Below are 57,671 nucleotides of genomic sequence, written 5' to 3' on the forward strand. Positions count from 1 at the left end.
GTTCATCCTGAGCCAAGATCAAACTCTCCATTGTATAAATTCCTACACCCACGCGAACGCGGGCTGATGTCGAGTGCTGACCTTGCTCACGTAATTGACGTTATCGTCTAATTCGTTTCGCTTGGTTTGTTTCAGCGTATTTTTCCCAAAGGCAAAACACGAATGAAACACTTACTATTTGTCTGTTTTCGTCATTCAAAGAACGTGTGTCACTTCCATTTGAAGTAACAGTGTGGAGCTTATTACAACCCCTTATCCGTCGCGCTTGTAACGCCCCGTTTGGTTTGGGAGTGCAAAGGTACGAATATTTTTTTACTTGTCAAGTTTTAGGCGAAAATTTTTTAAGATTTTCTCTTTGCTCTTCAAGTTGCTCACTTCCTATTGAAGCGGGCTGCAAAGGTACGGTAGCTCTTTTCGGCTTTGCAAGGAGTTCGAAAAATAAATTTTCTCATTCCTTTTAGCGGCTGCCGATGGTAGACAATGCTACCAGAGCAGGATTTCCAACACCTTTAGGATTTCCGCGAAAGATACTGCTTTCATCCACCCCGTAGTCCGTTCGACGTTTTGGGATTGCAAAGGTAGCGAGAGTTTCTGATGAAGCAAGAGGTATACTACGAAATACTTGTGAGGTGGTTGTAAGTAGCTGATTGACGCCCCGAAAAAATATCGGCAGTGGGCAAAACGCCACGTGCCCCTGCAGGGTCCTACCCGGTAGGGCGAAGTTCGCTTTAGGCGCGAAGCTCCAGCTAGGCATTACCTGAAGTGCATGCTCAGGCCGAGGAGTACGCTCCTCAAGGCAGTTCTGTCTGACTGCTGGATACTGGATAATTGACCAAGTAGGTGAATCACGAGCAAAAAGCCTTTGTCTATCGCCTGCTGAGCTTATTGAAGCCCCTCTCCCAGCCCATTTTGACTCAACGAAGCGAGAGAGGGACTTCAATAAGCTCAGCGTAACAGCTTTCTGCTATTTTCTGCCAGTTATCTACAGACGTTAGGGAAAACCTATCAAACTGGCTATTCTACCTTGAGGTGGCTTTTTTCTATCCCAGCGGGGTTTAGCGGTGGAGGGTGCTGACTCTGTCAGGACCAACGCTGACAATACGGATGGGAACTTGCAGCTCTTCCTCTAGAAAGTCCAGGTAGGACTGAAGGTTGGCCGGGAGCTGAGTGGCGTCTGTGACGCTGGTTAGGCTGGTATTCCAGCCGGGGAGAGTCCGGTATTCGGGCATGACGGTGGTGAGCTCGCCGGGGTCGGGAAGCTTGGGCGTGCTTTCGCCGGTAGCCGTGCGATAATGGGTGCAGGCCAGTATTTCCGTGAAACTGTCGAGGACGTCGGCTTTCATCAGGTGCAGCTCGGTGACGCCGTTGAGCATGATGGCGTAGCGAAGGGCCGGTAGATCTATCCAACCACAGCGACGCGGCCGGCCGGTAGTAGAGCCAAACTCGCGGCCCGCCTGACGGATTTGCTCGCCGATCTGGTCGTGTAACTCGGTGGGGAAAGGACCGCTGCCAACGCGGGTGCAGTAGGCTTTGGTGATGCCGTAGACTTTATCAATGTGCTTAGGGGCGATGCCCAGGCCTGTGCAGGCGCCAGCGGCGATAGTGCTCGAGGAAGTGACGTAGGGATAGGTGCCGAAGTCAATATCCAACAAAGAGCCTTGGGCACCTTCGGCCAAGATGCGCTTGCCCTGTTGCAGGAGGTCGTTGAGGATGTACTCGGTATCGGCGAGCTGCAGGGTGCGCAGAAAATCAACGGCGGCGAAGAAGTCGGCTTCGAGCGCTTCAATCTCCAGTTCTCTACCATAATGAGCCGCGATGGCGGCGTGCTGGGCAACGGCTTCCTTGTAGCGCTGCTCAAAATCGGGAAGCAGGATGTGGCTGACCCGGAGGCCGACGCGGCCGATTTTGTCGGAGTAGGTAGGACCAATGCCTTTGAGTGTGCTACCGATTTTGGTATTGCCACGAGCTTCTTCATTGAGGCGGTCGAGGGCCCGGTGGCTGGGCAGGATGAGTTGGGCCTTCTTGGAGATGTAGAGGTTTTGAGCCCAGTCTACTCCCCTATCGGTGAGCTTTTGTAGCTCGCCGCGGAAGACGACGGGGTCGAGCACGACACCATTGCCTACTATATTAAGGATATGGGGGTGGAAGATGCCGCTGGGTACTTGGTGCAGCACGTGCCTGAGACCGTCGAAGGTGAGGGTATGACCGGCGTTGGGACCACCTTGAAAACGGGCAACGGCATCGTAAGTCGGAGCCAGTACGTCTACAATTTTTCCTTTGCCTTCATCGCCCCACTGGAGGCCTACTAATACATCTACTGGCATTTCAATTTAGCTTTTGGCGACTTAAACACAGCCAGCACCTTAGGCTGGCCGTGGGTTTTGAGTGAATGGGTTCCGGCAGAGGGCCTCTGGCCCGGGTTGGTATTTCGGGGTGAAGGGCAAAAAAACAGCCGCCCTACTTAGGCGGCTGGGGTTAGCTGTTGGAGGGCACTGGCCTCGTCGGAGGCTACCGCGAAAATGTTGTTGAGCTTGGTGAGGGCCAGTATCTTCTTCGGGTGGTCGGCGGGGTTGATGAGAACCATTTCGCCGCCCCGGCTGCGAAATTTAGTTAGCAGGGATACCAGAACGCCGATCCCACTGCTGTTGATGTAGCGGATTTCGGAGAGGTCGACGGCGCAATTAGTGACGGACTCACCGAGGTGTTGGTTGACGGACTCGATAAGCTGCTCGGTATCGGGGCTGCCGATAAGGTCGCCGGTGAGGCGCACGAGCAGGACGCCGCCTTTTAAAGAACTAGTGCAGGTCATGCGGGGGAAGTGGGATTACGAGCGGCAGCTTGAGCGCGGCAGTCGCCGCAAATGCCATAGAGATTTAAAGAATGGTGCAAGATATGGAAGTTCAGAAGCTCGCCGACCATGGTTTGGATGCCGTGAATACGTGGGTCGCAGAATTCCACTACTTTATGGCATTCGGTACATATCACGTGGTCGTGCTGGCGGTAGCCGTAACTCTTCTCGTACTGGGCCAGGTTACGGCCGAACTGGTGCTTGCTGACGAGGCCTTGTTCGACCAACAGGTCGAGGGTATTGTACACGGTAGCCCGGCTTACTTGCAGGCCGCGCTCCTTCATGCCGGCGTACAGCTCTTCAACGTCGAAGTGGCCCGAGCGGGCATAAATCTCCTCGAGAATGGCGTAGCGCTCGCCGGTTTTGCGCAGGCCTTTATTTTCGAGATGAGCGGTGAAGAGCTTGCGGACGTCGTCTAGCTTCTCGGTATTAAGGCTAGCCTGGGAAGCGGCACTGGGGGTGTGCCCGGCCGCATAGCCAGTTTCGGAGGAGCCGCCGGCGGCCTGCCCGGCGGCCTCGGCCGGAGTGGCGGTGGCAGAAGCAGCGGGTTTGGGGGCTGGGAAAGTATTCACGGACGGTCTAGAAGAAAGTAAGGGAAAGCAGAAGTCACGGCCGGGTAATTCGCCGATATCGCTTTGGTTTTACATTTCAAAATAAAGCGGATAATGATTAGCGCAGCCAGGGTTGAAGGCCGCTTGGCAAACCGGACAAGCATTGTCGGCGGCGAAATAGTCGGCAATACGGAGCGTGCTGTGGCAGTTGCCGCAAAGTATTGCCTCGGTTTGCCGCTCGGTTTTGCTCCACACCACGGGGGCGTGGGCAACGGCTTCGTTATGGCACTGTATGCAGGCGTAGAAAGTGTCGCAGCACTTGAATTTAATGGCAATAATATCGCGCTCGGAGTGATAGTGCGCGCATTGGGTCCGTGCATTGACGCCGGTGCCGTAGCAGGTGATGAACTCAGGGCTTTTCAATTTTACAACTCAAAGCTAATGGGCTTAATATCAATACTGGTTGGCTTGATAAGGACATCTTTGAGCCGAGCGCGATATCCTAGCCGCTGTACGGGACAACCCCACCTAACCCCTGCGGGGCAGACCCAGTTCGCTTGAGGCGCGAAGCCTGTGGAAAGAAGGGCTGGGCGATAGGCACCCAGAACGGAAAACGGCGCCGGCATCGTGTTTTAAGGTTTCCAAGTCAGTGAAAGCAGAAGGGCGCGAAAGAGTGAATTTTAGGAGTCGAACCTTTCTACTTGCAGCACGCCATTTACCTTGCTCAGGCGCTGAATGAGTTTGTTGAGGTGGTCGGTGTCGTTGACAAAAACCATAATCTGGCCTTCAAAAATGCCGTCGTTGCTGTCGACTGTAATGGCGCGCATGTTCACCTTCAGGCTGGTGCTGATGATCCGGGTGACGTCATTAACGAGGCCCACGCGGTCGGTGCCCTTGATGCGGATGCCGGCCAGGAAAGCCAGCTCAAGCTGTTCGGTCCACTTGGCGCGCACGATACGGTTGCCGTAATTCGACATCAGGTCGACGGCGCGGGGGCAGCTGGTACGGTGGATGATGATGCCGGTTTCGGTTTCGAAGCCAAACACATCGTCGCCGGGGATGGGGTTACAGCACCGGGCAATGCTGTAGTTGAATTTGTCGGTGTGCTCCCCCACGACGAGCATGTCGGGGCGCACGCCGCGAATTTTCTGCACTTCGTGGTCGAAGGTTTTGGGCTCCAGCACGGAGGCTACGCTGGCCACCGGCTTGTTGGCCGCGAAGAGCGGCTCGCGGATGGCCCGGCCGTCGACCTGCCCGATGGCCAGGCGGTAGTAGAATTCCTGGGCGTTGGGCACGTTGAAATACGCCAGCAGCCGGTTGAAATTCTCCTGGGTAAAAGGTACGTTAATAAGCTCAAGCCGCTTTTCGAGCAGTAGGCGGCCATCCTCAGCCTTGGAGCGCTTGTCATCCCGGAGGAACTCCTTGATTTTGGAGCGTGCCTTGGTCGTGATAACATAGTTGAGCCACTCCGGCGTGGGGCGCTGCTTGTGCGAAGTCAGAATTTCAACTTGGTCGCCATTGTGCAGCTGGTAGCTCAGGGGCTCCAGCTTCTGGTTGACTTTGGCCCCGAGGCAGCGCAGGCCGATCTGGGTGTGGATGTCGAAGGCAAAATCCAGGGCCGTGGCCTTGTCCGGCAGAATAACCAGCTTGCCCTTGGGGGTGAAAGCATAGACCTCCTTGACGAACAAGTTCTGACGGAACTCGTCCATGAATTCGAGGGCACTGGAATTGTTGGACTCGAGCATCTCCCGCACCTTATTTACCCACCCTTCGAGCGAGCTTTCGGGCTGGATGCTGCCGGTGTCCTTGTATTTCCAGTGCGCGGCGTATCCCTTCTCGGCAATGTCGTCCATGCGGCGCGAGCGGATCTGGACTTCGACCCACTGGCCGGCGCGCGACATGACGGTGGTATGCAGGCTTTCGTAGCCGTTGGCTTTGGGGGTGGATACCCAGTCGCGCAAGCGGTCGGGGTTGGGTTGGTAGAAGTCGGTGACGATGCTGTACACCTGCCAGCAGGCCGCTTTTTCCTGTTCCGGTGGCACATTCAGAATGATCCGAATGGCAAACAGATCATACACCTCATCGAAGGTGATGTTCTGCTTCTTCATCTTTTTGAGGATGGAATAGATGCTTTTGGGCCGGCCCTTGATTTCGTACTCGAAACCCTGGGTTTTCAACTCATCGTCGATCGGCTGCACAAATTCCCGGATGAAACGGTTACGGGCGCTCTGGCTCTGGCGCACCCGGGCCTTGAGGTCGGTGTAGGTTTCGGTATCGGTGAATTTCAGGTACAAGTCCTCCAGCTCGCTCTTTATAGTATAGAGACCGAGGCGATGCGCCAGCGGCGCGTAGAGATACAGCGTTTCGGAAGCAATTTTGAGCTGCTTGTGGCGCGGCATCGAATCCAGGGTCCGCATGTTGTGCAGGCGGTCGGCGATTTTGATGAGGATGACGCGCACGTCCTCGCTCAGCGTGAGCAGCATTTTGCGGAAGTTCTCGGCTTGTTCGCTGGTGCCATACTCAAAGACGCCGGAGATTTTCGTCAGGCCGTCGATGATGCGGGCGACCTTGGTACCGAACTCGCGCTCGATGTCGGATATTTCAGTGGGCGTGTCCTCTACTACATCGTGCAGCAGCGCCGCTACGATGCTGGTGGTGCCAAGGCCAATTTCTTCCACCGCAATCTGGGCTACGGCCAGCGGGTGCAGAATGTAGGGCTCGCCCGACTTGCGGCGCATCTCCTTGTGGGCCTCCAGGCTTTGATTGAAGGCTTTCTTAATGAGTTTGGGGTCGCCATCCTTTAAGTACGGTTTGGCGGTGCGCAGCAGGCGGCGGTAATGGCGCAGGATTTCCTGGCGCTCAGCTTCGGGAGAGATAACGGGCGGCATAATGCTACAAAGAACTACCGAATAACGCGAAAAGGTTGCGAGTAGGGTCAGGAACGGTGCGAATAGCTTCGCCGGCTTTTACTGGGGCCTATTGAGGGTGGCGAGCTACAGCCGGGGCGTGCCGCGTGCCGCGTGCCCTGTTGCCCCAAGTGGCTATTTCTTACTATCTAGAGCCGTTCTCCGATCTGTGTACCGAGGGGCACTTCACAGGACCCCATTTGCTTCATGCGCGAAGCCTCAGGAGAGGAGAGCCAGCCGACCAATAAGCTGATCGGGGAACGGTTCTATGTCAAGCGCTGGCCAGACGGGAAAACCGCTTGGTTGAAAACGGAAAGTCCATTCCCATGGCAAAAGCGGCCAGCAGTGCGGCACCAAGGGCCACAGGAATGGCGGTGGGGTACCATTCGAATTGCAACGCCGAAGCCGCAGTGGATAGCATGGTGGTGCCCAGGCCAGCCATCACCATGCCGAAAGCCAGCCACTGATACAGTTTAAGACCGCCCATCCGGGGCGTCTGCGGCTCGCCCCGGAACTGCTCTTCTACAAAGCGGGCCAGACCAGTCAGAATGAGGTAAACCCCAATAAGCAGTGGCGCGGGGGCGTGCTCATAAGCCAGCCGAAAAAGCACGAGGCCAACGACCAGATTGGCAAGCATGGAGTAGGCCGGGGTAGCGTGCACGGGCTGCCCGGCCAACTGGGCCAGCGCACAAATGCGCGACTTGGGATGCGTGACGCGGATGCCAACCCGGTTCGCAGTAGCCCGCCCGTGGCAACAGCCCTGAATAAGGCACCGGGCCCGCCCAACGCCTTGCACCAGCGGCAACGCCACTGTGAAAGCGGCCACTACCTCAAAAAAGGAGAACCGCGTGAGCTGCGCCGCCACCAGGCAGCCGGCCAGTCCGCCCAGCAAGCTGCCATAGTAACCAAACGGCCGCGAAAGCCCCGAGGCACCCTCGACGAGCTGGCCCCAAAGACCCGCCCCCAGAACACCCAACAGCACGGGCGGCAGCAAGGCCCAGACATCAGGCAGCAGGCAGCCCACTAGCAACACGCCCATCAGCATGGCCAGCCCCGCGTACCAACTATGATTAATGATGCGCAGGGGCCCTACTTGGCGGGCCGACCAGGAGTTAGCGAAACGCTCCAGCCCCAGCTGCAACCAGCGCCATCCGGACCGGTACCGAATAACCAACGCGGCCACCACCACTCCACCCGCTACGTCCAGCAAGCTGTGCATTCCCGTAGCCAGGCAGCTGGCGCTGATGGCCACCGCCAGCGCGAAACTGACAGCCCGCAGTCGAGGAAAACGGCGGCCCCAGAAGTGCCCGGCCACCGCCGCCCACAGCACGTGGAAGGAAGGCAGCGCGGCCGTCACGCCATCCGTAGCGCGCTCCAGCTGGAGCAACTCTCCCCACAAGGTAGTGGCCACAAAGGGCCGGGGAACCGCTACCAGCGGCAAACTCAGCTGCAGCAGCACTCCTACCCAGGTCGCCAGCCATCCCACCACGGCAAACTGGCGCAATAGGCACGGCGACTTGATTACAAACGGCGTGAGGACCGCAAACGGATAAGCCAGCAAATACAAGCCTTCGCTCCACTGCCAAACTGGCCACGACTGCTCAACCCCTAGAAACGTGCTGACCGGACTACGAGAAGGCCCCAGAAAAATCACGGTTTCATAGAGTAACAGCCACGGCCCAAAGACAACGGCCGCCACTCGCAGCCGCTGGGCTAGCGGCGCCAGGGCCGCCGTGGCTGGCGGCAACGATACCAGCGAGCCCCCCACGGGGCGGTGAGGAAACCGCTGGCGCAGGTCCGCATTTTCAAACCCGTACACCAAAGCCAGCCACGCTAAAGTCAGGACCGGCGAAACCAACCACAGTCCACTGGCGGACCCAGCCAACAGCGACACCCCCACGCTTAGCAGGGAGGCACCCACGTAGATGGGATGCGGCAGCAGGCCGTACAACCCGCTGGCTACGAAGCGAACCGGCGGGAAGGCGTTCATAGGCAGCCCCCCACCCCGAAACCACAGGCTACCCATGCCCCAGACCATCAGCAGCACGCCGCCACCCGTGCAGGCGGCGCCCGCCAGCGGTGTATGGGGCACGGGCAGTGGCACGAGCGCGGCAGTACGCAGCGCCCACCACACCAGCACCGCGGGCAATACTGCGCAAAAGGCCAACCCGTAAGCCAATTTTCCAAGAAGTGTATTCATCGCCGAAATTTACCAGTCTGCGCACAAACCCCTTTAGCTACCCGACGGGCACAGCTTCGCCCGTCTGCCAGGAGGGTGGCGTCGAGTACCGCCTCACCCAGCCTGTCCACCCCTGGACCAACGGCCACATCAAGCGCCCGAACCGCACAATCAAGGAAGCCACCGGGCTGCGATACTACTACGAGGCGACCGAACAGCTCAACGAGCATCTGCAGACTTTCCTACTGCTTACAACTATGCTAACTAAACGCCTCAAGACCTTGTGCAGGCTTACCCCACACGAATTTATCTGTGTACAACGCCTGCACAACACCAGAAGAACCCGGTTATCTTCACTTGAAACCCCACCCAGCTCATTGGGGACTGTACTCCTAGCTGGATGCGTGTTTGCCGGCGCCAAAAGCTCAAAAGCCCAATCTGATTTCTCCTATTGAGAAAACAGATTGGGCTTTTAGCCGCGACCCTTGCCATTGAAAGGATCAGTTACCCGACAAAACCGTGGAAAGAGGCCCGACGAACTGCCGGACCTCTCTCACTACGCTTAGGGCTGCGGGGTGGGCGTGGGCACAAAGTCAAACGTGAACTCTGCGCGCCGGTTTTTCTCCAGGCTCTTCGGCGAAGTGCCGGGATCTACTGGCTCGCTTTCACCCCGGCCTTCGGTGATGATGCGGCTGGGGTCGATGTTCTTGCCGACGAAGTAGCGTTTCACGGCTTCCGCGCGGCGCTCGGACAGGGCTTGGTTGTACTCGTCCGTGCCGCGTTTGTCGGCGTGGCCGGTGATGCGCAGGCTGTAGTCGGGGTGTTGCTCCAGGGCTTGTACCATCTTGTTCAGCGGCGGAGTCGAGGTGCGCTCGATCGTGGTGCTGTTGGTCTTGAACCGGATGGGCACTTGGAGTTTCCGGATCGAGGGGTCGATGACCATGGGGCAACCCGTCGCATCGACGCGGGTTCCGGCCGGCGTGTCGGGGCACTTGTCGGCGGTGTCGAGGACGCCGTCGCCGTCTTGGTCGAGCGGTACCGGGCAACCCGTGGCATCTACTCGCGTGCCGGCCGGGGTGTTGGGGCATTTATCGTTGGGGTCGGCTACGCCGTCGTTATCGGAGTCGGGGCAGCCCTTGAGGGCAGCAGTACCGGGGGTATCGGGGCAGGCATCTTCGCTATCACGTACGCCGTCGTTGTCACGGTCGGGGCAGCCTTCGAGCGCGGCCACGCCTTTTTCGGTGGGGCACTTATCCTGGTAGTCGGGCACGCCGTCGCCGTCGCCATCAAGCGGACAGCCTTTGGGGTCGACTGCCACTCCAGTGGGGGTGCCGGGGCATTTGTCTTTCCGGTCGGGCACACCGTCCTGGTCGGTGTCTTTAGGTTTGCCAAAGGCAATGGTCAGGCCGGCGGTGTGTTGCAAGAACCGGTCGTCAAACTTGTCGTCGTCCTGATTGGTTTCGCCATCGAAGTTGCCACCCAAGGGAATGTATTGTCCGGTTTGCACGAACAGGCTCACTGCATCGCTAAGGCGGAAGCTGATACCAGCGGCACCTAACGCACTAAAATTGACTTCGTTTTCGTCGAGGCGCTTGCCACGCACCGACCCTTCACGGCTGACGTACGCCGCGCCCGGCGCAACGAGCAGGTAGGGCTGAATCACGGCGTCTTCCTTCAGGGCCCAACCGTTGTTGAGCTTGAACTTGAAAGCCAAGTTCGCGGTCACCACGTTCGTTTTGAAGAAGGTAGCCGCATCCTTGGTTCCTTTAAGCTCCGCGTAAGAGGCTAGCAGGCCCATGTCCAGGCCCGGTGAGAGATACCGGTTCAGGCCAATGCCGGCGCCGTACTGGTTCTGGTCCCACTTCCAAAAGTTGGAGCCGAGACTGCCCTTGTACTGGTTGGCACTGCCGAAAAGGCTGATGGCCGTCTTGCGGTCGGCATTCTGGGCATGCCCTTCTGGGGCTACTAGCAGCGTCATACCCAGCGGCAGAGCTACCAGATGCAGTAGGGAAACTTTCATTTTCATAATTGTGTTGAGGGAAATGATTCGGTAACGAGCATCAAAATGCACGCTTAAACACAGCGCTATACTGGTTCCTTGCAAAAAAGTTATCGTTGAGGCGAATAATTTGTGGCCGCGATAACTCAACTACCCCCTTGGGGACGGGCACAATATTACTTCAGGACTTTGGTTCATGCCTTCGGCTTAAATCCTGCGTCACATAAATTCAAGGGGTTATCTGCTCCGCTAGCTTCCGAATTAATGGCAGCGACGCACTGACTACAAGCGGGCTATCTTTTTTCCGCGTACGCTCTTTTTTCAGGCTAGCCCGCCACGCCAAGGCCTCAGCTTTCCTAGAATAGTAGCCTCCGCTGTGACTGAAGCTTGCTTCAGCATATCAGCATCATGAAAAATACGGGGAGCAGGTGGGCACTGGCACTAGACCAGGGATAAACAAATATGCTCTTCGCAAGGCATGTGCCATAGCAGGGGTGCTTTCCTACCTTTTAGAGACAGATAATAAGCCCTAATAGCCTCTGCTACGACCTCGCCCCAAACAGGTGTAGTTCCGAAGAACCATTCATTCGCAACCCTAGCTAAGCGGACTAGTTGCATACCTCTCGGGCCCCACGGGCTATGACCCGAACCCACCATGCCCCATCTGTCTCAGGGCCGGCTCAGGTGTATAAAATATCTGACAAAATTTTGAAATAGTTGACTTTTGTCAAGTAACCGGCGCAAGTACCGATACCTGTCAAGGTAATCGAAATGCCGGCGGGTAGGTTGAGGGCAACGAAAGTATGGTCGCGAATAAGTTAGGATTATACACATATTCACATAAATTAAAGATACTCGCTCCAAAGAAGGGGTCAGCCCTTGCCAGTCCGGCTATACTACCCATGGTTAGGGGGTAAAATTTAAACTCGTGCTGCCGCACTTACCACGGCCGATCAGCCGGATGCTACTATACGACAGTTGAGCATATTGACCAGCAGGAAGGCCAATGGGCAATCTATAGCGGTTTTCAGCTCAGTGTACAGGGCGCAGCCGGGAAAACCTCACCCCCAGCCCCGGTTCGCTTCATGCGCGAAGCCTCAGGAGAGGGGAGCCAGACATCGTATACACTGACTATGAAATTGCTCTAAAAAGAGCTGCTGGTTTTCACAGAACAGAATAGATAACTGGCAAAAGCCTATGCGGTCGGCCCGGCACGGGGCCTCGAGCAGAAACCCATTATAAGGTTTTAAGGGGCCTCTGACTTGCGGGGGCGTGGTTGAGTGACTTGGCCCGGGGCCGCACTACACGCTTACCCGCTCCACTACCGGCTCGCGGGTGGCCGCGTTCCATCCTTTAAACTCTATGTACTTAACGTTGGGTACCCAAAACGTGCCCCCCTCAATGCGCAGAAAAACGCGGGTTAGCACAATTTGCTTGTTGGCAATGGTCACCAAAACGTGGAAAGCGTTGTCCACGGCGGATTTCATCAGGAAGAAGCGAACCTTATCGTAGGCAGCAAACTTGAGTTCGTACTTGTCGGGGGCCAGCTTCTTAGTGCTCAGGCCGTAGGCAAACTTGCGCTGAACGAAATTCAAGTCTTTACGCTCGCCCTGTTCGGCGTAGCGTATCCAGAATACCCGTACTGGCTCTTCTTCGTTCAGCTTGCCCGCTGCGTTTACATTCAGCTGATAAATTATGGTGTTGCTGTTGGGGTCGCGCTGCAGATAGAACAATTGGTTGGCAATACCAGTAGGCACCGGAAAAACTGTTCCTGGCTGCCGAGCCGCATCAGCCAAGGGCAGGTTGCTGAAGAGCAGCCTAAGCGCTAACAATCCGGCTGCCCCGTTTTTGCTGAACGCAACGGTTCGAGCAGCCCGCTGGACTTTTAGCACCAGACCTTTGATGGAGCCCAGCAGCCGGGATACGGCAAAGGGATTTATGACTTTATAAACCCCTTGCTGGAGCATATTGCGAAGCAGAGCCAAATTCATGCGGTGAGTAAGCGACAAATGACGGTTAAAAATCAATCTTAATTCGGGCCCGCAATCCTTAATCAGCGGCATTCGGATTATCTGCGGCAGTGAGGTGCTTCACCACGTCGACTTAAAACAGCTTGAAGATGTTGGCTATGCCCAAGTTGGCTTCAGGGTAGACCAGTGACGCCAGGACAAACGTAGTCGACCTTATACATCTTAGATTAAGAGCTGGTAAAGTACCGGATGAAGAGTCGTTTTTCCTCTCGTACGCCGTCGCATCGCAGTTCTACAGACCCTACTCCGCTAACTTTAGGGGTCTGATCAATAGCAGCTTGTTGGAGAAAAACTAGTTTAAAGCTGCCGTCGGCAAACAGGCCGGCATATATAGTCGGTGGAAAACTCCGGACAGTTCATCAGATTATAAGAATTGAGCGAGCACGAGTACTCCTGACTGGCCCCGTGAACGGCCAACACCGGAAAGGAAGCCGACCCAAAAATATGGCCTCCTTTGAGCATGATGTCGGAGCAGCGCAGCTGCGAGCGGTAAAACCGGTTGGTGAGGCTAAGCGGAGCAGTTTTGGCTTCTTAGGTTAGTCGGGCCCGGCTTGTCAGCTTACATAAGACCGGCTGCTGACTCAGCCAGATGTTACCGGCACCCCGCGCAAAGAGTTCCTAGTTCTTCATCAGGCGGCACCCCTACCTCAGCACGATACCTCCCCGGCCAGGACTGAAAAAATGGTACGAGAACACGCTGACTCCATTGGAAGTCCCCTGCTGGCGGCCACCCTGGCAGTGCGGGCTGGCTGCCCCTTCGCGCTCGTATCTGCTCCGCAGCCTGAACAAGCTCTGCCCTACCGATCACAAACAGCGCTGCGTGGAGGCAGAAGCAGATGGTCAGCCTGGTTACTCGTCCTTTTGACTAGGAATAGTAGGATAAGTCCAACTTTAGGCTTTCATCAAAATCCTCTTTCTGTTCACTGCGTAATAGTGGATTTTCTTTCTTCAACTTTTCTCGTTTTCGTATGAAGCCGAAACTCTACCTAAGGCCAATTGGATTTTCCCTTGGACTGCTGCTCCTAATGGGCTTGCTGTCGTCCTCTCCCCTATTTGCCCAGAACTACAATGCCGGCGTTGGCTCAGGCACGGGCGGCAGTGGAACTTACAACGTCTTTGTGGGGCCCTACGCAGGGCCATCTAATACAACGGGCTCGTACAACAGCTTTCTGGGCACTGGGGCGGGCGCCTCCAATATCACGGGCAGTAACAACAGCTTTCTGGGATATGGGGCAGGCTATGCCAATACAGAAGGCAATAATAACAGCTTCGTGGGGTATGGAGCAGGCAACTCTAATGTGGGAGGCGAGAATAACTGCTTTCTGGGCAACTTGGCCGGCCTCTACAATAAGGCCGGCAGTAACAACAGCTTTCTGGGCAATAATGCCGGCTACTTCAATACCACGGGCACCTTCAACAGCTGTATGGGGTATCAGGCGGGCTACATCAATAGCACGGGCTCCCACAACCTGTTCCTGGGGTATTCGGCCAATCCCAGTACGGGAACGTTATTTAATGCCGGCGCTATCGGCTCGCGGGCATATGTGAGCGCTTCCAATAGCCTGGTGCTGGGAGCCATCAAGGGGGTGAACGGCGCCACGGATTCGACCAACGTGGGCATTGGTACCACCGCCCCCGCCTATTTGCTCCAGGTTAATGGCAACGCGGCCAAGCCCGGCGGCGGCAGCTGGACGGTGCCTGCGGACCAGCGCTTGCAGAAGAATGTCTTGGCATTCCGGGACGGCCTGGAGGTGCTCGCCAAGGTCAGGCCCGTATGGTTTGAGTACAATGGCCAGGCCGGCATGCCAACCAATCAGAAGTACGTGGGCGTCATCGCCCAGGAAATGAAGGAAATAACGCCCTACATGGTGGGAAGCTTCACCTACCAGGACCCCACGGGCCAGAAGACCGACTACCTCGACTACGATGCTAATGCCCTCCCCTACCTCCTCGTCAACGCCGTCCAGCAGCAGCAAAAACAGATACAGGCCCTACAAACCCAGATTGACCTACTCAGACAACTCCTGAATCAAGAGCGTCCCGCCCCTTCCCCCCAAACGGCTGCCGGAAGCACGGTGGAAGCCCATCTTTGGCAGAATGTACCCAATCCCACCGATGGCACCACCCGGATTCACTATCGCCTTCCCCAGCAGGCCCGCCAGGCGCAGATTAACCTTTACTCTTTGAAAGGAGAACTCCTGCAAAGCTTCCGCCTCACTCAGCGAGGCGAGGGAGAGCTTTCCGTGGAAACAACGACCCTGCCCGAAGGAACCTACGTCTACCGACTGCTCGTAGATGGCCAGCAAATTGACACTAAAAAGCTCCTCCTCAGTCGTTAACCTGCCCGCGCGAAACCGGTTACTAGTCGTCAAGCACTTGAGGCATTCGCGGCTACGATGCGGCCGATGGCCGCAGTTGGCTAAGGATAGCGCAGGAGTAGAGTAGAACTGCCCAGCTACCCAAAAGCCCCAACCGGTGAAACGGTTGGGGCTTTTTGTTGGAGGTCCAGCGGGATTGTTCCACCTCGTAAGCGACAGTTTCCGTAAAATATGGATGCTGAATCAGAGCTACCCGTAGTCACAGTTAGGCCGTGTGCCTCCACCAGAGAACAGCTAGCCCCCTACCGCTGTAGTGACGTTGCACGGAGCCTAACCTATCTACTACCACTTTCTCTGACATAGTTGCTAAGCCAATACAGTCTCTCGCCGTAGGCTAGGCTCTACAGGCATTTCGCTGTAGGCCCGCCCGTTCAGTTCGCGACCAGCCCAGCCGCTTTTTTATTACGATTGCCCAGTGCTTAAAGAAGAATACCACCCCAGTCGCTTCACACTGCTGGCGTATATCTTCCACCCATTTCTTTTTCATCGGCTCAGGTTTGCACCCTGATTCACCGCCCACAATGGCCCAACGAATGCCGGTTAGGTCTAATTCGGGCAAGGGGCCAAGCAGCGGTTCTAGAGCCGTTTCCTAGTCCGTGTACCCAAAGTCAGGCTACCCTCTGCTGGGGCTTCGCACCTCCAACGAACTGGGGCTGGCCCCGTATGGCTCCCGGCACGCAGAGCTTAATACTGTTATATAAAGATTAATCCCTCTTTCTGCTGCCCGATGACCTAGCCCAGGCCCGCTTGTTGGTCGAGCAGGCGGTACCCCTCTATAACGAAGAGCGACCCATCTGGCCCTGAACTACTGCCTCAATCAAGTCCGTCGCCAAGGAAAAAGCCCCGCCGGAAAATCCGAACGAAGCCCTTACCTTAATTTCTGTCAACATTTAGCCGGACGAGACAAGTAACCGCTCTTTCACGGCACGAGCAATGTACCCTTCTAGCAGGTAAAGCCGCAGTGAGACCGCAACAATGAGGCAGAATGTAGCCGTCAACAGCAGTAGACTGGACACTTCAAGGCGGAAAAGTAGCGTAAAGAAGACATGTTGAATCAGGTAAATGGTAAAAGAAGCATTTCCAATCCGTAGCAGCAAGTTGTTTTTGGCAAAGGACTGTAGGCGGAATTCCTGCGCCAATACTGTCAGGCAAAGCAGGGCACTTGGTATGCCATAGATGAGCCCCCGAGGCAAGTCGATACCCGCTCCAATCAGCAGCATCACCGTATCCCGATAATACCCAGTAGATGTTTCCGTCATTTGGTCAAGGGTCAGCCGCATCACTACCAGCAGCAGGACAATGGCGGAGCCCACCCACGCCAAGCTACGCAGGTGTGGCAGCAGCTTGTTCCGCAGCAAGTATATGAGCATGCCCAAGAAGAATTCCAGGTTAATGCTGGCCCGAATCTCTTTGATGATACCCAGTTGCAGGGGAACAAACTGCAGCACGAGGAGGAGGAGTAAAAACAGCGTGGCAATCCGTTTCATGTTCCGGGTCAGCAGCAACGCAAATGCCACAAAGGCATAAAAGAAAATCTCGTGGTTGAGCGACCAGCCTACTGGATGCACGGGGTCCTTCCCCATTGGGAGAAACAAGAAGCTTCGCATGAATTCACCGGCGCTAGCATGGACCCGAAAAGCAACGTAGACGCCGGTTACATAGACCAGCGTTAATAGATAGTAGTAGGGCACGACACGGCTGAAGCGATTAACAAGGAACGTGTAAATCGGCCGCTTTGCCGGAAGCCCCTCGACTGAACCCGCGATAATAAAACCGGAGATGATGAAAAAGATATCGACCCCAATGCCGCCACCGAACTGAAGATTAGTCAGTGGATTGAAGGACGCCAGGTGAACAACCAGCACGAGCAGACAGGCCAGGGCCCGCAGCAACTGAATGGAAATAATTCTTTTATTCATATTACGATAAGGAGCTCATCCGGCAAAGCTACGGCCGGGAACCATGCCTGCGACGGCCGTATATATTCGCCCCATGGAAGTCGCTGCCCACGCCTTGGCCGAAGCCACGCGCTCAGCACCTTTATTGATTACGGTGTCTGCATTGGTGCCAACAACCGGCCGCTGAACCACCGAGGCGACTGGTCGATAAAGGGCCACACCTACGCCGTACGCGTGGTCGAGAGCCGCACCGAAGGTATTCCGTTCGTGCACGTGCTCATCTTCCGTGGCGAGACGCCGTACTGTTTCAAAATCTTCGAGCGGCTGTGACTAAATTAAGCTTGATAGAAGTACAGCCGTATACCCTGCATGTACTCCGCTACCTAAAAGGCCGTTTCCCTAGTGGGAAACGGCCTTTTAGGTAGCGGGGACTGTAGCTGCACGCCCCCTTTATGCGCATGACCAAGAATCTACGAAATTTGAAGCCAAGGCTAGTCGCCCGGCCTACTTGCTTAAATCAAAGTTTAAACTAAAAGCAAAATAGCCACCTGCCTCCAAGGATAAGTAGCTATCAATCAATAATCGAGTAATAAGATTCGAATTCGCGACCCTCAGCTTGGGAAGAAATGGTCAGCCAGTATGCCTTACCATTTCCACTATTTAATAGGGCATAATAGAAATTTTGTCCCGCATACTGCCCCGTAAAAATAAACAAGGTCTGTAATTAGCTAATTAACAGCTATTTACAGACCTTGTTTGTGGGCCCAACTGGAATCGAACCAGTGACCTGCTGATTATGAGTCAGCTGCTCTAACCGATTGAGCTATGGGCCCAGTGCCGGAGGTAGTCATCTTTCACCTCAACCCGTGCCGTTGCCGGCCCTCCAACGGCACAAAAGTACGACCTTCGTTAGTAAAGTTGCTAGTGATTCGTCTCAGGTTGCCAATTACCAATGGGGTTTTCCTTTGGCCGGCCGCCAGCACCTAGCAGCTATCCGCTGACAACCAGGTATTAAGTCCTACCCCTGCATGCTACCTCATCTGCTATTTGATTTTGGCGGAGTCATCATCGACATCGACTACGAGGCCACTCTGACTGCCATGCGCCAGCTCAGCCGGGCGGGCAGCACCATTGCCTTTTCGCAGGCTCAGCAGGCCGGGCTGTTCGACCAGTTTGAAACCGGCCAGCTCTCCCCCGCCGAGTTTCGGGCCGGGCTACGCGCTGCCTATGACCTGGAAGCCACCGATGCCGAGCTCGACGCGGCCTGGCACGCCATGCTACTGGACGTACCAGCCAAGCGCCTCGCCCTGATTGGCGAGTTACGCCAGCGGGGACACCAAACTGCGCTGCTCAGCAACACCAACGTGCTCCACATCGCGGAAATCAACCAGCGCCTGGCCACGACTTACGGCTTCACGAACGGCATCGCCGACGTACTCGACCGGGTTTTCTACTCCCAGGAAGTGGGGCTCCGGAAGCCCGGCGAGGAGGTTTTTCGGCACGCCCTGCGCGAAATGAACTGGCAGGCCGAGGATGTGTTGTTCATCGAGGACAGCCCGCAGCACGTGGCCACGGCTTGCCGCCTGGGGCTGCGGGTGCTCCACCTGGCCCCACCCCTTACCCTTACCACCGCCCTGCCCGAAGCCCTCCGTGCCTTTCCCCGAGAATACGCCCCCGTCCGTCCCTGACCCCGACTTTGCGGAGCCCCCCCTAACCGCTCCTATTCCCTATTTCGACCTTGCTCGGGTACCGGCGCGGCGCGGGCGGGAGCGCCGGCTTTTGCCGTGGCCCGCGCCGTCGCCAGGCCGGACCTATGCGCTGCATCTCGCCCTGTTCCTAGTAACGCTGGTTACCACCACGCTGGCCGGCATTGAGCTCACCCGGGGCGATATTGGGTTCCTGCCCCTCGACGTATTTCAGCTGCGGGGGGCGGCGCTATGGGCGGAAGTGCGGCGTGGCCTGTGGTTTGCCCTGCCGTTTCTGGGGGTGCTCACGGTGCACGAGTTCGGACACTACTTCACGGCCCGCCGCAACCAGGTACAGAGCTCGCTGCCCTACTACATTCCGTTTCCGATGGGGCTGGGCACCTTCGGAGCCATCATTCGCATCAAGCAACGAATTTTTTCGCGACGGGAGTTTTTCGATATTGGGCTGGCGGGCCCTCTGGCGGGCTTTCTGGTGGCGGTGCCCGTGCTGATTTACGGGTTTACCCACCTGCCGCCGCTCGACTATCTGTTCAGCATTCACCCCGAGTATGCGCCGTACGGGGCCGACTACGCCCGTTACGTGTACCCCCCCGGCGCCCAAGGCCTCACGTTGGCCAAGCCCTTGCTCTACCGTTTGCTGGAGTCGGCACTCGCTGACCCCGGCCGCCTGCCCCATCCCAACGAGCTGTTGCACTACCCCGTGCTGCTGGCCGGGGCGCTGAGCCTGTTTTTCACGGCGCTGAACCTGCTGCCCATGGGCCAGCTCGATGGCGGCCACATCCTCTACGGATTGCTGGGCCGGGGGCGCTTCAACCGGCTGGCGCTGGGGCTGTTTGTGGCGTTTATTTTTTATGCTGGCCTGGGGTTGTTTTCGCTGCGCAACGGTTGGCAAAGCTGGGCTTACGGCGGCCCGGTTTACGCGCTATACCTGGGGCTGATATTCTGGTGCGTGCTGCCCACCCCACGGCAGGGACTGTTGCTGGCCGCGGGGATTTGGGCGGCCCAGGTGGCCTGCGCCATTGCGAAACCTACCATTTTGGGCAACCCAGGCTGGCTTATCCTCGGGTTATTACTGGGCCGGTTTACTGGAATTTACCACCCGCCCGCCCCCGACGAGCGGCCCCTTAGCCCGGGCCGGAAGGTGCTGGGCTGGGTAATGGTGGCTATTTTTGTTCTGTGCTTTACGCCGAGCCCTTTTAAGTAGATAAGTAGATTGGCGGTTAACATCCGGCGGTCAACAACCAACTAAATTGCTTGACCCGCTCATCGGCCGACGGCCTCGGCAGTCTCCCCCTATTGCCTTCTGACTTCAGTAATGATTTTCACCCAAAAACAGCTTTTTCTGGGCACCACGCATATTGCCCTGCGGGCCGAAAGCCTCTACGTGTGCAAGCGCAACCCGCAGGGGGTCGCGACCCTTGAAGCCGAAGTACCCTATGAGGAAATTTTACCCGTTAAAGCCATCGAGCAGCGGTATATTCCTACCAACCAGCTGTTGCCCATGGCTTTGCTGCTGGTATTTTGGGGTTACGGCCCGTGGCGGGAATGGCTGGCTACGGGCCAGGCCGGTTTCCCGCTGTACTTGTGGTGGGTTATTCTGAGCGTCAACGCCCTGACCATTTGGATACGCTTTGAGCAGCAGTGGTCTACTTTCCGGCTGCAAACCGCGCACCTGGCCCTGACGCTGGCCGGGCGACCCTGGCAGCGCAAGCAGTTTCGGGCCTTAGTCGCCGAGCTTGAGCGCCGCACCAAAGCCTACCTGCGCGACGAATATGGCCAGGTTAACCCGCTTGGATTCATCGAGCCCCAGTTGCGCCGGGTCGCTTGGCTACGCGAATTAGAAGTTCTTAGCGGCCCCGAAGCCCAGGCTTTATCCACCCGCCTGACGGGACGACGCAGCAACGCCCCCCTCAAGAGCATGGGGCAGGAGCTAGAATCCCCCTACCTGAACTGAGGCGCTATTTAATTCCCGGCATCGTCTTGGGTGAAACGAAACAGCTAGCTGAGCGGCTTGGTGGTTTTGCTGGGTGGCGCACAACACCCTCGTGCTTTGCGCCTGGAGAGGCTCGCAACGGCACACTTGGGGCCCTTATGGTCGATTAACTTGGCCGGTTCGGACGGATTCGGTAGCCACCACCCAGCGGTCATTGTACTATTATTGTACGATAGCGGATTCTCTGGCCTTAATCCTGCCGCCTGCATGCTGCCCTTCCCCGCTCCTCCAGCTCTGGTAAGTATCATCATCCCCACTTACAACGAAGCCGATGGGATTGAGACGCTGCTCCACCATCTCTATCAGGCCGGCGCGGCCACCGATGCTGCCGTCGAAATCATCGTGAGCGATGGTCACAGCACCGACGCCACGGCCGCCCGGGCCCGGCAGGCAGGGGCCCGAGTACTAGCCTGCCCCACCAAAGGCCGCGCCGCTCAGCTTAACTACGGCGCCCGGCAGGCCGCGGGCAGCATCCTATATTTCCTGCACGCCGATACCTTTCCGCCCGCTGGCTTTCTCGGCGACATCCGACAGGCGGTAGCAACGGGCTACGGTTGCGGCTGCTACCGGCTGGCCTTCGACGAGCCCCACTGGTTTTTGCGGGCCAGTGCCTGGCTTACCCGCTTCAACCTGGAGGTTGTCCGCTTCGGCGACCAGAGCTTATTCGTCCTGAAAACCGTGTTTGAGAAAGCTGGCGGCTACCGCGAGCAGATGCTGGTGATGGAAGATCAGGAAATTACGCGGCGCTTACGCCAGCACGCCCGGCTGCGGGTGTTGCCGGCTAGCGTCGTCACCTCAGCCCGTAAATACCGCGCAAATGGCGTATTCCGGTTGCAGGGCGTCTTCCTGTTCATTACCATCCTCTACCGCCTTGGGGCGCCGCAGGCCACGCTGCTCCGCACCTACCGGGCCCTTATTCGCCAGGATAAACTGTGAACGATTGCGGGGCATTGCTAGAATGCCAAACCGCAGTTGTTCTTATCTTAATTTTCTGGAGCGGTCAGGAAATAACAGCCTGGCAGTCAGCAGATTTACTACCAATGCAAGGGCTTCAAAATGGGCTGATTAAGGGGTTTGGCAGTACTACCTTGTTGGTCGCGTAACAGCTGCTCCACAAAAAGCAGTCGGGACCCAGGGCTGACCAATCGGCTCGACAGTACTATCGGAAGCCAGTCAGGTATTGGTGGCGCTCGGAGCTGATATGGTGGCCCATGAAGGAAAGGGCACTTTGAAGCTGCGGCTCCGCACCCGGCCCAAGCTTTTACTATCCAGGGCCTTGGGTAGGCTGGTAGCTGAAGCATACCTCCAAATTGGTAGTAGAGGTAAACAATGGGAAAGGATACACGCGGGGCATGGCCCCCACCTGTAAGTTGAACGAGCAGGGCTTCTTCCTAACTTTGCCTCCAGTACCTTCCTCTTTGGCAGGCGCCTTGCCCCCTACTCCCCCCGTGAACCGACTCTTGGCTCTTTTCCTCGCTGGCCTCGTGCTGCTCCAAACCCTGGGGCAGGAGGTGCTGGTGGTGAACTATCAGCTGAATAAGGCCCGCATCACGGAACGGTACTGCGTGAACAAGGCCCGGCCCCGGCTGCAGTGCAACGGCAAATGCCACCTGGCGCGGCAACTACGAAAAGCCGATGCCACCGAGAAAAAAGCCCCGGGCGGCTCCCTGGGCAAGGTAAAATACGAGCTACTGCCCTCGGCTACGGTGGCCTTGTGTCCGCCCCGGCAATGGTGGGCAGCGGCGAGCGGTTACCCAGCCCGGGCAGCAGCTTGCTACAGGGTGGTGCCCGGCGCGGGCATATTTCGGCCGCCCCGCCCCCTATCCTGATTGCGGGCTGGGCACTTCTCCTACCACAAGGTCAGGGGAAATAGGTCCTTGATCCGGTCGTGCCAATGGCTGACCTGAACGCGTGCGCGGACCCGCCACCACGTTGCCAATCAGTTTTAGGTATCCTTTAATTTTTTATGAATATGAAACGCTCTCTCGTTTCCACTTTTACCAGTGCGCTAGTGCTGGCAACCCTCAGCTTCACGAGCTGCAAAAAAGATTCGGACCAGCCCACCACCGAAACGGGCGAATTCACCTTGCACATGGACAATGGCGTGACTCAGCAGAGCAGCGCCGGCACCCCAACCTTTCGGTCGCTGGTGCTGAATGCCAACACGTACCAGAACGCCAACGGGGATGACTTCACGGTGAGCACCTTCAAATACTACATCTCCAACGTGAAGCTGCTAAAGGCCGACAACTCCTCGTACTCCGTGCCCGACAGCTATTTCCTGGTTGACCATTCCAGGCCCGAAACCCAAGACCTGGAGATGAAGGGCGTGCCCGTGGGTGATTACACCGGCGTGACGTTCACCGTGGGGGTAGACAGTTCCCGTACCAAAGCCGGCAACTTCAGCGGCGTGCTTAATAGTAACAACGGCATGCTCTGGACCATGAATGGGAACGAGTTCATCAACCTGAAGCTGGAAGGCACGTCGCCGCAGTCGCCCACGCGCGGCTTGGTTTTTCACGTGGCGGGCTACAAAGGAGCCGCCAACAACACCATCCGCACCGTGACGCTGCCCTTCCCAGCGGCCAACCTGCTGGTGCGGCCCGACCACTCGCCCGAAATTCATATGCACGTCGACATTGCCAAGCTATTCACCGGCCCCAACCCGACTGCCACCCCGCCTTCGCCTTTTCAGAACCCGGTGAAGTTTAGTGAGGTCTACAACAAGATGGGTGGACCATCCGCCTCGAAGCTGGCCGATAACATTGCCGCCGGTATGTTTTCAGTGTCGCACATTCACGCTAACTAACGGCGGATTTCACGCTGCAAGGACGCCACTCTTTGGGTCATCTTATCCAGGCTGTCCTCGATATATAGTCACCTAGCAGCTCGTCGTTTCACGCTTACTGCTGAGCCACGACACCTTAGTGGCCCATCACCATACTTAAGAGCCTATCCGGAAAAGAAGCAGCCCGTCCTGCTCCTCTATCGTCCGTGAAGTCGCAGCCTCTGTACCGCGGCAGTACTTCATTCGATTGGATCTACTCTCGTGGTCGAGAGGCTGCGACAAGCGGACGCCAGATAGAGCAGGACGTTCTGTTTTTTAAGGGCAGACATTTTTCGGATAGGCTCTTAGTAACGAGTGTAGGGGAAGTCGGTTAGCCAGGCTAAGCGCGGGCAATGCGGCACGGGCCAGAGTTTAATTGGCACCAAACAGCAGCCTGACACCGACGTGCGCCAGCCCCCTTGGTGCATTGCAGCTATTCTTTAACGGTTATTCCTTCGATGAAAAAAACCTTCTTATTCCTGCTGGGCAGCCTGTTGCTCCTGGCTCCGCGCCCCGGCCGGGCCTGCGACATCTGCGGTTGCTTCATGGGCATTACGCCCTACGACAACCAAAGCGGCGTGAGCCTAATGCACCGCTACCGCATCTTCAACGGTTACCAGGCGCTGGGCCAGACGCCCCACTTCTTCCCGGCGGGCGCGCGGCCTTTTTTTCCTTCGTCGCTCAACGGGGATAATGGCTACGCGCACGACCACAGCGGTGACCCCACCGATTTCGAGGCATTTCGCGTCATCGAGCTGCGCGGCAAGTATTTCCTCTCGCAGCGCGTGGAGCTGAACGCCTTCGTGCCCTATGTGATGAACACCTCACAGATCAACGGGCGCCAGCTCAACGCTGCGGGCGTAGGCGACGTGACGGTATTTGCCGGCTATCACCTCATCCGGCAGATTGAAACGGCCGGGGTGCAGAGCCGCCTCATTGTGGGCGGCGGCGTGAAGCTACCCACCGGTGAATACACCCGCCGGAGCGACCGGGGCCAGCGCTATCCGCTGCTCAACCAAGTGGGTACCGGCACCACCGATGGCTTTGTGTACGCCAATTACATCGCCGGCTTCCACAGCTTCGGGCTGAGCGTGAACAGCAGCTACCGCCGCTGCACCGAAAATACCTTCCGCAACAGTCTGGCTCCGAGCACGGCCACTTACGCCAGCTTGTTCTACCGCATTCCGCGGGGCGCCGATTGGCAGGTATACCCTTCGGCGCAGTTCTTTTACGAGAAAACCAAAGGTGAAATGCTCGAAGGCAAGCTCACCGGCGAACACGCCATGAATAATGCTCTGCTCGGCCCAGGCCTCGACATTTACTATAAAAACGTCGCGCTGAACACCAGCTTCCAACTGCCCATCTACACCGCCGAAACCGACCATCCGGCCAGTGCCGGCCGCTTCGTGGTGTCGATAGGCTACAGCTTCAACCAGACCAAGTATCTGCTGCACGGCAAAAGCTGATTTTCGGGCCGACTACTAAGAAGCCGTTTGCGTTCGCTTTTAGAACGGAGAACCTAGAGCTCAGAACTCAGAAGTTGTTTAAGTTATTTCTTCTTCCTGCGGTTAGACCACCTTCTCAGCTTGGCCGTGCGCTGAAACAACTATTCAGGGGGCCTTCAAACGCGCCAAAAGGTGGCAAATGCATTGGTAAGAATCTGATTTTTAGCGAATAAATAACTTAAACAGCTGCTTAGACCGAAGTAGAGAGCCGGCTTTGGGCTAAAAAAGCAATGTCCTCAACTCTAGGTTCTTCGCTCTGAAAGCGAACGCAAACGGTTTCTAAGCTGCGGCTTGGCTGCTCGCACAACGACCGGCCGCGTTTCCCTCGAAGATGCAACTACCAAGCTGAGCCCTAGGAACTCCAACTGCTGAGTTGCGTACGCAGATGGTTTCTTAACCCTCTTTTCCATGAGCATCTCCCTTAATCCCCAGGCCGTTGTCTTCGCCCGGCACCTCATCCAGGAAGGCAAAATCAAGAACGACGAGGGCCACTGGGGCCAGCATAACCCCAATTCAGCCGCGGAAAACGCCTTTCTCGAAAAGCACGAGCTGGAAGAGTATGCCAACTGGCACCTTGGCCTCGACACCAGCAAGGGCGAAAACACCAAGGGCCGCTACAAATTTCCATACGGCGATTTCAAAACCGTACACCGCGACGGCCTGATTGCCGCCAAGGAGCGGGCCGCCCAACAAGGCTACCACGACATCGAGAAAGCCGCCGATGAGCTGCTCAAACGGCTGGAGGCATGACACTCCATGATTATTACCCCAAATAGTGGAACAGCCGCGTAGCGGCGGCAGGTTGGTAGAACATTTACCTCTTGCTCTTGCCAACCTGGAGCCGCATAGCGGTGGCAGAGTCGCCAGACGAAGCTGTCACCGCTACGCGGTTATTAACCACGCGGCCTTTTTTCTACCAACCGGTCGCCGCTACGCGGCTAGGCCGCAGCTTAAGGTAATTATACTCTTTTAAGCAAACCCGTTTTCTTGCTTAGCCGAGCGCTACCACCCCGGGCAGCTCCTTGCCTTCCATGTACTCCAGCAAGGCACCACCGCCCGTGCTGATATAGCTCACCTGCTCGCCGAAGCCCAGCTGCTGCACGGCCGCGGCCGAGTCGCCGCCGCCGATAAGCGAATAGGCACCGCCGGCCGTGGCCTCGGCAATGGCGCGGGCCACTTCCGTGGTGCCCCCGGCAAAGTTGCTCATTTCAAACACGCCCATCGGCCCGTTCCAGAGAATGGTTTTGCTCTGGCGGATGAGGTCGGCGAAGGCCGCGCGGCTGGCCGGGCCAAGGTCGAGGCCCATCCAGCCGTCGGGAATGGCGGCGTTGGGGGCTTCCTGCACGTCGGCGTCGTTGGCGAAGCGGTTGGCAATGAGTGAGTCAGCGGGCAGCACCAGGTTCACACCCTTGGCTTTGGCTTTTTGGATGAGCTGCCGGGCCAGGTCTACCTTGTCGGCTTCGAGCAGGGAGCTGCCCACGTGCCCACCCTCGGCCACGGCAAAGGTGTAGGCCATGCCGCCGCCAATGAGCAGATGGTCGACCTTGTCGAGCAACTTTTCGATGATGAGGATCTTATCCGAAATCTTGGCCCCGCCCATGATGGCGGTAAAGGGCCGCTCGGCGTTTTCGAGCACCTTCTGGGCGTTCTCCAGCTCCGATTGCAGCAGGTAGCCCCCCACCCGGTCTTGCGGGGCGAAGGAGGTTGCCATCACGGCCGTGGAGGCGTGGGCGCGGTGGGCGGTGCCGAAGGCATCGTTCACGTACACGTTGCCCAGGGCGGCCAGCTTCGCGGCAAAGGCGGGGTCGCCGGCTTCTTCTTCCTTATAAAAGCGCACGTTGTCGAGCAACAGCACTTGGCCGGGCTGCAGGGCCGCGGCTTTCCGGGCGGCTTCGTCGCCGAGGACGTCGCCACCCCACTGCACGTCGCGGCCGTACTCCTGCGAGAGGCGCGCCACCAGGCTTTCCAGCGAATACTTTCTTTCGTAGCCCCCCTTAGGCCGGCCCAGGTGCGAAAGCAGCACCACCGAGCCGCCGTCGTTCAGGATTTTCAGCACCGACCGCGTGGCCATGCGGATGCGGGTGTCGTCGGTGATGCGCAGGTCCTGGTCGAGGGGCACGTTGAAATCGACGCGCATCACGGCGTGCTTACCAGCGAAATTGTAGGTATCGAGGGTGTTCATGAAGAAGGTTGGTGAGGCAGGATAAGTAGTGGGTTGGGGCTGCAAAGTAGAACAGAAACCGGCCTCCTTACCAAGGAGCGGATGCGGCTGGTCCTTTCCGCTCCCCTCCCCCTCCATTCCTTTGCCGGCTGTTCTCATCCGCTTAGCACCGGCCCCTCTCCCCTTCTTACCTTTGCGGCACTTATGAAAATCGGCATTTTTTTCGGGGGCACTTCGCGCGAGCGGGAGATTTCTTTCGCGGGCGGCCGCACCGTATTCGACAATTTAGACAAGGCTCTGTTCCAGCCAGTGCCCATTTTTGTGGACAGCCTGGGGCAATTTATTCTGCTCGATTGGCAGTTTATCTACAAGGGTACTATTCGGGACTTTTACCCCCCGGTGGCTTCGCAGCCGCCGTCGTTGCACCACTTGCAGGTCTACATCGAAAGCCTGGGCGAGCTCAGCCCCGAAGAAAAGCTGCGGGCCATTTCGAAAGTAGGCCGGCCGGTGCCCACCGAAGAGCTGCCGCAACTCATGGACTTCGCGTTCCTGGCCCTGCACGGGCCGGGCGGCGAGGACGGCGCCATTCAGGGGCTGCTGGAATGGCTGGGCATTCCCTACTCGGGCTCGGGCATTCTGCCGTCGGCGTTTGGCATCGACAAGGTTGCCCAGAAGAATTTGCTCCGCGCCCTGGGTCGGCCCACGCCCGCTTTTCGGGTTATCCAGGCCGCGGAGTGGGACAGCACCGACCACGCGGCCACGCTGGCCTACCTGGTGCGCGAGCTGGGCCTGCCGCTGGTGCTCAAGTCCCCCCGCCAGGGCTCCAGCATCGGGGTGAGTATTCTCAAAACCGACGACCTGGCCCAGTTCGAGGACGCCATTGAGCGCAGCCTATTCCGCAAAGTGGTGAGCCGCCAAGAGTGGCAGGGCCTGGGTGAGCAGGACAAGCTGGCCTGGGTCCAGCACCTCACCGACATCCGCGAGGGCATTGGCCTACCCGTGGTGCTTACGGGCTTAACCGGGCAGCAACCCGGGGCCAGCCCGTCCCCCATTATTTATCACCCCGAAGCCCTGCTGTACGCCCTGAACGAGCAGCTAGCCACGGCCGAGACCGTCCGCCTGACCAACGTGGACGGCGAAACGCAGGTGCTGGTCGAGAGCTTCGTAGCGGGCCGCGAGTTCAGCTGCATCGTGGTGGAGGACCCCACCGGCCAGCCCCTGGCCCTGCCCCCAACCGAGATTGTGAAAGGCGAGGAACTGTTCGACTACCGCTCGAAGTACCTGCCCGGCCTGGCCCGCAAAGTCACCCCGATTGATTTGCCGGAGGCGAAAATTCAGGAGATTCGGGCGGCCTGCGAGGAGATGTTCCGCACGTTCGGCTTCCAGGTGTACGCCCGGCTCGATGGGTTTTACGTGGAAGGCGACAAGGGGCAGGGGGAAGAGGCGGCCCCTCTTCTTTTTCTCAACGACCCGAACACCACTTCGGGCATGCTGCCGGCCTCGTTCTTCTTCCACCAAGCGGCCGAAATTGGGCTCAACCCCTCGCAGTTTCTCACCTACCTCATCCGTACTTCGCTGGCCGCGCGGCGGCGCGCTGGTTTACGCCCCCTGAAGCTTGGTGGCCTGCTCGCCCAACTGGATACCGCCGTGGCTAATCGCCAGCACGAAGCCACCGAGCGCATCCGCGTGGCCGTCATTATGGGCGGCTACTCCTCCGAACGGCACATTTCGGTGGAGAGCGGGCGCAACATCTACGAGAAGCTCAGCTCCTCGGCCAAGTACGCGCCGGTGCCCGTGTTCCTCACCGGGTCGGCCGAAGAGCACCGCCTCTACGTGCTGCCCGTAAACGTGATGCTGAAGGATAACGCCGACGACATCCGCGAGAAAATCGAGCACGCCGAAGCCGGCGAAGCCCCGCACCCCATTCTGGACCGCATTCGCCACGAGGCCCGCGCCATTACCAGCACCTACGCCGGACAAGCCCTGGCCCAACCGCGCCGCATTTCGTTCGATGAGCTGGCGCAACTGGCCGACGAAGTCTTTATCGCGCTGCACGGCCGCCCCGGCGAAGATGGCGCCCTGCAGCAGCAGCTGGAAAAATACCACCTGCCCTATAACGGCTCAGGCGTGGCCAGCAGCAGCGTCACCATCAATAAGTTCGTGACCAACCAGCGCCTGCGCGAAGCCGGCCTGCTGGTGGCCGAGCACCGCATGGCCAATCAGCTGGAGTGGCAAGTCGACGCCGAAAGCTTCTACCGCCGCCTGGAAGCGCAGTTCCCCTACCCCTTCATCGCTAAGCCCGCCGACGACGGCTGCTCTTCGGCGGTAAAGAAAATTAAGAGTCGGGCCGAGTTGGCAGCCTTCTGCCAGCTGATTTTCCGCGCCGACGAAGACCTGCTCCCCGGCCCGGCCGAGGTGTTGCAGTTGGGTTTCAAAGAAGAGTTTCCGCGCAAGGATGCTTTCCTGGTCGAAACCCTCATCAGCCGCGACGGGGCGGCCCATTTCCTGGAAATCACGGGCGGGCTGCTCACCTCCTACGACGAAGACGGGCACCTCAACATTGAAGTGTTCGAAGCCAGTGAGGCCCTGGCCACCGGCGAAGTACTAAGCCTGGAGGAGAAATTCCTGGCCGGGGAAGGCCAGAACATTACCCCCGCCCGCTACGACGTTGACCCGGCCGAGCGTCAGCGCATTTCCAATGAGGTAAAAGCCGTCCTGCGCCGGGTGGCCGAAGTGCTTGACATTCAGGGCTACGCCCGCATCGACGCCTTTGTGCGCGTCCGCCAGAATGGCAACGTGGAGGTGTTGATTATTGAAGTCAACTCCCTGCCCGGCATGACGCCGGCTACCTGCATTTTCCACCAAACGGCCCTGGCCGGTTACACCCCCTATCAGTTCATCGACCGGATTCTGGAGTTTGGCAAGGCCCGGGTGGCCAAGGCCGCTGAGCAACCTGCTCCCCTCCTCCGCTGAGGGGGAGCTTCCGTTCTTTGCTGAAACAATTACCTCCCATGGCTTTCCTAAAATCCAACACCCCGCTCGACGTTCTCAAGCACCTGCTGCTCATTGCCGGGGTAGGGCTGCTGCTCGTGCTGGGCTTTTTCTACGTGTACCTGCCCGTGAGCACCCACCACGGCGAAACCATTACGGTGCCCAAGGTGACGGGCATGAACGTAGCCGACCTGGAAGAATACCTCGACGCCCGCAAGCTGGCTTATTTTGTCGACGACTCCAGCTACAGCCCCAGCATCCGGCCCTTCACCGTACTGCAACAGGACCCGGCCCCCGGCGAGAAAGTAAAGGAGGGCCGCAAAATCTACCTGCAGGTGAGCATGAAAAACCCACCGGTGATTAAAATGCCTAAGCTCACCGATGGCTCAGCGAAAAATGCCATGCTCATTCTCAAAAGCTACGACCTGGTGGTGGGCCAGATTCAACTGGTGCCCGATCTGGCGCAGAACGCCGTGCTCAAGCAGTTCGTGAATGGCAAGGAGATAGCGCCCGGCGCACCCATTGCTAAGGGCACCAAAGTTGACCTGGTGGTGGGCGACGGCCAAGGCAACCAAACCTTTGCCGTGCCCAACCTCGTGAACATGCCCGAGGACGAGGCCATCACCCTCCTGGTAGGCCAGGGCCTGCAAAAGGGCGAGGTGTTTGAGATGCCCGTGCAAGCAGGCCAGATGGCCGGCACCGTGGTGCGCCAACGCCCCGTGGCCGGCCCCGATGCCACCATCCGCACGGGTCAGCTCGTCGACATCTGGGTGGCCAGGTAAGGTGGTGAATGAAAGAGTGGTGAGTGGTGCCACGAATCCCGCGGAGCGGTTCGTGGTATCACTAAATTGTGAAAAAATACTCGACAACCTCGTTCCAAGGTTAGTGGAGTGGTACCACGAACCGCTCCGCGGAATTCGTGGCACCACCCCGTGCTAAACCACCAGCCACAAGGCCACCAGACTTCATTGGTACTCGGCAATGCCGACCTTTGCTACGCTTTCTGCTTATGGTCAGGAGCCACTATCCCAATAGTGCTCATCCTGGCCCGGCTGCAGCCGGGGACTTAAGTTCTTACACTTTTTTGCCTGTTGCCGTCGTTGGGTATTAAATACTCTCTTATGAAGACACTATTCCACACCTGCCGCCGGCTGCTATTGCCCACCTTGCTTTTGGTAGCCGGGGCCGCTTCGGGACAGGTAGAACCCACGCTGCCCGTCTCCGCCGACCCCGGGCGGGCGCGCTACGCCCCATCGGCCGCCGAACGGGCCCAGCACCGCGGGCTGACGGCCCTGGCCCTGCCCTTCTTCGACGACTTTACAACGCCCCTGGAAGGACTCCCCAAAACCCAAAACTGGGTGCCCACCGGCGGCGCCCTCGTCAGTAACCGGCTGGCGCTGCGCCCCCTTACGCGCGGGGCCGCCACGCTCGACGGCCTCAAAGCCAACGGCCAGAGCTACAGCGGCACCGTCACCAGCAATTATGGCCGCATCGACTCGTTGGTTTCGCAGCCCATCAACCTGAGCGGGCTCACGGCCAGCGACCAAGTGGCGCTGAGCTTTGCCTGGCAGGCCGGTAGTATCGTAGGCGTTCTCAATCGCAACACCGGTAGCACTCCCGTGCAGTTGGAATTATTTGTCAGAACGGATGCCGGTATCTGGCAGTCGGTATGGGTACAGCGAGGCAACCGCCAACGCACGGCCTTCCGTCAGCAAGTAATTCTGCTCTCCCAACCCGAATATCTGCACGCGAACTTTCAGTTTATGTTCGTGGCCACCGGCAACACCTCCGATAACAGCGACGGGTGGAGCGTAGACTACATTTTGCTCGACCGGGGCCGCTCGCGGGGCTTAGCCGACACCACGTTTGCCGACATCGCCACCAGCGCCGGCGTGATCGGGCAAACTGTTTCGGGGGGCATGGCCAGCCCGTTGGGCCGGTTCTCGGCCATGCCCGTCTGGCAATTCAACGCCGCCACCCCGGCCGGCCGGGAGTTTAACCCCCAGTTGGGGGTAACCCTCAGCAACCTCAACGCAGGAGTGCTGCCCATTCCCATCGATGTGCTGGGCACGGTGCGGGTGCTACCAGCCAGTGCTCCACTGGGCAACTGGCTGCAAATCAGCCGCCCCTTGCCCGTGAATCCGCGCCAGAATAACGTAACCGGCCCCGCCGACCTCCCGTCCATTCCCCGTACGTCGGATGCCAAGACCTTACGCTATACCATGGCCCTCAACACCCTGGAAACCCTGCCACGCACGCTGGCTAACGACACCATCTTCCGCGACGTAGAGCTCAATGATTACTACGCTTACGACGATGGCACGGCCGAAAACATCACGCAGCTGGTTCCCTACAACACTGGCCAGGCGGCCGCGTTTGCCTACCGCATCGACCTCAACCAGCCCGACCGGGTGCGGGGCCTGCGGCTCTACCCGGTATTTACTGCCTCGGACCGGGCATCTAGAAACGTCACCATCAATGTGTGGCAGGATGCTGCCGGCCAGCCGGGCACGCTCCTGGCCTCCAAAGCAGCCGTCATACCCAACCCTTTGCCCGCGAACGGGCAGTATTTTGAAATCAGTTTCGACCTTCCCGTTCCGGTTTCGGGCAGCTTTTACGTGGGGTACTCCCAGCCCTCACAGGGCCGTAACCTGCACTACGGCCTGGATTTGAACAGCACCTTTCCCGCTGGCTACCTCTGGCGCCGCGACAATAACGGCGCCTGGAACACCACCAGCTTTGGGCCATCAGGGTCTCTAATGATGCGCCCCGTAATGAACAATAACACCTCGACGGCCACCGCTTCGGCGCGCGAAGCTGCCGCGTTCAGCGTATATCCTAACCCCGCCCACGGCACGGTTACCGTCGCCGGCCCCGGCTTTGCCCGGGCGGCCGTGCTCGATGCCGTGGGCCGCACTGTGTGGGAGCAGCCCGGGGCCTCCGCTGGCCGAACTACGCTGGCACTGCCTGCCTTGCCGGCGGGGGCTTACACCCTCCGCCTGACGCTGGCCGATGGACGCACCGTGGGGCGCCGGCTCTTGCTGGAGTAAGGCCACCCTTAGCGGACTACCAACAATGTTACTCAAACAAAAGGCCCATCAGTTTACCTGATGGGCCTTTTGCTGGTGAAAGATAGTGAAGGTGCGGTATCGGTTGCCCGGCGAAGAAGGCAGTATATTAAGGTAGTGGCTACCCCATTATTCCACGGCCTCAGCCAGGACGTTACTTCGCAGGCATCAGCACGGAGTCAACTACATGGGTCACGCCGTTGCTGGAGATTACGTCGGGAATAGTCACGGTGGACATGCCGCCTTTAGCGTCTTTAAGCATCACGCTGCTGCCGCTCTTCATTACCGTCAGTTGCTCGCCCTCCACGGTAGTCAGCACCTGGCCATTGGTGAGGGTGGCAGCAGTGAGGCGGCCGGGCACGACGTGGTAAGTCAGAATTTTGGTGAGCGTAGGCTTCATTGCCGGGGTTACCAGCGAGTTCACCGTACCGGCCGGCAGTTTATCAAATGCGGAGTTGGAGGGGGCAAATACGGTGAAGGGACCCGCACCTTTCAGCGTTTCTACCAAGCCAGCGGCTTTCACAGCCGCTACCAGCGTGGTATGGTCGGCACTGCCAACCGCATTATCGACGATGTCCTTGTTGGGAGTCATCAGGGCGCCGCCTACCATTACGCCGCCGGTGGCGGTACCCGGGCTGGCGCTACTGGTCATACCAGTGCTTTCAGCGCTGGTCGCCCCGGCGCTCATTTTCGAGTCTCCTTTGCGAGGCTTGGTTTTGGCTTTCATCTTGTCGCCGGCTTCGGATTTGCCTTTGACCTTCATTTTCCCATCATCCCCCATCTTCGTTTTGGTCGTCATACCGTCCGCCGTAGTCTTGGTTTTGTCGTCATCGCTCTTGGTTGTCGTCCCGGTTTGGGCGAAAGCCGGAGCAGTAAGAGCAACGGTCAGGGCTAGGATGGCAAAAAGTGGTTTCTTGTTCATGGGTACTGGAAATAGGTAAGAAAAGTAATTGGTGGCTGAAATCTAGGCCTTATAAACTCGTCAACGCATAGCTCACGTTATAGGTTAAGACAAAATTTGAAAGTTCATACTAAATAGCCTTAATAACTTTGACTTTCAAATTATTGAATTGAACTCTACTCCAATAATCTAAATAACTACCTATACCCTCTCACTTCCTACAAACTGCGGGTGTCGATAGAAAGGCCCTTCAGGTCCGTTTGTAATGAGCTTACCTACCTATTTCGTGCAGCAAGCAGCAGTAAGCGTGGGCCAACTTAATAATGCTGGATCTGCAACCTCGTTGCGGTACTCACTTGCTCATCGAGGTCGCAGCAACCAGCCCTGAACTCTCGCAGTTATTTTACTCCAGATTTCAACAGCTCCTGCTCTTCGGATTCAGTTGTAACGTAACATCACTACTAGTGCAACCCGGAAGTGAAAGGAAGTCCAAAGTAGGTGGCCAGGAGCAGGAGTCGTCTCGGATGCCATGCTATGAGCACGAAAAACCCCGCCTGCTTGCCGCAAACGGGGTCCTTGAGTGGTGATGCTAGGAATCGAACCTAGATCAAGAGCTTCGGAAACTCTCATACTATCCGTTGTACGACATCACCGGGACGGGATAGGACTGCAAAAGTAGCCGCAAAAACGCCTTCGACCAAACCTGGGCTCACAATTCCTTGCGGCTTCAGGATGGCTCGCACAACCCAACCGGGGTAAAAGTAGTTAAGTCAGCAGTACTTTCCCGTTGAAATCCTCAACCTTTTACCTATCCTTCATGAAAAAGAACCTGTACACGGCCGATGCTACGGCCGTTGGTGGCCGCAGCGGCCACGTGCGCTCCTCTACCGGCGTTATCGACCTGGAAATGTCAGCTCCCGCAAGTTTGGGTGGCAAAAAGAGCGCTACCAACCCCGAAGAATTATTTGCCGCCGGCTACGCCTCGTGCTTTCAGCAGGCCTTGCTCGTTACGGCCCAGCGCGCCGGCGACGCCCTCGATAAGGAAAGCACCGTGCAGTGTTCGGTTACCCTTTTCCAGGAAGGCGACGGCTACGGCTTGAGCGCCGTTCTCGACGTGGATTTAAAGAAATTCGACGAAAACAAAGCAATTGCCATGGTGCGCCAAGCCCACAAAATTTGCCCGTACTCGGTTGGCACTCGCGGCAACATGGAGGTGGAGCTGCGCGTGATGGGCAAAGCCATTCCTGTAGAAGCAGCTGAAAACGCCGGCGTAGCCGACAAAGGCGGCGTCCAGGAAACTCAGAACGCGGCTCTGGCGGCCCACTAAGCTCCTTAAGGGCCTCGGCGGGTGAAGTGGGAGCTTGCCCGTTCGCGCCGTCCCATCGGCGGTCGTTTGTTTAAGCTCCGCACCCTATGCCTCCTAAAGAGGAGCCGCGTGGCGGTCGTACTCAGTGAAGTATGACTGCTACGCGGCTCTTTTATTTCCCAGGCCGCTCACATTATTCAACTTCGCCGGCTTCATCACCAGCGTTCTCCGCGTGATTTAAATCGCGCTTAAGTAAGTAGCTGATCTTGATGCGATAACAGCAAGACAATGCGATGCCGCCCGGACCGCAGCACTTGAGAAGCAAGACCGGAAGCTATTATATACACCAGACCTTCGAAGCGAAACCCATGAAAAAAGCCTGTTACTTACGCAACAGGCTCTTAACAATGCTGCTGATTAGGGGCCGTTTACCAGCAGGCGCTAGGCGGCTAATACTTCTTTCACGCGAGTGGCCGCATCCTTCAGCAGCACGGCGGAGGAGACTTTCAGGCCGCTTTCGTCGATGATGCGGGCGCCTTCCTCAGCGTTGGTGCCTTGCAGGCGTACGATAATGGGCACGCGAATATCACCGATGGCTTTGTAGGCTTCCACCACGCCGGTCGCCACGCGGTCGCACCGCACGATGCCGCCGAAGATGTTAATCAGGATGGCTTTCACGTTCGGGTCCTTCAGAATAATGCGGAAGCCAGCCTCTACGGTCTGGGCGTTGGCGCCACCTCCGACGTCGAGGAAGTTGGCCGGCTCGCCGCCCGAGAGCTTGATGATGTCCATGGTAGCCATGGCCAGGCCGGCCCCGTTCACCATGCAGCCCACGTTGCCGTCGAGCTTCACGTAGTTCAGGTTGCTGTTGCTGGCTTCCACCTCCAGCGGGTCTTCCTCGTTCAGGTCGCGCAGGGCCATAAAGTCCTTGTGGCGGTAAAGCGCGTTTTCGTCCAGCGTCACCTTGGCGTCTACGGCCAGGATCTTGTTGTCCGATGTTTTCAGCACGGGGTTAATTTCGAACATACTGGAATCGGTTTCGTCGTAGGCCTTGTACAGGGCCGTGACGAACTTCACCATTTCCTTTTGCGCCTCGCCCTCCAGGCCCAGGTTAAACGCGATTTTACGCGCCTGGAAGCCTTGCAGCCCCACGGCGGGGTCGATGTGTTCGCGGTGGATTTTCTCGGGATGCGACTCGGCCACTTCCTCGATGTCCATGCCGCCTTCGGTGGTGTAGATGATGACGTTTTTACCCAGGCCGCGATCCAGCAGCACGCTCATGTAGTACTCCTTGGGCTCGGCCGGGCCGGGGTAGTACACGTCCTGGGCTACTAGTACCTTGTGCACTTTGCGGCCTTCAGGGCCGGTTTGCTTGGTGATGAGCTGCATGCCGATAATGTTGCCAGCCAGCTCCTTTACTTGTTCCAGGTTTTTGGCCACCTTCACTCCGCCCCCTTTGCCCCGGCCGCCGGCGTGGATTTGCGCCTTGATGACGTACCAGTTGGTGCCCGTTTCGGCGTTGAGTTTCTCGGCGGCCGCCACGGCCTCCTCGGGCGTGTCGGCGACGATGCCTTCTTGCACGCGTACGCCGTACTTTTTCAGGATTTCCTTACCCTGATATTCGTGAATGTTCATAAAAATGGTAAAGGGGTGGTGATGCGACTTGGTGGCCCGCTGCCGGCCGTTGTTGCCGCGAAAGTACGGCGGCGCACCGGGATTGCCCCAGGGGCGTGCAATGTGGCCGATAAAGGGGCGCACCGCGCTGCATGGTCCTACGGCCCATACCAGTGGGCCCGCCCGGCCGCGACAGGCTGGTGCTGGAACGCGAGCCAATCAAAGGCAACATCTTAGGGGCTGGAACAACTTGAAAGCCCGGGGCGCCACGCGCGGCTCCGCCGGGATTGTGCGTAGCTTTGCCGGGACTGCACACCCTCCACGTTTCTGGCCGCCTCCGTTGCTGCAAGCTATCAACATTCATAAGAGCTACCATGCTCTGAACGTGCTCAAAGGCATCGATCTAACGATTGAAAAGTCTGAAATCGTAAGCATTGTCGGTTCCTCGGGAGCGGGCAAAAGCACCTTGCTGCACATTCTCGGCACGCTCGACAGCCCTGATTCGGGCGAGGTGCTGTTTGATGGAGAGTCGGTTACCAGTCTGGGTCGCAACGACCTGGCGCGGTTTCGCAACCGGCACATTGGCTTCATCTTTCAGTTTCACAATCTGCTACCTGAGTTTACGGCCCTCGAAAACGTGTGCCTGCCCGCCTACCTGGCCGGGCGCTCCGAAAAGGAAGTCCGCGTTCGGGCCCGCGAGTTGCTGGGCATGCTGAATATGGAGTCCCGGGCCGACCATAAGCCCAGCGAGATGAGCGGCGGTGAGCAGCAACGAGTATCGGTGGCCCGCGCCCTGATCAACTCGCCCGAAATCATCTTCGCCGACGAGCCCAGCGGCAACCTCGACACCAAAAATGCCCAGGAACTTCACCAGGTCTTCTTTCTGTTACGCAAAGAGCTGGGCCAGACCTTCGTCATCGTGACGCACAACGACCAGCTGGCCGAAATGGCCGACCGCAAGATTATCATGCGGGACGGGCGCATCCTGGTGGGTGAGTAGCATCAAAGTGCTACTCAAATTTATAAGACCATTAGTAAAAGAGGGTGCTGCTAGTGTTGTCAACCTTTGGTTGGCCGCACCCAGCAAGCGCATGGCTTAGTAGCTCAATCGTAATGGGCGAGCCAGGGGTGTTGCTTAGCATAAGGTACTTCTAGCCTTCTGGATAAGAGCAGTCAGGGCGTGTCGACAAACTACTGAACCTACTTTACTCTGGGTGCGGCATCAACCGTCAGTCCGGCTCTTCGGTAATGGACTAATCAGAGCCTCGGTGACCGGTTTTCCTATCCATTCGCCGTCTTCCCAACCTCATTAGTTTTAATAAAATCTGATTTCGCACATAATTAACTGATAATCAATATCAAAATTTACTAAAATTTCTGGCTTTTTTGGCACCTTTACCTTTATCTTTGGGTTATTAATCCGAACATCAGTTGGACACATTAAAAAAGCACAGCCATGACCGAGGCCACCAAAACCACCAAGGAAACTACCAAGAAAGTTAAAGTCGAGAGCTACGACATCAGCCGCTCCGATGAGACGCTGGATTTGGCGAAGGACCTCGCTAAGTTCATCAAGGAAAACCAGCTTACCACGAATGTGCAAGGCAAGGAGTTCGTGAACGTGGAAGGCTGGCAGTACGCTGGCTCACGCCTGGGCATCGTGCCCATTATCGAACACGTCATCAACGTGAGCAGCGACCAGGAAATAAAATACCAGGCTAAGGTGACACTATTCGATATTCGCCACCAGCTTACCGTAGGGGCCGGCTTTGCCGTGTGCTCAAGCAAGGAGAGCGGCAAGAAATTCTACCAGGAGTTCGCCATCATGAGCATGGCCCAGACCCGCGCCATTAGCAAAGCCTACCGTAACTGCCTGGCTTGGATCATCCGCGCCGCTGGCTACGAGCCCACCCCCGCCGAGGAGATGGACTACAACACCAACCTGCCAGTTGCCGCTCCCGCTCCGATGGCGGTTGCGGAGCCTGTACCTGCCATGCAGGTGCTGCCCGCCGAGGTACCCGCAGTAGCCGCCGAGCAGGTGGCGCCGGTGCAGTACGCTACGGCTTCGCAGAAAGAAGAAATCATCCGCTTGCTCAACCACCCGGTAATTACCCGTCCGGAGAAAACCAAGATGCTGCTCAACATCAACCGGCTGGACGAAGAGCGCGCCATCCAGGCCATCGCCAAGCTCCGCAAGGCCATTGATGACCGCGAGAACGGCGAGAAGGTAGCAGCGTAAACCCGCGCCCTGAAAATGCTTCCTGCGCATTTGCAACGAAGCGCGGAAACCCGTCACGTATCAAGAATGAAAAAGCCGGCCGTATATAATACGGCCGGCTTTTTCATTCTACCAGTAAGCCATAGAGAAAGTAACGCCGGCACGTGTCTGCGACATGCGGCCGCTTGGCTAAGGCGTCTGTGCCGCCTGACTTCGGACAAGGCCCGCTCTCTGTAACGAAACCCCAGCCGGCCACGAGGTACAGACGCCCAGTTTCGTTCTTAGCCTACCTAAACGCTTTTCCGATAGCCTCTAATAGTTCCGGGTAAGTGGATCGGTAACAGATGTGATATCTCACCTTTATTGGAAACGCGCGGGCAGTATTTTCAGGGGACAGGTTCTCTGGCGCAGTATCTTCGCCCTATGCCCTCTCCTGCCCCCCAAACTTCGCCCCTGGCCCTGCTGCGCGACCACTGGGGCCATAAAGCATTCCGGCCCGGCCAGGAGGAAATCATCAATTCCGTACTGGCCGGGCACGACACGCTGGCGCTGCTACCTACTGGCGGCGGCAAGAGCATCTGCTTCCAGGTGCCGGCTCTGGCACGGCCGGGCCTCTGTATCGTGGTGTCGCCCCTTATTGCCCTGATGAAGGACCAGGTCGACAATCTGCGTCGGCGGGGATTAAAGGCGGAAGCCATTTACGCTGGCATGAGCCACCAGGAAATTGACCACGCGCTGGACAATTGCGTGTACGGCCGGGCGGTGAAATTCCTATACGTGTCGCCCGAGCGGCTGCTCACGGAGTTGTTTCAGGTGCGGGTGGCGAAGATGAGCGTGGGCCTGCTGGCTGTGGACGAGGCCCACTGCCTCTCGCAGTGGGGCTACGATTTCCGGCCCCCGTACCTGCGCATTGCGGAACTGCGGGCACTCTTGCCCGCGGACGTGCCGGTTGTGGCTCTCACGGCCACGGCCACGGCCCAGGTGCAGGCGGATATCGTGGCCAAGCTGGAGTTCCGGGCCGGCCACAACGTTTTTCGACAGAGCTTTGCCCGGCCCCGGCTGTCGTACTCGGTGCTGCCCACCGAGGACAAGCTGCGCCGACTGCTGGCAGTGGTGCGCGGCGTAGGGCCCACGCAAACCGGCATTGTGTACGCCCGCACCCGGCGGCAAACGGAAGAAACGGCCGCGTTCCTGCAGCAGCATCAGTTCGCCGCCGCCGCCTACCACGCCGGGCTCCCGGCCGACAAGCGCACTCAGGTACAGCAGGACTGGATTGCCGACCGGACCCGGCTCATCGTGGCCACCAACGCCTTTGGCATGGGCATCGACAAGCCTGATGTGCGCCTGGTGGCCCACCTCGACGCTCCCGATACGCTGGAGGCCTACTACCAGGAGGCGGGCCGCGCCGGGCGCGACGGCCACTACGCCTTTGCCGTGCTGCTGGCCGGCCCCAACGATGCCGATGACCTACGCCACCGCACCAACCAATCGTTCCCCCCACTCGACACGGTGCGGCGCGTGTACCAGGCCCTGGCCAACTACTCGCGCACGGCGGTGGGCGGCGGTGAGCTGGCCGCGTTTGACTTCGACCTCCCACAGTTTGCCGAAACCTACCGCATCCGGGCGGTGGATGCGCATAATACCTTGAGAATTTTGCAGCGCGAGGGATTTGTGCAATTAAACGAGGCAGTCAACAGCCCGGCCCGGGTGCACCTGATCCTGAACCATCAGGACTTGTACGCCTTTCAGGTGGCCAATGCCCAACACGACTTGCTAATAAAAGCACTGCTGCGACTGCACGGCGGCGAGCTGTTTACCGATTTCCAACCCATCTCGGAGAACGCAGTGGCTACCCACCTGCGCCGGAGCGTGACGGAAGTACGCCAGCAGCTACGCTACCTGCACACGGCCGGCATTTTGCACTACCATCCCCGGCAAGAGTCGCCGCAGGCCATGTTTACCACGCCACGCTTCGAGGCGTCGAAGCTGCCCATCGACCAGGTACGCATGACGGCGGCCCGCGACCTGGCCCGCCACAAGACCAACGCCGTGGCCCAGTACCTGGCGGGGGGCCGCTGCCGCCAACAGCTGCTACTCACGTATTTCGACGAAGCTGATCCGGCCCCTTGCGGGGTGTGCGACCACTGCCTGGCCGAGAAGAAGGCTGCCCAGGCGGCAACCGAAGCAGCTACACTGCACGAGCCGGTGCTGCAGCGGCTTCGTCAAACCGCCCAAACCCCGCGCGAACTGCTGGCGTCCTTCGCGCCCCAGCAGGCGGCGGCGGTCACGGCCACCCTGCGCGAGTTGGTAGACCGCGGCGAGCTGGCGTACGCGGCCGACGGCAAGCTGCAGGTACCGCCGCCGAGAAGCTAGATTTCTGGCGCAGCTTAACGAAGAGCTATTCCTCCGGACCAATGTCTTTTTTTCGCTGGTTGGCCACGGCCAGCCTTCGTGGCCGTGATGCGATTCCCGAATAAGAAATTGCTTCCTGCGATAAACCAGCCAATATTCCGCCTACGACGCAGCCACGTTTGACGGAACCAAAGAAGGCCAGGCTCTGCCCTAAATACCCGCGGCCAGGTAGGCCTGGTAGCCGCCAACAAGGTTGCGCACGTTGGTAAAACCCTGCTGGGTGAGGTAGGCTTTAGCCGAGGCCGAGCGGCCACCGCCTTTGCAGTGCACAATAATTTCCTGATCCTTCAGTTCAGCGAGGTCGTCGAGCTTATCGGGAAGAGTGTTGAGTGGGATGTTTTGGGCGTCGGCGATCCGGCCCTCCTCGTGCTCCCAGGTTTCACGCACGTCGATGATGGTGAGATTTTCGTGGGCCTGCTGGCGCTGGTGGAGCTCGGTAGGAGTGATATCAGACATGACGGTAAGAGTGAAGGGGGGAGAAAAAATGGGTGAGCGAAAGTACGACGCAAGTCTTCTTGTTATGGTAATGCACGAAGGATCAATGGCACCCGGCCAGGTTTTACCTTTGTGATTCAGTGCCCTCCGATTTTTACTGCTCTTCCTGTTTTTCCACCCCACTCTTTGCTTCCTTATTTATTTCTTCATGAAAAACCTCTTCCCTTCCTTGCTGGTAGTGCTGGGCCTGCTGCCGGCGGCCCTTCGGGCGCAAACGGTGCCGCCAATGCCGCCCGCGCCGCCGGCTAACCTGCAAGGAGTAGCCCTGCGCGACTGGTACCGCGCCAACTGGTATGATGGCAAACGCGTGGTGCTCAGCTACAATGCGGCGCGTGGCCGAATGTATAACTACGTCGACAACGTTAATAACCAGGTGACATGCGTGTATTCGGGATATACGGAAAACGTGCCCTACAATGCCACCAGCACCAACCCTGACGTGGTGACCGACATCAACTGCGAGCACTCCATCCCGCAGTCGTGGTTTGATGAAGTCGTGCGGATGCGCTCCGACATCCATCACCTCTTTCCCACCCGCATTCAGTGGAACTCAGACCGCGGCTCCGACCCGTTTGCCGACGTTCCCGATGCCAGCACGCTGGGCTGGCTGCGGGGCACCACCCGTCTGACGACCATCCCAACCAGCAACATCGACGAATACAGCGAGGATACCAACAGCCAGTTTGAGCCCCGCGAAGACCACAAGGGCAACCTCGCCCGCGCGGCGTTTTACTTCTACACCATGCACGCCAACGAAGGTTTCGACCCCGGCAAGGGCGTTATTACGGCCTTGGCCGACTTGGCGACCCTATACCGCTGGCACCTGGCCGACCCGGTGGACGCCCGCGAAATTGAACGCAACAACCGGGTAGCCGCCAGCCAGGGCAATTTCAATCCCTACATTGCCTACCCGGCCACGGTAGCCACGGCCTGGAACCTGGCCCCCGCCGGCCCCACTTTTAGCTTCGCGGCCCCCAGCGGCACCCGCGCCGAGGGCAACACCGGCCCGAGTACCTATACCTTCACGGTGAACCTGAGCCCCGCCGCCACGGCCCCCGTCACGGTGCAAGTGAGCGTGGATGCAGCCAACTCGACGGCCACCAGCGGCACCGATTTCGTCTTTGCCTCGCCCACTACGGTTACGTTCCCGGCGGGCGCTACCAGCCAGACAGTAACCCTGACCGTAAATGGCGATACCCAGCCCGAAGGCGATGAAACGGTAGTCCTGACCCTGGCCAACCCCAGCACCGGCAACAGCGTGGGCAGCCCCAGCGTCCACACCCTTACCCTCACCAACGACGACGGGCCCGCGCCGACCCTGGCTTTTGCCGCCGCGACGGGCAGCGCCTCGGAGGGCAATACCGGCACCAGCACCTACACCACCAACGTTACCCTGACCAACCCCGGTACCCTTACCTTTCCTATCACGGTGCCCGTGACCGTGGATGCCACCGGCACCACCGCCACCCCAGCTACTGATTATACCTTGAGCACCCCCACGCTCACTTTCGCCAGTGCTGCGGCTCTTACCCAGCCGGTGGCTGTGACCGTGGTGGGTGACCTTACTTACGAGCCCAACGAAACGGTGCGCCTGCTGTTGGGCACCCCTTCCGATGCCAGTATCACTCGGGGCGTGCCCAATGCTCACGTGCTCACCATCATGAACGACGATACCCCGCCAGTCGGGGCCCCCTGCACCAAGCTGTATTTCTCGCAGTACATTGAGTCGAATACAGGCAACACCAAAGTCCTGGAAATATATAATCCCACCGCCTCCCCCATGCCGCTGACCGGCAAGCGCGTGGTGCTGTACCAGCCTGGCAACTCTTCTCCTGGCTTCAGCCAGCCCCTTACCGGCACCATCGCACCCGGCGATGTCTACGTCATCGGCAACACGGGTCTGACCAGCTCTGTGGTAGCGCCCGAAGTGGATTTGCTATCCAATGTCTGCTATTTCAGCGGGGCGCACTCTTTAGCCTTGTTTGATGGAACTGATACGCTGGACGTCATCGGCCTGATTGGCCGAACTCCCAGTGGTGGCGGCTGGAGCGTTACGAGTGGTTCGACCATGAACAACAGCCTCGTGCGCCAGCCCACTACTAGCCAGGGAGGTCGTTGGAATGGTCCTTACGGCAGTGCCACTTGGTCGGCCCTGGGAGCCGATAACTTTGCCGGCGTGGGCAGCTACAGCAGCTCGGTCTGCCCTCTTCTCACGGCTAACCGGGCCGCCACGGGGCTGCGCAACGCCCTCGAAATGTATCCTAACCCCACCAGTGGCACCGTACAGTTGCGCCTGCCCGGCTTGCCCACAGCCCGCACCGCTGCCGTGGCCGTGCTCGACCTGCTGGGCCGCCCCGTACGCCAGCGCACTACGCAGCTCAGCGCCACCGCAGCCACGCAGCTCGACCTGAGCGGCCTACCCGCCGGCATCTACGCCGTACGCGTGAGCTGCGCCGATGTCGAATACAGCGGCCGGGTGGTAATCCAGTAGCCACTGATAGTGAGATGAAAGGTTGTGGCAACCGCGACTCACTGTAAGGAATTTGTTCTGGTTTGAGTGACTACTTAATAATGTAAAAAGCCCCGGTTCTAAGCTGAGCCGGGGCTTTCTGTGGCTAAGCGCAGACGAGCTTAGCCTACCAAAAAAGCAACGATGGGCTCCCTCCGTCTGGGTTCAGACCCACTATGTTGGTGATGGCACCATGTTAAGGATAGCCCGGTTTTCAGAAACTGAAGGGCCGGGGAAGTCAGGTTGCCCGGCGTAGAGATGAACGGCAACTGCCGGATTGCGTACACCCTACGTACACTAGCTAAAATACGGGCTCGGCCCGTTTGGTTTTTCTCTTTCTTCTTCCTCATGGATACGCAAAACACTCCCCTGCCGCCGGCCAACGATTTTCGCCCTCAGGACCAACAAGACCGCGCCGCTACGGCTCGTCCCAACCCGAACGACCCGATTATTCATGCCAGCAGCCCCAACTACGGCGACTTCGGCGGCGTGTCGCACGGGGCCTCCGACGCCTCGGCAACCACTGCGAATGCCTCGGCGGGGCGCGACGGCTCGAACGACAACCCGGACGAGTTCAGCGAATTACGCAGCCGGGAACGCGACGCCCGCAACGCCCCCAACAACCCCCTGGATCAGCCCGGCCACATCGAGCAAAACCAGGATCCGGCCGCCGTTCGAGCCACGCAAGACGAGAACTACGATGAGCTACGCACGGCTTGGGCACAGGACGACCCCCGCTACGCGGGCGGCGGCACCCACAACACCCGCGAGGAATCGGCCAGCACCAAAGACAACCAAGACTAATTAGTCAGCTACTAATAAGCAATGCCAACGAGCCCTTGGTAAATACCAACGAGTGTTGCTCATTAGTCAGCTGCTCTCTGCTCATCATTAATTGCTCTTCTTTATGTCTCCTGAAAATTCTGACCAGCACGACACCCCCACCCAAGACCCTAATGCTGGCGATGGTGCTTCCACCCCCATGCTTGAGGCCGAAACCTACGGCCAAATAGTAGACGACAATAAGCCCTCCGGCGGTCAAACGCAAGCCGATCAGGAGGATGATTCTCTGCGCATGGATCGCGAAGCGCGCACTTCAACCGGTCCGGCACGGGCGTCGGATGAAAACCTCCCCCGCGAGCTAACCGACCCCAGCGACCGCGCTTTCACGCTTCCCGAAGAGCAGGGTCCGAACTAGACTTGTTGCGCACGGAAGCTAACGACCTTCGCCAAACCGGCAACCAGGTGAATCCGGATTCTCCGTAACCCACCTTTTATTATGGCAATCGTTTTTTAAGTAGCAGCACCTCAGTAACTGTAGCGTTCTGCTTTATTTGATTACGACCGAAGGACTATTTAGTGCTTGAAAAGCCCCGGCTCTGCTCAGAGTCGGGGCTTTTCGGATTAACAGGCTATTCGCGAACACCCCAACTCCTCTGAACGCCAGCTCAGCAAGGGCCAACTCCGTCTCCCCTACCACTGCCAGCCCACCTGTGCCCCCGCGTACCAGCTACGGCCCGGGGCAGGCTGAAAATACCGTCCACCAAAGGCATTCAGGTCGTTGCCGAGGCTGTAATCGCGATTTGCAGCGTTGTCGATGCCCGCGTAAGCATTGGCTTCGAAATGGTGCGCCAGGATGCGCCGCCAGCCCCCCCGCACCCCAAACACCCAGTAGCCTGGCGCGTCATCGGTATTCGCGTCGTTGAGTGCCACGCGGGCTTGGTGGCTCCCACTCGGATTGAGATAGAAGCCCGTCGGGTGGCTAAAATCGAGCCCTCCGCTGAAAGTGTGGGGCGCGGTACCCGGGAGCCGATTGCCGCGCAGGTCGAGCCCACCGCTGGAGTAGCTGCCGAAGCGGAAGTTATTGTACGCGTAGCTGGCCCAGGCCCGCAGGCCAGTCGGGCCGGCTAAGGTGGTCGGACCGGAGGTACTGGCTTTCTCCGGGCCAGGAGCTACCGTTTGCCACAGCCAGCCGCTTAAGGCTGCTTCGAGGCCCCGCTGGTGGGTGCGGCCCGTATTGCGGAACACGACGATGCCCTGGTCGGTCGTACTGCTGACAATGGTTTGGCGCAACTCAAAATCAAATGCATTAACCTCGTAGCGCACCCGGGTGGCAAAGAAATTGCCCCGGGCTCCTACCTCGTAGCTGGTGCCGCGCTCGGCTTGCAGCGTGGCGTTCAGGCTGGCATCGGACGGCCGAATTTCCTCCACCGTCGGCGGCGAGAAGCCGGTGCTAGCGCTGGCGTACACCGACAGCTGGGGGCTAAACTCCTTCAGCAAAGCCACCCGTGGCGACACTTCTGGTCGAAAGCTACGGCTAAACTGGTAGCTATTGGGACGAACAGCGGCGGCACTCACCCGCGCGATACGGTAGCGGAGGCGGTTGTAGCTGGCGGCAATAGTCAGCAGCCAAGCGGCGGGTAGATCGTAGTCGGCCTGCGCGAAAACGAAGCCGGTACTGATGCTGATTTCATCATCGTAGCGCAGGGCTCCCGGCGTACCGCGGTTGTTCTCATAGCTGCGACCATCGGCAAAGCTGCCTTGAAACTCAGCACCGCCTTGCAGTCGCAACTCTCGCCCGGCCAGGACGGGGCGGTAGCTCAGCACGGTGCGCCCACCCAGGCCCAGGGCCGTATTTCGCTCATAATCGGACAGGTACGGGGTACGAATGGCCGTGCCGTTGCCGTAAAATGTGGTTTGCAGGGCGAGGCGGTCCGCGAACCGGTGTTCATGCGTGAGGCCGAGCAGGCCCGTGCGCGAAGCATAGCAGGCTTGCTGCGCCACCGTGCCGGGGACCGTGGCCGTGCCGGGCCGCGCCTGGCGCGGGTTGGCCGTAAACTGCGCCCGGGTAATGCCGCCGGGTAGCTGGTAATTGATGTCGGTGTAGAGCAGATGGACTGCGAGCGTGGTTTTAGCGCTGGGCATCTGGCGCGCATCGAGCGCAAATACGTCGCGCTGCAGGGCACTTTGCTCGCGGTAGCCCGCTAGTTCCTGGTGCGCGTACTGCGCCCGCAGGCTGGCGGTGGTGCTGCCGGTTTCGGCAATGATGGTACTGCGGCGCAGCCCGTAGCTGCCCACGGTGGCCCCAACCGCCACCCGGCTGGAACCGGCCGCTACCTCCGGTGTGCTGAATAAGGCCACTCCGCCGGTGCCGGCGCCATACACGCTTCCGGCGGGGCCTTTGAGCACTTCGAGCCGGCCAACAATGGCAGGATCCAGCAAATTCAGGGGCGTGCTGCCACTAGCTTCGGTGAAGGGAATGCCGTTGTAGTACACTTTCACGTTGCGCACGCCAAAGGGCGAGCGTAACGTGCTGCCCCGAATGCTGAGCCGGTAGCTTGCCGTTGCCCGTTCCTCGAGCCGCACGCCGGGCAACGTGTTCACGGCCTGCGTGAGCGCGGCGGGGCTGAACTGCTCGATTGTGCGGGCGTCAACTACGCCCACGGCGGCAGCGGTGCGGCGTAGCGGCAATTGTTGGCCGTAGCCGGTTACCATGGCTTCGGGCAAGGCTACGGTGTGGGTGGTATCGGCGGGGGTCTGAGCCAGGGCGACAGAGTGCGGCAGCCACAGCACAAAAGCAAAAAACAGAGAGCGAGCAGGCATAAGGAGCGATACAGGTAGAGAAGCGCGGAACTACGCAATACGGCGATGGCCAGGAAGAATCGCCTCGACTAAGGGGCTGATAAGGTGAAGATGTACGCCAGCCTCCACCGAGTCAAACATTCCTTGGGCTGGCTCAAAGAGGCCCGGGAATTTGCTACCTGCTACGAAAACCGCTCCTGCCTTTCCCGCCGTAGCCTACTCCCTCTTCGCAATTTGCACGGAGCAGGAAGTTAACTGAAGTTAAACCTCATAATTTAAGGTAACTATTTCATCCTAAGGTGGCTTCTGAGTTAAACTTTTAACCCAAGCCGTGCTTATATGAATCGGCAAAGAGAAAGTTTCTCAACGCTCACCCCGCAGCCTAAGCGTACTCTGGTAAAAGCTTGCCCTAAGGCATCAGCATAGACTATGAAAGGCATTTAGGAACCTGGTTTACAAAAGAAAAGGGCAGCCATGATGGCTGCCCTTTTCTTTTAGCAAGAAAGTCGTCAGGTGAGCTTACTTGGCAATGGTTAGCTGACGGGTAGTAAATTCATTACCCGTCTGCACCTTGAGCAGGTACATGCCATTGGCTAAGCTGGAAAGGTTCACCTCGTTGATGAAGTTGTCTTTCAGCGACGTGGTGTAAACCTGCTGGCCCAACATGTTCACCACATTTACTTGCAGGTTGTCCTTGGCGTTGGCACCGCGCACTTCCAGCTTCACCAAGCCCGTTGAGGGGTTAGGATACATCCACACGGCCCGGTTCAGGGCTTTCGATGTGCCTAGCACCACCGCGGTTTGGGCATCTATTACAAACGCGCCGAGATTAGATACAGCAGCATCACTTAGCGTCCCACCTGCAGCGGTGAAAGGAGCAATGGTGAAGAACGCGCCCGAACGCGTAGGCGATTCAGGCAAAGTTGCCACAGGAAAATAACCACTGCCACCAGCAGGAGCGGCGGTCTGTACCATGCCCACGTAAAAGTCGCCGGCTGCTACTGAAACAGGAGTGTTGAAAACGAAGGATTTGGTTCGACCGATGTCAGCAGTCTGAACGACATAGTCAGCAGAACGCGCGAGTACAGCGCCAGCTGCGTTTACGGCTACACCATACACGGTGCGGCCAACTGTGTTAGCGCCACCTTCTAGCCAAACTCCTACAGCACTAACGGTACGTGCCACTGGTGTGTTGAACTTGGCTATAAGAGCCCCCGTGGTAGTAGGACCAAATCCTACGCTACCGGCAGGGTCGGGAGTGGCATTGTTAGCGTAGCTAAATGTATTGGCTGTTACCACCTGCGTATACGCTTTGGAGTTATTACCAGGCACTGCATCAGCTGGTACCGTTACCGTCAACGTATTATTGCCGGTCGTGGTAGGTGTAAAGGCGTTAAAAGAGACGGTGGCAGATGCCCCTGCTGCCAGCGAAGGCACGACTTTAGTGTTCGTAAACGTGTTGGCGCCGGTCACGTTCAGCGTCACGTTTAGGTTAGTGAGGGCTGCCGAGCCGGCGTTGCGTACCACTGCTTGTACTACTTGTGGGCTAGCAACCGGGGCCTTTCCTAATGAATAAATTACCTGGGCGGCGGCATCGTTAGCGGGCAGTGGCGGCCCGGCGACGAAGCGGTACGTACGACCGGGATCTGGCAAGAAAGTATTACGCATGAAGTGCGCTTGTAAGGCGGCTGGCTGGTCGAAGGTGGTAGCGGTCCAAGGCGTGGCACTGGCAGGCTTCAGGGCCAATACCCGGTCGCTAGCCGCTATCGACGAGCCTTTCAAGCCAATAACTGCCGGCTGGCCGGTAGCAGTACCAGTAGTTGCGGTCCAAGTGCCGTAGACTAGTTCGATATTGTTAGTTCCCTCAAACAGCCGAATTTGGAACTGCATAGTAGCAAACTGCGCTGGCACCACCGGCGGGCCAGGCGAGCTGTAGTCGCGCAGATTCTTAAACTGAATGGTGCACACGCGGTTTGGCGCCGTACCAGTGGTTGCTACCCGAAATCCCGTGGGGTTGGCCGTTTGGTCAGCAGCGCCATAAAGATCCAGGTTCGAGATAGCTGCGATAATGTCCTTATCAAGATCATTGCCACTACCAATAGCATTGAGGAGCATATTACTGGAAGGAGCATTAACACCGAGCTTGATAAAGCCATTCGTACTTAGGACAAAGTTTGAGTAAGCCACCCCGTCGTAGAGGAATGTAAAGCCAATGCTTTGGGGAGACGATATAGCATTATCGTTGTTCGCAACCGCAATAGCAGTACCGGTGGCTCCCAAATCGGTGTAAGTACCGGCCGTATTAACGGCTAGCGAGGTCGGATAATTCAGAAACTGTGCTTGCGTTGTGGCTACACTGCCAAGACCAAGCAACGTAGCAAGCCCCAGCTTCCGCCAGAGCGCGATGTAAGAGTTTGTCATCAGGTAAAAGTTTTAGAAAATGAAAAAGGGTTGGTGAGGAAAATATGAAATATACAGCAGCAGCAAAGTTTATTGAAACTTTCTGCCCTCAAATCTACTCTTTTTCTAAGAAAATCCAAGGTCGTGGCGAAGAATCAAAAAAGTTGCCTCCGTGCTCGTACTTTGAACCTCGCTGGGGTTTGGCCTTTTGCCTTGGCCTTCAATGACATCAACCGTGATTATTTCATCGTTTATAGAACTATTGGGCACTGGCCACGCTACTAATCAGCCAACACGGGTCTTGTAACAAGCGGGCCTCAGGCACTCTACTTCGGCAGCCGCACTATCTAATCTGCCACCATTTTAGCCTGGCCATATCCGGCGCCCAAGTAGATTTGGCTACGCCCCCCTAACGTGTATTTATCCGGCTGTGCCCGATGCGGCCATTCCTGAACTGCTGGCACGAACCCAGTACATATACACCTTTTAGTATGGTACCCCTTAGGGTATTAAACGTACCCGCCTCAGAAGTTCAGCTCTGGCCGCCCCATAGACCAGCCGACGGACCGCTGTGCGTAGAAGGTGCTACGCCAGGCGCGGGAGCTAGGCTGCCGGTCTTAGCCGGCACGATAAGTAGCCTTGGTTAAAAATTTGGTTCATGGCTCACTTTGGCCCAACGCGGGTTTGGATAAAGTCCAGCGTGGTGCCCTCGGCCAGGCCGGGAGCCGATACCCGAATTAAGTCGGCTATGTCGGCGCGTGGAAACGACACGTAACCCCGTATGCGTTGGCCGGGCTCCACGGTGTTACGGCGCAAGTAAGTCGACCGCAACTCCTCTAATTGAGCCCGGTGCTGGTCGGCCGCTGCGGCGGCCTCCAGGCGCTGGCGTGTGTAGTAATTGTTTTCGTTCTGGTGCTTGGTTTCGCGGGCCTGCTCCTGCTCCTTGGTTTCTTTCTTTTTTAGGGCGGCGAGGTTTTCCACTCCGTGGCTCAGGCTCGTCAGCAATTCGTTGGTCCCGACATTGGTAGCAGCCTTTGATTCTTCACTCACGCGGCTGGTCAGCGCCTGAATTTGCACTTCGGGGTCGAAGGCCGCCAACCCGGCAGGCAGGTACGATACTGCCCTAGAAGCTACCGGCTGCGTGAGCACGGGCTGCAGGTAGAAATCCTTTGGGCCTACCACCCATGGCCGGCGAGTCTTGTTATGGAAGTCCATCGCAAACACCATCTTGTCTTCTTCGTAGCGCACGAAGCTGACCTGCACTTCCAGGCTATCGTTCTGCCGGTGGGCCGCTTCGGCTCCATCGGCCCACAGGCCGGTTCCTTTGCTGGGGCGCATGGTTAACATGTACGAGGGCGCGCAGGCCGTTAGCGCCGCCGCTCCTAAGCTCAGGGCACAACTAAGAAAACGAAGAAGTCGCATGTGGCAAAAGAGGTAAATAATGAGCAGATGAGCCTGGTGAAGCGGTTTTAGTTGCAAACGCACTCTCGTTTCTTCTCAAAATCGTAATTCCGACGGCAGCTGAAATTGGCCAGCGCCATCGGGCTCGAATGGCCAATGCCGGCGCACCGCGGCCAGCGGCACCGGACCGAATACGTGCGCAAAGGCTTCGCCCCGCGAGGCCACCCATTCGCGCTCCACACGGATGTGGGCCGCCGCGAGGACTTCCTCGTCCCACTCCAACAAAACCAAATCGGCCCGCCCGGCATAATATCGGCGGGCCGTTTCCAGTATCTGGTGCCGTTGCGAGGAATGAATAAAGCCCTCGGCCGCGAGGTCGGCACTGACGAAAAAACCACTGTCCAGCGCTTGCTGCCAGTCGGCCACCTCGGCAATTCGGTAGAGCACTGGTTGATTGTTGAGTTGTAGCAGGCTGCTTATTCCGGGGGCGGTTGTACAGGTCGAAGTACTGGGCCGGACGCGGCGGTAGCCAGGGCACCAAGGCCTTCAGCCTTCGATCAGCCCAACCTGATGGCCTGGAATAAACATAAACGAGACGGGGAGTGATGTTCTAATCAATGTCTGCCCACCCTAGCGCAAATAAGCTGTAGGGGGCACACCCGCCACTCAATTAGTGCCGCTGGCCGCTCAGGGCCGCAACTAGGCCTTCCATAGTTCCTGCTGCACCTGCTTGCCCACCGTGAGCATGATGCGTACGGGATTGGGGACGAGCGTGATGCGGGCTTCTTTACCGGGGTATCTTTCCGAATCAACCCAGACGCCCTCTTTGGGTGAGGGGGTGGAGCCGGGGGTGCTGGGTAAATAGGCCGTGGGCAACAGCACGTCGGTGTCCGACTTTAGATCCGTGTGCACCTTGTCGAGGGCCTTTTCGAGGAATTCGCCATACTCGTCGTTGAAGTCGTCCTCCAGGTCGTGCAGGGCTTCTTCTACCTCATCGTAGCGGGCATCGTCGTATTTGAGGGTGTGCAACTCGGCTTTCTTCTCAATTAAGGCCACGAGGGCACGGTTCATTTCTTCGGTATTCATAGGGCGCTAAGGCGGAGGGTTCGCTACAAAAATGGGAACGATTTGTTAAACATGCGCCGCCGCTGCGCGCTCCCGTAGCCAATGCTGGCTGAATGCTAGATCAATTGCTATTTTTACCCGAATATCATTGGCTTTTCTCTCTAACCCATAATCACCCATGCACACCATGACCTCGCCCGAAGTGCTGGCCCAATCTGCCCAGGACTTCCTTCCGCTGAAAGGTACCGACCACATCGAATTCTACGTGGGCAATGCCAAGCAGGCCGCCTACTACTACCAGGCTGCGTTCGGCTACGAGCTGGTTGCCTACGCCGGCCCCGAAACCGGCCTGCGCGACCGAGCCAGCTATGTGCTGCAGCAAGGTAAAGTCCGGCTCGTGCTCACCACTTCGCTCCTACCCGATTCCGATATTACCCGGCACGTAGCCCAGCACGGCGACGGCGTAAAAGTAATGGCGCTGTGGGTCGACGATGCCCGCAAGTCATTTGAGGAAACGACTAAACGCGGGGCCAAAGTGGCTTTCGAGCCCTACACCATCGAGGACGAGCACGGCTCGGTTACCCTGGCCGGCATTTATACCTACGGCGAGAGTGTTCACACTTTCGTGGAGCGCGGCAACTATTCGGGGCCCTTCATGCCGGGGTTCGTGGCCAAAAGCAGCTCCGTTCCGCAGGATGCCCCCGTGGGCCTGCTGCACGTCGACCACTGCGTGGGCAACGTAGGCTGGGGCGAGATGAACCAGTGGGTGAAATTCTACGAGGACGTGATGGGCTTTAAGCTGCTGCTCACCTTCGACGACGACGACATCAGCACGGAGTATTCGGCCCTGATGTCCAAGGTCGTATCCAATGGCAACGGCTACGTGAAATTTCCCATCAACGAGCCGGCCGAAGGGAAGAAAAGGTCGCAGATCGAGGAATACCTCGACTACTACCACTCGCCCGGGGTGCAGCACATTGCCATCGCCACCAACGACATCCGCGCCACCGTGACCGAGTTGCGCCGCCGGGGCGTGGAGTTCCTCTCGGTGCCGGGCACGTATTACGAAGACCTGCTCGAGCGCATTGGCCAGATCGACGAGGACCTGCAATCGCTGAAAGACCTGAACCTGCTCGTCGACCGCGACGAAGAGGGCTATCTCCTGCAAATCTTCACCAAGCCCGTGGAAGACCGGCCCACCGTGTTCTACGAAATCATTCAGCGCAAAGGGGCCAAGAGCTTCGGCAAAGGCAATTTCAAAGCCCTGTTCGAAAGCATTGAGCGCGAGCAAGCACTGCGGGGCAATTTGTAAGTTGCGGCCAGCCGCACGCGGGGCAGCCGTGACGGAACAAGGAGCAAGCAGGAAGGACCTTTATATATTGATACGCCTCACCGCCAGCTGCTCCTGCCTAACAACGCTGCTGCTAGCTTAATTCGCTCAAATTTAGTAGCTTTATCGCCAAGCACTGTTCAACCGCCGCTTCGGCCCCGAGATCTCATCAATTTCTTGGGGCCGAAGCGGCGGAAAAGTACAGGCCTCCTGCTGCCAGCTACCCAAACAAACCAGCGACCGGCTGGTTCACCACCAAATCCCCCGTGGTAACTACCGCGGGGCGGAGCTTTTGCAACAGTGGCGTTGGTCGCCGCCAGTTTCTTCGATGTAGTGCCGCTTGGCTACCTCAACCACTACATTGCATTGTCACCCCGTCGCTACCTGGCTGCCTCAGCAATTGGTGGCAGTGTGACGGTCTTCTTGATACTCTCTATTCTATCTATCATGTCTACCCGTATTCACTTTTTCCCAAACTTATATGAAACATTTATGCCTTATTCTTGGCGGGTTATTCGCTGCTTTACCTAATGCCTGGGCTCAGTCCTCCGTCGATGAGAGCCGCGTGACCAGTATCCTACACGTCGACAACCAGAATCCGGCGGCCACGCCCACCGGGCCGGGGACGGCGGCCCAACCCTATTCCTCCTTTATGGCCGCCCTGGAGCGGGCCTGGACCCAAGTGCGCGCCGGCACCGGCACCAAGCTCTTGGTGCACCCGGGCACCTACCGCGAAGGCGACGGGAACGGCATGAGTGTCCACGGCGAGAATGCCGACACGCCCCCGCTCGTGATCGAGGGCACGGTCCCGGATCGGGTCATCCTCAGCGGGGCCGATGTATTCCCGCAGTGGACCCCGGCGGCGGGCGTGGCCAACTGCTTCCAGACCCCCTGGACCAAGCGCTGGGGCGAAATTAGGAACCCGTTCCGCACGAACGAGCCCACGGGGATGAGTGATTTGCGCAAGGAAGGGTTTTACATCGATGGCAAGCCCTTGAGCCAGGTGCGCAGCGCGGCGGAGTTGCGGCCCGGCCGCTTCTGGGTCGACGAGGACAACGGGCGCGTCGTGTTGTATCCCCCGGCCGGGATGGTGCTGGCCGGCCACGTGGTGGAAGGGGCCATGCGCCCCGACAACAACGACTTTGCCGTGCTCAAGTTTTACCAGGTCAAGAACCTAGTGGTGCGCAAGCTCACCGTCACGGGCTGCGCCACGGCCTTCGGCCCGGGGTTGCTGTTTGGCAACAGCAGCAACGTGCTCATCGAAGACTGCCACTTCGACCGCAACGTCGGCGGCGGTCTGGGCCTGCCCAATTCACAAGCCACGGTGCGCCGCTGCACGGCCGATGAGAACGGCTATAAGGGCATCGGCGGCGCCCCCGTGAATGAACTCCTCGAAGACGTGCAAACCAACTGGAACGGTTGGAAGTCCTACGAGCTGGGCTTCACCAACGACTTTGATGCGGCCGGCATGAAGCTCGGCCTCGCCCGGAACGTGACCGTGCGGCGCTACAAAAGCGTGGGCAACATGTTCGCCGGACTCTGGTTCGACGTCTACTGCCAAAACGTGACGGTGGACCAAGCCCTGGTGGCTGGCAACCGCCAGGAGGGCATGAACTGGGAGATCAGCGACGGGCTCACCGTCTCGCGGCTGCGCTCGGTATACAACTCCCTGGGCTGGCTCAGCTTCGATGGCCACAACGTGCGCATCACCAACTCCACCATCGCCTTCAACGACCCGGGCATACAGGTTATGGTGTCGAACAGCGGGCGGGTCGGGGAAATGATCAGTAACATCCCGGGCATCGAAACCACCTGGCGCTGGAATGTCCGCAACAGCACCATCGGCACGCTGAACACAAATAATATCCAGTTACTGTTCGACACCTGGCCGCGGGACTACATCGGTACCCACGGGGGCACGGGCTCCATGGTGGAGTTCCGCGATACCTACCAGGGCGACAACAACGTTTTCTGGCGGCCCCCGTCCAACCCCAGCATCCCCGACGCGGGCTTCCGCGAGGGATCCGAGGGCAATCCCTCGCCCACGGCCGGTTCGTCGGCCACGCTGGTGCGCTGGCGGGCCCTGCCCGCCTCAGTGCAAGATGTGAACTCGGTGTGGGGCCAGCCCCAGCTGCTGGCCGCCCGGCAGGCGCTGTTCACCGAACTCTCCACCCTCTGGCGCGAGCCCGCCCCCCTCAACCTGGGCTACCACATCCGCCCCTTCAGCCCCCTGTATCCTGAGTCCGGGCCCTCGGTAGTCCTGCAAACCCGCACGGCTGCCGGGCTCGAGCCGCTGACGGTTTACCCCAACCCCGTGGCGGCACAGTGCACGGTGCAGTTCACCGCCGCCCAAGCGGGCGAGGTGAGGCTGCACCTGACCGATATCACGGGGCGCACGCTACGCGCCCGCTCCCAAACCGTCGCGGCCGGGGCCCAATCGCTGAGCTTTGACGTCCGGGGCCTGGCCCCCGGCCTGTACGTGCTGCACCTGCGGCAAGGCACCCAAACCCAGACCCAGAAACTGGTCGTTGAGCCTTAACATGTACGGCAAAAGGCGCGGGCGGGCGTCGAGACACTCCGCTCGCGCCATCAGGCATTAGTTGCCGATGGGCCCGCGTCACATAGTAGGCTATAAACTTTTTCAATCCCCCTTCCGAAGCCCTGGCTGCTAGAACTAGATCTAGCAACCAGGGCTTTATTCGGTCTATACGAAAACGCATTCCAAGCAGGAATCTAAATTAGGCCATCAAGCAGTTGATGTTTTCGGCTGGCAGTTGGGCGCGGGTTCAAAGTTCGGCGGCCAACGAGGCGCTTTTCGGCCACCGGTTAAGTAAGACCGCTTTGGAAGGGACGCAACGGCCCCAAGCGGAGATGCCGCTGGCTGCCCAGTAGCCGCCCCGCTCTTACTTTCGTATTCTCAATTTTGCCCTTTCATTCGCTCGCTCCTACTCATGCCCCTTGCTCCCGAGATTCAGCGCCAAATAAACACTTGGCTGACCCCCGCTTATGATGCCGATACCCAGGCCGAAATTCGCCAGCTCCAGGCGCAGCATCAAGACGACTTACTTAACGACGCGTTCTACCGCAGCCTCGAATTCGGTACCGGCGGCCTGCGCGGGCTGATGGGCGCGGGCTCGAACCGCATGAACCGCTACACCCTAGGCATGGCCACCCAAGGCTTGTGCAACTACCTGAATCAGCAATTCCCGGGGCAGGAAATAAAAGTGGCCGTGGCCCACGACTCGCGCAACAACAGCCGCCAGTTTGCCGAAACCGTCGCCGGGATTTTCTCGGCCAATGGCATCACCGTTTATTTATTTGAAAACCTGCGGCCCACGCCGGAGCTATCGTTTGCCATTCGCCACCTGGGCTGCCAGAGCGGCTGCGTCATCACGGCT

40 protein-coding genes, 2 tRNA genes and 1 pseudogene (1 of these 43 running past the window's edge) are annotated in these 57,671 nt (G+C 58.3%); 22 read left to right on the forward strand and 21 right to left on the reverse strand.

What is annotated here, in order from left to right; all coding sequences use genetic code 11:
• Positions 1-1,055: 1,055 nt before the first annotated feature.
• The 8 genes and pseudogenes from IC235_RS18820 to IC235_RS18855 form a co-directional block, all read right to left on the reverse strand.
• Positions 1,056-2,324 (reverse strand): adenylosuccinate synthase, encoded by a 1,269-nt coding sequence (locus tag IC235_RS18820; protein WP_191006757.1) that lies wholly within the window; start codon positions 2,322-2,324, stop codon positions 1,056-1,058.
• 137 nt (positions 2,325-2,461) lie between these two features.
• Positions 2,462-2,809 (reverse strand): STAS domain-containing protein, encoded by a 348-nt coding sequence (locus IC235_RS18825; RefSeq protein WP_191006758.1) that lies wholly within the window; start codon positions 2,807-2,809, stop codon positions 2,462-2,464.
• Positions 2,806-3,258 (reverse strand): annotated as a pseudogene (locus IC235_RS18830) (Fur family transcriptional regulator); the annotation flags it as partial. The gene IC235_RS18825 and the pseudogene IC235_RS18830, both read right to left, overlap by 4 nt.
• A 231-nt stretch (positions 3,259-3,489) precedes the next feature.
• On the reverse strand, positions 3,490-3,822 hold the full coding sequence (locus IC235_RS18835) for a CHY zinc finger protein (RefSeq protein WP_223847411.1): 333 nt from the start codon (positions 3,820-3,822) through the stop codon (positions 3,490-3,492).
• Positions 3,823-4,079: 257 nt separating this feature from the next.
• On the reverse strand, positions 4,080-6,287 hold the full coding sequence (locus IC235_RS18840; RefSeq protein ID WP_191006760.1) for a RelA/SpoT family protein: 2,208 nt from the start codon (positions 6,285-6,287) through the stop codon (positions 4,080-4,082).
• Positions 6,288-6,576: 289 nt separating this feature from the next.
• The gene (locus IC235_RS18845) at positions 6,577-8,505 is read right to left on the reverse strand and encodes a prolipoprotein diacylglyceryl transferase family protein (protein ID WP_191006761.1); all 1,929 of its coding nucleotides are present in this window, start codon (positions 8,503-8,505) and stop codon (positions 6,577-6,579) included.
• Positions 8,506-9,046: 541 nt separating this feature from the next.
• Positions 9,047-10,504: an OmpA family protein gene (locus tag IC235_RS22695; protein ID WP_191006762.1), complete on the reverse strand. Its 1,458-nt coding sequence runs from the start codon at positions 10,502-10,504 to the stop codon at positions 9,047-9,049.
• Between the two features lie 1,280 nt (positions 10,505-11,784).
• On the reverse strand, positions 11,785-12,474 hold the full coding sequence (locus IC235_RS18855; protein WP_223847412.1) for a DUF4833 domain-containing protein: 690 nt from the start codon (positions 12,472-12,474) through the stop codon (positions 11,785-11,787).
• Positions 12,475-13,481: 1,007 nt separating this feature from the next.
• Between IC235_RS18855 and IC235_RS18860 the strand changes: the two genes are divergently transcribed.
• Positions 13,482-14,852: a tail fiber domain-containing protein gene (locus tag IC235_RS18860; protein WP_191006763.1), complete on the forward strand. Its 1,371-nt coding sequence runs from the start codon at positions 13,482-13,484 to the stop codon at positions 14,850-14,852.
• 373 nt (positions 14,853-15,225) lie between these two features.
• On the opposite strand, the gene IC235_RS18865 is transcribed toward IC235_RS18860, so the two are convergent.
• From IC235_RS18865 to IC235_RS18875, 3 genes are all read right to left on the reverse strand, one after another.
• Positions 15,226-15,450, reverse strand: a complete 225-nt coding sequence (locus IC235_RS18865) for a DUF5131 family protein (RefSeq protein ID WP_240540748.1) — start codon at positions 15,448-15,450, stop codon at positions 15,226-15,228.
• A 331-nt stretch (positions 15,451-15,781) separates the two neighbouring features.
• A complete protein-coding gene (locus tag IC235_RS18870; protein WP_191006764.1) occupies positions 15,782-16,810 on the reverse strand; it encodes an acyltransferase family protein in 1,029 nt (342 codons plus the stop codon).
• Between the two features lie 738 nt (positions 16,811-17,548).
• Positions 17,549-17,622 (reverse strand) — tRNA-Ile (locus IC235_RS18875).
• Between the two features lie 195 nt (positions 17,623-17,817).
• Here IC235_RS18875 and IC235_RS18880 point away from each other — a divergent pair.
• The 8 genes from IC235_RS18880 (at position 17,818) to IC235_RS18915 (ending at position 25,570) form a co-directional block, all read left to right on the forward strand.
• Entirely contained in the window at positions 17,818-18,477 is a 660-nt protein-coding gene (locus IC235_RS18880; RefSeq protein WP_191006765.1) for an HAD family hydrolase, read from the forward strand.
• The gene (locus IC235_RS18885) at positions 18,440-19,699 is read left to right on the forward strand and encodes a site-2 protease family protein (protein WP_317173610.1); all 1,260 of its coding nucleotides are present in this window, start codon (positions 18,440-18,442) and stop codon (positions 19,697-19,699) included. The genes IC235_RS18880 and IC235_RS18885 overlap by 38 nt, the downstream gene beginning before the upstream one ends.
• Positions 19,700-19,810: 111 nt before the next feature.
• Positions 19,811-20,449 (forward strand): hypothetical protein, encoded by a 639-nt coding sequence (locus tag IC235_RS18890; protein ID WP_191006766.1) that lies wholly within the window; start codon positions 19,811-19,813, stop codon positions 20,447-20,449.
• A 246-nt stretch (positions 20,450-20,695) separates the two neighbouring features.
• A complete protein-coding gene (locus tag IC235_RS18895; RefSeq protein WP_191006767.1) occupies positions 20,696-21,424 on the forward strand; it encodes a TIGR04283 family arsenosugar biosynthesis glycosyltransferase in 729 nt (242 codons plus the stop codon).
• Between the two features lie 512 nt (positions 21,425-21,936).
• Positions 21,937-22,317, forward strand: coding sequence for a hypothetical protein (locus tag IC235_RS18900; protein WP_191006768.1), 381 nt, complete (start codon positions 21,937-21,939; stop codon positions 22,315-22,317).
• A 143-nt stretch (positions 22,318-22,460) separates the two neighbouring features.
• The gene (locus IC235_RS18905) at positions 22,461-23,297 is read left to right on the forward strand and encodes an MbnP family protein (protein WP_191006769.1); all 837 of its coding nucleotides are present in this window, start codon (positions 22,461-22,463) and stop codon (positions 23,295-23,297) included.
• Between the two features lie 476 nt (positions 23,298-23,773).
• Positions 23,774-24,781: a hypothetical protein gene (locus tag IC235_RS18910; protein ID WP_191006770.1), complete on the forward strand. Its 1,008-nt coding sequence runs from the start codon at positions 23,774-23,776 to the stop codon at positions 24,779-24,781.
• Between the two features lie 447 nt (positions 24,782-25,228).
• A complete protein-coding gene (locus IC235_RS18915; RefSeq protein ID WP_191006771.1) occupies positions 25,229-25,570 on the forward strand; it encodes a hypothetical protein in 342 nt (113 codons plus the stop codon).
• Positions 25,571-25,811: 241 nt separating this feature from the next.
• Here the strand turns inward: IC235_RS18915 and IC235_RS18920 are convergent, their stop codons facing one another.
• Entirely contained in the window at positions 25,812-27,002 is a 1,191-nt protein-coding gene (locus tag IC235_RS18920; RefSeq protein WP_191006772.1) for a phosphoglycerate kinase, read from the reverse strand.
• Positions 27,003-27,185: 183 nt separating this feature from the next.
• On the opposite strand from IC235_RS18920, the gene IC235_RS18925 reads away from it, so the two are divergent.
• The 3 genes from IC235_RS18925 to IC235_RS18935 all read left to right on the forward strand — a co-directional run bounded on the left by IC235_RS18925 (position 27,186) and on the right by IC235_RS18935 (position 33,022).
• Complete coding sequence (locus tag IC235_RS18925; RefSeq protein WP_191006773.1) at positions 27,186-29,954, forward strand: D-alanine--D-alanine ligase family protein; 2,769 nt, start codon at positions 27,186-27,188, stop codon at positions 29,952-29,954.
• A 38-nt stretch (positions 29,955-29,992) separates the two neighbouring features.
• Complete coding sequence (locus IC235_RS18930) at positions 29,993-30,754, forward strand: PASTA domain-containing protein (RefSeq protein WP_191006774.1); 762 nt, start codon at positions 29,993-29,995, stop codon at positions 30,752-30,754.
• A 339-nt stretch (positions 30,755-31,093) separates the two neighbouring features.
• Positions 31,094-33,022 (forward strand): T9SS type A sorting domain-containing protein, encoded by a 1,929-nt coding sequence (locus tag IC235_RS18935; RefSeq protein ID WP_191006775.1) that lies wholly within the window; start codon positions 31,094-31,096, stop codon positions 33,020-33,022.
• Between the two features lie 172 nt (positions 33,023-33,194).
• Here the strand turns inward: IC235_RS18935 and IC235_RS22270 are convergent, their stop codons facing one another.
• Together IC235_RS22270 and IC235_RS18945 are read right to left on the reverse strand one after the other, a co-directional pair.
• On the reverse strand, positions 33,195-33,692 hold the full coding sequence (locus tag IC235_RS22270; RefSeq protein ID WP_223847417.1) for a fasciclin domain-containing protein: 498 nt from the start codon (positions 33,690-33,692) through the stop codon (positions 33,195-33,197).
• A gap of 830 nt (positions 33,693-34,522) precedes the next feature.
• Positions 34,523-34,594 (reverse strand) — tRNA-Arg (locus IC235_RS18945).
• A 164-nt stretch (positions 34,595-34,758) separates the two neighbouring features.
• On the opposite strand from IC235_RS18945, the gene IC235_RS18950 reads away from it, so the two are divergent.
• Positions 34,759-35,268, forward strand: coding sequence for an Ohr family peroxiredoxin (locus tag IC235_RS18950; protein ID WP_191006777.1), 510 nt, complete (start codon positions 34,759-34,761; stop codon positions 35,266-35,268).
• A gap of 420 nt (positions 35,269-35,688) precedes the next feature.
• Here the strand turns inward: IC235_RS18950 and sucC are convergent, their stop codons facing one another.
• Positions 35,689-36,882 (reverse strand): ADP-forming succinate--CoA ligase subunit beta, encoded by a 1,194-nt coding sequence (gene sucC, locus IC235_RS18955; protein ID WP_191006778.1) that lies wholly within the window; start codon positions 36,880-36,882, stop codon positions 35,689-35,691.
• Positions 36,883-37,201: 319 nt separating this feature from the next.
• On the opposite strand from sucC, the gene IC235_RS18960 reads away from it, so the two are divergent.
• The 3 genes from IC235_RS18960 (at position 37,202) to IC235_RS18970 (ending at position 41,452) form a co-directional block, all read left to right on the forward strand.
• Positions 37,202-37,861 (forward strand): ABC transporter ATP-binding protein, encoded by a 660-nt coding sequence (locus IC235_RS18960; protein ID WP_191006779.1) that lies wholly within the window; start codon positions 37,202-37,204, stop codon positions 37,859-37,861.
• 456 nt (positions 37,862-38,317) lie between these two features.
• Complete coding sequence (locus tag IC235_RS18965; RefSeq protein ID WP_191006780.1) at positions 38,318-39,100, forward strand: hypothetical protein; 783 nt, start codon at positions 38,318-38,320, stop codon at positions 39,098-39,100.
• Between the two features lie 402 nt (positions 39,101-39,502).
• Positions 39,503-41,452: a RecQ family ATP-dependent DNA helicase gene (locus IC235_RS18970; protein ID WP_191006781.1), complete on the forward strand. Its 1,950-nt coding sequence runs from the start codon at positions 39,503-39,505 to the stop codon at positions 41,450-41,452.
• A 189-nt stretch (positions 41,453-41,641) separates the two neighbouring features.
• Here IC235_RS18970 and IC235_RS18975 read toward each other — a convergent pair whose 3' ends face one another.
• On the reverse strand, positions 41,642-41,947 hold the full coding sequence (locus IC235_RS18975; RefSeq protein ID WP_191006782.1) for a rhodanese-like domain-containing protein: 306 nt from the start codon (positions 41,945-41,947) through the stop codon (positions 41,642-41,644).
• A gap of 187 nt (positions 41,948-42,134) precedes the next feature.
• On the opposite strand from IC235_RS18975, the gene IC235_RS18980 reads away from it, so the two are divergent.
• From IC235_RS18980 to IC235_RS18990, 3 genes are all read left to right on the forward strand, one after another.
• A complete protein-coding gene (locus IC235_RS18980; protein ID WP_191006783.1) occupies positions 42,135-44,477 on the forward strand; it encodes an endonuclease in 2,343 nt (780 codons plus the stop codon).
• A gap of 366 nt (positions 44,478-44,843) precedes the next feature.
• Positions 44,844-45,299, forward strand: a complete 456-nt coding sequence (locus tag IC235_RS18985; RefSeq protein ID WP_191006784.1) for a hypothetical protein — start codon at positions 44,844-44,846, stop codon at positions 45,297-45,299.
• Positions 45,300-45,402: 103 nt separating this feature from the next.
• Positions 45,403-45,693 carry a hypothetical protein gene (locus IC235_RS18990; protein ID WP_191006785.1) on the forward strand — a complete coding sequence of 97 codons (291 nt, stop codon included), beginning with the start codon at positions 45,403-45,405 and terminating at the stop codon, positions 45,691-45,693.
• Between the two features lie 275 nt (positions 45,694-45,968).
• Here the strand turns inward: IC235_RS18990 and IC235_RS18995 are convergent, their stop codons facing one another.
• The 5 genes from IC235_RS18995 to IC235_RS19015 all read right to left on the reverse strand — a co-directional run bounded on the left by IC235_RS18995 (position 45,969) and on the right by IC235_RS19015 (position 52,964).
• The gene (locus tag IC235_RS18995) at positions 45,969-48,098 is read right to left on the reverse strand and encodes a TonB-dependent receptor family protein (protein ID WP_191006786.1); all 2,130 of its coding nucleotides are present in this window, start codon (positions 48,096-48,098) and stop codon (positions 45,969-45,971) included.
• 498 nt (positions 48,099-48,596) lie between these two features.
• A complete protein-coding gene (locus tag IC235_RS19000) occupies positions 48,597-50,498 on the reverse strand; it encodes a T9SS type A sorting domain-containing protein (RefSeq protein WP_191006787.1) in 1,902 nt (633 codons plus the stop codon).
• Between the two features lie 642 nt (positions 50,499-51,140).
• Positions 51,141-51,899, reverse strand: coding sequence for a hypothetical protein (locus IC235_RS19005; RefSeq protein WP_191006788.1), 759 nt, complete (start codon positions 51,897-51,899; stop codon positions 51,141-51,143).
• Between the two features lie 75 nt (positions 51,900-51,974).
• Entirely contained in the window at positions 51,975-52,325 is a 351-nt protein-coding gene (locus IC235_RS19010; protein WP_191006789.1) for a DUF952 domain-containing protein, read from the reverse strand.
• A gap of 252 nt (positions 52,326-52,577) precedes the next feature.
• Entirely contained in the window at positions 52,578-52,964 is a 387-nt protein-coding gene (locus IC235_RS19015) for a hypothetical protein (RefSeq protein WP_191006790.1), read from the reverse strand.
• A 157-nt stretch (positions 52,965-53,121) separates the two neighbouring features.
• Here IC235_RS19015 and hppD point away from each other — a divergent pair, with 157 nt between their 5' ends.
• The 3 genes from hppD to IC235_RS19030 all read left to right on the forward strand — a co-directional run.
• Positions 53,122-54,255, forward strand: coding sequence for a 4-hydroxyphenylpyruvate dioxygenase (gene hppD, locus IC235_RS19020; protein ID WP_191006791.1), 1,134 nt, complete (start codon positions 53,122-53,124; stop codon positions 54,253-54,255).
• A 499-nt stretch (positions 54,256-54,754) separates the two neighbouring features.
• Positions 54,755-56,812: a right-handed parallel beta-helix repeat-containing protein gene (locus IC235_RS19025; RefSeq protein ID WP_191006792.1), complete on the forward strand. Its 2,058-nt coding sequence runs from the start codon at positions 54,755-54,757 to the stop codon at positions 56,810-56,812.
• A gap of 412 nt (positions 56,813-57,224) precedes the next feature.
• Positions 57,225-57,671 carry the beginning of a phospho-sugar mutase gene (locus tag IC235_RS19030; RefSeq protein ID WP_191006793.1) on the forward strand. The gene runs 1,290 nt beyond the window's last position, so the window shows 447 of its 1,737 coding nt (coding positions 1-447); it begins with the start codon at positions 57,225-57,227; its stop codon lies off the right edge, out of view.

This window comes from Hymenobacter montanus, from assembly GCF_014699115.1.
Classification (GTDB): domain Bacteria; phylum Bacteroidota; class Bacteroidia; order Cytophagales; family Hymenobacteraceae; genus Hymenobacter; species Hymenobacter montanus.

Bases quoted from the DNA above. Each gene is read 5' to 3' on its own strand.
- IC235_RS18975 (WP_191006782.1), bottom strand. From the start codon at position 41,947: ATGTCTGATATCACTCCTACCGAGCTCCACCAGCGCCAGCAGGCCCAC.
- IC235_RS18915 (WP_191006771.1), top strand. From the start codon at position 25,229: ATGAGCATCTCCCTTAATCCCCAGGCCGTTGTCTTCGCCCGGCACCTC.
- IC235_RS18895 (WP_191006767.1), top strand. From the start codon at position 20,696: ATGCTGCCCTTCCCCGCTCCTCCAGCTCTGGTAAGTATCATCATCCCC.
- IC235_RS18845 (WP_191006761.1), bottom strand. From the start codon at position 8,505: ATGAATACACTTCTTGGAAAATTGGCTTACGGGTTGGCCTTTTGCGCA.
- IC235_RS18985 (WP_191006784.1), top strand. From the start codon at position 44,844: ATGGATACGCAAAACACTCCCCTGCCGCCGGCCAACGATTTTCGCCCT.
- IC235_RS18855 (WP_223847412.1), bottom strand. From the start codon at position 12,474: ATGAATTTGGCTCTGCTTCGCAATATGCTCCAGCAAGGGGTTTATAAA.
- IC235_RS18860 (WP_191006763.1), top strand. From the start codon at position 13,482: ATGAAGCCGAAACTCTACCTAAGGCCAATTGGATTTTCCCTTGGACTG.
- IC235_RS22270 (WP_223847417.1), bottom strand. From the start codon at position 33,692: ATGACCAGTAGCGCCAGCCCGGGTACCGCCACCGGCGGCGTAATGGTA.
- IC235_RS18880 (WP_191006765.1), top strand. From the start codon at position 17,818: ATGCTACCTCATCTGCTATTTGATTTTGGCGGAGTCATCATCGACATC.
- sucC (WP_191006778.1), bottom strand. From the start codon at position 36,882: ATGAACATTCACGAATATCAGGGTAAGGAAATCCTGAAAAAGTACGGC.
- IC235_RS19025 (WP_191006792.1), top strand. From the start codon at position 54,755: ATGAAACATTTATGCCTTATTCTTGGCGGGTTATTCGCTGCTTTACCT.
- IC235_RS18925 (WP_191006773.1), top strand. From the start codon at position 27,186: ATGAAAATCGGCATTTTTTTCGGGGGCACTTCGCGCGAGCGGGAGATT.
- IC235_RS18950 (WP_191006777.1), top strand. From the start codon at position 34,759: ATGAAAAAGAACCTGTACACGGCCGATGCTACGGCCGTTGGTGGCCGC.
- IC235_RS19000 (WP_191006787.1), bottom strand. From the start codon at position 50,498: ATGACAAACTCTTACATCGCGCTCTGGCGGAAGCTGGGGCTTGCTACG.
- hppD (WP_191006791.1), top strand. From the start codon at position 53,122: ATGCACACCATGACCTCGCCCGAAGTGCTGGCCCAATCTGCCCAGGAC.
- IC235_RS18910 (WP_191006770.1), top strand. From the start codon at position 23,774: ATGAAAAAAACCTTCTTATTCCTGCTGGGCAGCCTGTTGCTCCTGGCT.
- IC235_RS19005 (WP_191006788.1), bottom strand. From the start codon at position 51,899: ATGCGACTTCTTCGTTTTCTTAGTTGTGCCCTGAGCTTAGGAGCGGCG.
- IC235_RS18870 (WP_191006764.1), bottom strand. From the start codon at position 16,810: ATGAATAAAAGAATTATTTCCATTCAGTTGCTGCGGGCCCTGGCCTGT.
- IC235_RS18920 (WP_191006772.1), bottom strand. From the start codon at position 27,002: ATGAACACCCTCGATACCTACAATTTCGCTGGTAAGCACGCCGTGATG.
- IC235_RS18825 (WP_191006758.1), bottom strand. From the start codon at position 2,809: ATGACCTGCACTAGTTCTTTAAAAGGCGGCGTCCTGCTCGTGCGCCTC.
- IC235_RS18930 (WP_191006774.1), top strand. From the start codon at position 29,993: ATGGCTTTCCTAAAATCCAACACCCCGCTCGACGTTCTCAAGCACCTG.
- IC235_RS18905 (WP_191006769.1), top strand. From the start codon at position 22,461: ATGAAACGCTCTCTCGTTTCCACTTTTACCAGTGCGCTAGTGCTGGCA.
- IC235_RS18935 (WP_191006775.1), top strand. From the start codon at position 31,094: ATGAAGACACTATTCCACACCTGCCGCCGGCTGCTATTGCCCACCTTG.
- IC235_RS18990 (WP_191006785.1), top strand. From the start codon at position 45,403: ATGTCTCCTGAAAATTCTGACCAGCACGACACCCCCACCCAAGACCCT.
- IC235_RS18995 (WP_191006786.1), bottom strand. From the start codon at position 48,098: ATGCCTGCTCGCTCTCTGTTTTTTGCTTTTGTGCTGTGGCTGCCGCAC.
- IC235_RS18970 (WP_191006781.1), top strand. From the start codon at position 39,503: ATGCCCTCTCCTGCCCCCCAAACTTCGCCCCTGGCCCTGCTGCGCGAC.
- IC235_RS18965 (WP_191006780.1), top strand. From the start codon at position 38,318: ATGACCGAGGCCACCAAAACCACCAAGGAAACTACCAAGAAAGTTAAA.
- IC235_RS18980 (WP_191006783.1), top strand. From the start codon at position 42,135: ATGAAAAACCTCTTCCCTTCCTTGCTGGTAGTGCTGGGCCTGCTGCCG.
- IC235_RS18820 (WP_191006757.1), bottom strand. From the start codon at position 2,324: ATGCCAGTAGATGTATTAGTAGGCCTCCAGTGGGGCGATGAAGGCAAA.
- IC235_RS19015 (WP_191006790.1), bottom strand. From the start codon at position 52,964: ATGAATACCGAAGAAATGAACCGTGCCCTCGTGGCCTTAATTGAGAAG.
- IC235_RS18890 (WP_191006766.1), top strand. From the start codon at position 19,811: ATGATTTTCACCCAAAAACAGCTTTTTCTGGGCACCACGCATATTGCC.
- IC235_RS22695 (WP_191006762.1), bottom strand. From the start codon at position 10,504: ATGAAAGTTTCCCTACTGCATCTGGTAGCTCTGCCGCTGGGTATGACG.
- IC235_RS18840 (WP_191006760.1), bottom strand. From the start codon at position 6,287: ATGCCGCCCGTTATCTCTCCCGAAGCTGAGCGCCAGGAAATCCTGCGC.